Source organism: Kitasatospora sp. NPDC054768 (genome assembly GCF_053612025.1).
This window is the reverse complement of the sequence record NZ_JBSHBN010000048.1, coordinates 1-55638: the sequence shown is the minus strand read 5'-3', so window position 1 is coordinate 55638 and position 55638 is coordinate 1. Positions and strand designations below refer to the sequence as shown.

Genomic DNA, 55638 nt, shown 5'->3' with positions numbered 1-55638 from the left:
GGCGGCGTCGAGGTGGCCGACGTTCCCCTTGACCGAGCCGAGGGCCCAGGACCCGGTGTCGCCGAACGCCCGTGACAACGCCTGCACCTCGATCGGGTCGCCCAGCGAGGTGCCCGTGCCGTGCGCCTCGACGTAGTCGATGTCCGTGGGTGCGAGGCCCGCGCCGGCGAGCGCGGCGGAGATGACCGCGGCCTGGCCGGTGACGCTCGGGGCGGTGAAACCGACCTTCACCGCGCCGTCGTTGTTGATCGCCGAGCCCCTGATCACGGCGTGGACGGTGTCGCCGTCGGCCAGCGCCTCCTCCAGCCGCTTCAGCGTGACCAGACCGACACCCGTCCCGAAGACCGTGCCCCGGGCGTCCGCGTCGAACGGGCGGACGTGCCCGTCCGGGGACACGAAGGACCCGTCCTGGTGCAGGTAGCCGCTGCCCGGGTTCGGGTCGACGTGGACGCCACCCGCCAGGGCGAGGTCGCACTCCCCGGCGAGCAGGCTCCGGCAGGCGGTGTGGGCGGCGACCAGCGCGGTCGAGCAGGCGGCGCGCAGCGAGACCGCGGGGCCCTTCAGGTCCAGCTTGTACGACACCCGGGAGGCCAGGAAGGCGAGTTCGTTGGCCACCAGGATCTGGGTCTGGCCCAGGGTGTCCACGATCTGCTGGTGCGAGTAGACGTGCTGGACGTAGCGGTTGGCCCCCGCGCCACCGAAGACACCGATGCTGCCCTCGTACCGGGCGGCGTCGTAGCCGGCGTGCTCCAGCGCCGCCCAGGCCGTCTCCAGGAAGAGCCGGTGCTGCGGGTCCATCACCTCGGCCTCGCGGGCGGTGTACCCGAAGAACTCCGCATCGAACAGGTCGCTGCCGGCGAAGGCGGGCGCGGCCTTGACATAGTTCGGCTGCCCGAAGACTTCGGGCGGCACCCCGGCCGCCGTCAGCTCCTCGTCGGTCAGGGCGACGATCGACTCGACGCCGTCGCGCAGGTTCGACCAGAACTCGGTCAGGTCCCCCGCGCCGGGGAAGCGTCCCGCCATCCCGATGATCGCGACACCGCCGCGCGCCGCCATCACCGCGCCGCCCGGAGGTTGTCGATGAGCGCGCCGAGGGTGCGTACGGTGGGGCCCTCGTAGACGATGGTCAGCGGTACGGCCACCGCCAGCCCCTGACGCAGTCGGTGGACGACCTGCAGGCCGAGCAGTGAACTACCGCCCAGTTCGAAGAAGTTGTCCTGGACGCCGACGCTCTCCAGGCCGAGCAGCTCCTGCCAGATCTCCGCCACCCGGTGTTCGGTCTCGCCGTTCGGGGCGACGAACGGGTTGCGCAGGTTGGGGCGTTCGTGCCGTGCGGCCGGGGCCGGCGCCTCGGCCACCGGGTCGGCCCACAGTTCCTGACGCAGCGTCAGATCACCGGTGGAGGTGATGATCTGCGCTTGGGGAACCGCGTCGAGCAGGGCGTCGAACACCTGTCGGCCCTCGGCCGGGGTGAGTGCCAACTCGCGTACTGCCGCGCCGAGTTCGGAATTCGCTCGGTCCTCCTGGGAGAAGTGCCAGGCCTCCCAGTTGACGCTGGTCCAGGGCAGGGAGGTGCTGTGGTGCCGCTGGGCGAAGGCGTCGAGCGCGGCGTTCGCGGCGGCGTACGCCCCGAAGCCGAGCCCGCCGAGCAGCGAGGCGATCGAGGAGCAGATGACGGCGAAGTCCACCTGCTGGTCGGCCAGTACCTCGTGCAGCACCTGCGTGCCGTAGAGCTTGGGGCCGAAGTGCCAGGAGGCCTCCTCCGCACCCAGGACCGCGACCTCCCGGTGGGCCGCCGTACCGGTGGTGCCGGCACAGTGCAGCACGCCGTCGATCGGGCCGAACTCCCGCAGGACGCGCTCCTTCAGGGCGAGCATGGCCGTGCGGTCGGAGACGTCCGTGGCGGTCACCAGCACCTCGGAGCCGAGCGCCTCGATCTCCTGGACGGCACGGATCGCGGACCGGACCGCTTCCGGGTGCTGCGGATCGGCCCAGCTCTCCCGGGGCGGCAGACCCGTCCGTCCGAGCAGCACCAGGCGCACCTCGGCCCGGTCGGCGAGGGCACGGGCCATCAGCAGGCCGATCTTCCCGAGGCCGCCGGTGACCAGGTACACCCCGCCGGGGCGGACCGGGGACCCACCCCGCGGGCGCGGCGCGCCGGTCACGTACGTCGGCGCCCAGCGGTGCCGACCGCGCAGCGCGATGGTGCGCTCGGTGGGCGGGGCGGCGAGGTCGGCCAGCAGCTGGTCGACCAGCCCGGGTACGGCCTGCGGGCCTTCGGGGCGGAGGTCGAAGTGGACGCAGCTGAGCGAGGGGTACTCCTGCGGCAGCACCTTGCACAGGCCCTGGACGGTGGCCTTCGGCGGGCAGAGCGGCTCGTCCCCGAGAACGGCGTGCACCTCGGAGGACAGCACGTCCCAGCGCTGCTGCCGTGTCATCAGCTCGGCCTCGGTGGCCTGGACCCAGTGGACCAGGCTGTCGAAGGAGCGGTGCAGCAGGGCCCGGACGTCCTCGGGCGCCGTGGCCCGGTCGGCGTCGTCGCCGACGCTCCAGCAGTGCACCACCCGACCGGGCAGCGGCCCCTCGGCGCGCAGCGCCTCGGCGAGTCGGCCGAAGTGCTCCGGCCGGGCGGGGTCGAGGACGTACTCGCGCTCGCTCTTGCGGTGCCACCCGGCTCCCCGTGAGACCGTGCGCACGGTGGCGCCGAGACCTTCGAGGCGGTCGGCGAGGTGGTGGCCGACACCGGTCCCGTCCGCGAAGACGAGCCAGCGCTCGTCGGCCAGGCCGACCTCGGCGGGCTGCGGTGCGCCGGCCAGCCGCTGCCAGGACGGCGTGTAGAACCACTGGGGCAGGTCGCCGCGCCGCTGCTGGGCCGAGCCGCTGCCGGGCTGGGCGGTGCCGGGTTCGAGCCAGTAGGTGCGCCGCTCGAAGGGGTAGGAGGGGAGCGGGACCCGCCGGGCGCCGGGCGTGGCCGGGAAGGGGCGCTCCCGGCCGGCGAGCCAGAGGCGTCCGGCGGCCCGCAGGAGTGCGGTGCGGTCGCTCTGCCCGAGGAAGGCGCCGGGGAGGGACGGGAGGACGACCCGGTCGGTGCCGGCGGCGGCGGGGTGCTGGATGGCCCCGGGGGTCAGGGCCGGCGCGGGGCCGATCTCGACGATCGCGATGTCCGGGACGGACCACAGGGTGGCCAGGCCGTCCGCGAACCGCACGCTCTCCCGCACGTGCCGGGCCCAGTACTCGGGGCTGGTGGCCTCGTCGTCGGTGATCCAGGTGCCGGTCAGGTTGGAGACGAACGGCACGGCCGGGGCGTTCAGCCGGACCGAGCGGACCAGTTCGGCGTAGCGCTCGACGACCGGGTCCATCATCGGGGAGTGGAAGGCGAAGCGGGTGGTCAGCCGGCGGGTGGCGATGTCGGCGGCCAGCAGTTCGCCGGCCACCCGCTCGATGCCCTCGACGGTGCCGGAGAGCACGCAGGTCTGCGGGCCGTTGATCGCGGCGAGGCAGACCTCCGCGTCGGTGTACCGTGCGACGGCCTCCTCGGAGAGCGGCACGGCGAGCATCGCGCCCTCGCCCTGCTCCTCGATCAGCCGGGCGCGTTCCGCGACCAGGCGCAGGGCGTCGGGCAGCGAGAAGACCCCGGCTGCACAGGCCGCGACGTACTCGCCCAGGCTGTGACCGATCATCACCTCGGGCTCGACCCCCCAGGCGGCCCAGAGCTTGACCAGGGCGTACTCGAGGGCGAACACCGCGGGGTAGCCGAGGCGTGGCTGGTCCAGCGGGTGCTCGCTGCGCTCCGGCTGGAGCAGCAGCCTGCTGAAGTCGAAGAGCTGCCCGGGGGCGGCGTCCGCGGACTCGTCGACGGTGAACACGAGTTCGCGGATGTCCGTGCCGAGCAGCGGCTCCAGCAGTCCGGCGCACTCGTCCATCGCCGCCCTGAACTCCGGCTCCTGGGCGTAGAGTTCGCGCGCCATGCCGGGGAACTGGGAGCCGAAGCCGGTGAACATGAAGGCCACCGGCCGGTGCGGGGCCTCGGGCGCGGTCGCGGTGAGCAGCCGACCGTCGTCGCGGGCGTCGAGCGCCGCCAGCGCCTCCTCGGTGCCGCCGGCCACCAGCATCCGTCGGTACGGGAACGCCCGGCGGCCCTGCTGGAGGGTGAACGCGACATCGGCCAGCGGGAGTTCGGGGTGCGCCCGGAGGTGGTCGTGCAGCTGGTCGGTGGCCGCCTCCAGGGCCTCCGGGCTCTTCGCGGAGAGCACCAGCAGCTGCTCGGCGCCGTCGGCCTGCCGGGATTCGCGCGGCAGCTCCGGGGCCTGTTCGAGGATGACGTGGGCGTTGGTGCCGCCGAGGCCGAAGGAGCTGACCCCGGCGCGGCGCGGGCCGTCGCCCTCGGGCCAGGGCAGCAGCTCGGTGTTGACGTAGAACGGGCTGCCGGCCAGGTCGATCCGCGGGTTGGGCCGCTCGAAGTGCAGGGTGGGCGGCAGCTGCCCGTGCTCCACCGCCAGCACGGTCTTGATCAGGCCGGCGACCCCGGCGGCCGAGTCGAGGTGGCCGATGTTGGTCTTGGCGGAGCCGAGGGCGCACCTGCGCTCCCCGACCCCGGAGTAGGCCGAGGCGAGTGCGGAGAACTCGATCGGGTCGCCCAGGATGGTGGCCGTCCCGTGCAGCTCGATGTAGGCGATGCTCTCGGCCGGCACGTCCGCGTTCGCCAGCGCGGTGGAGATGACGGCGGACTGGGTGGCGGCGCTGGGCGCGCTGAAGCCGGCCCGGCGGGAGCCGTCGTTGTTCAGCGCGGAGCCCTTGATGACCGCGTGGATGTGGTCGTTGTCGGTGATCGCGTCCTTGAGGCGCTTGAGCACCACCATCCCGACGCCGTCGCCGCCCACCGTCCCCTGGGCGCGGGCGTCGAAGGTGCGGCAGTAGCCGTCCGGCGAGAAGATGCCGTCCGGGCGGTAGACGTAGCCCTTGCTCCTGGTCCCGTCGACGGCGACGCCGCCGGCCAGTGCGGTGTCGCACTGGTAGGCCAGCAGCGCCTGGCACGCCTCGACCACGGCGACCAGTGACGTGGAGCAGGCGGACTGGATGTTGAGGGCGGGGCCCTCCAGGCCGAGCTTGTAGGAGACCCGGCTGGCGAGGAAGTCCGGCCGGTTGCCGATCACCGTCTGCTTGTCGCCGAGGATCTGCGCGGCGCCGGGCTGGGAGGCGATGTTGAAGAGCAGGTAGGTGTTGTTGCCCGCGCCCGCGTAGACGCCGACCGGGCCGTCCTGCCGATCGGTGTCGTATCCGGAACTCTCCAGGGCGGCCCAGGCGCATTCGAGCAGGACCCGGTGCTGCGGGTCCATGAGTTCGGCCTCGCGCGGGGAGTAGCCGAAGAAGGCGGCGTCGAACTTCTCGCTGTCCGCCAGCGGGTAGCCCGCGCCGACGAAGTTCGGGTCGGCCAGGGTGGCGGCGTCCACGCCCCGGGCGGCGAGCTCCTCGTCCTCGAAGCGGGTGACGGAGCAGACGCCCGCCTTGAGGTTGCTCCAGTACTCCTCGACCGTCCGGGCGCCGGGGAAGCGGCCGGCCATGCCGACGATGGCGATGTCCAGACTGTCGTCGAACTCGGAGAAGCCGTCGGCCTGTTCGGAGTCCAGCTCGGCGTCCACGGTGGGGTCGAGCTCGGGGGAGTACTCACTCATGGTGACCTCGCTTCGCTTGCAGCTGCTGCTGGCGGCGCTTCAGCAGGGCGTTCTGCTGGGCGCTCCTGCCGCGGGTGGCGGCCGGTGCCACCCCCTGCCTCTGCTGCGAGAGCAGCTCGGCCTGGGCCCGGACGGTGGTGTGCTGGAACAGGTCGAGCAGGTCGACCTCCCGGCCGGTCGTCGCCCGGAGCCGGTGGTGCAGCCCGACCATGAGCAGGGAGTGCCCGCCGATGTCGAAGAAGTTCTGGTCGGTGCCGACCGCCTCGGTGTGGAGGACCTCCTGCCACACCTGCGCCACCAGTCGTTCCAGTTCGTTCCGTGGTGGCAGCGGCGCGGTGGCGGGTTCGGCGGGCCGGGGCAGCCTGCCGCGGTCGACCTTGCCGTGCCCGGAGAGCGGCAGCCGGTCCAGCGTCACCATCGCCTGCGGCACCATGTGCGGGGAGAGCCGCTCCCGCAGGTGGCGCTCCAGCCCGGCGGTGCTGAACCCGGGGCCGTGCGGCTCGATGTAGGCGACCACCCGGCGGTCGCCGGGGACGTCCTCGCGGACGACGGCGATGGCGTGGCGCACCTCGGGGTGGCTCTTCAGGCCGGCCTCGATCTCGCCCAGGGCGACCCGGAAGCCGCGGACCTTGATCTGGTCGTCGCGCCGGCCGAGGAAGGCGATCGTCCCGTCGGCCAGGCGGCGGACGATGTCGCCGGTGCGGTAGAGGCGGGAGCCCGGCCCGCCGCCGAGGGTGTCCGGGACGAAGGCCGCCGCGGTGAGGTCGTCCCGGAGGTGGTAGCCGCGGGCGAGGTTGTCGCCGCCGATCAGCAGCTCTCCGGCGACGCCGACGGGCGTGGGACGGCCCGCGGGGTCCACCACGTGGGCCCGGGTGCCCGGGAGCGGAACGCCGATCGGCGCGGTCTCCCACTCCGCCTCCGGGTGGTCGGCCACGGCGAGGGTCAGCACACCGACGGTGGTCTCGGTCGGACCGTAGTGGTTGAAGACCCGGCAGTGCGGGACGAGGCGCTGGAGGGCGCGCAGCCAGCGCCAGTCGGAGGCCTCGCCGCCGATGACCAGCAGGCGGCGCGGCAGGAGCTCGGCGAAGCGCGGCGAGGTCTGGAGGGCCCGGAGGTGGGAGGGCGCGATCTTCAGGCAGTCGACCCCCCGGGTCTGCACCCAGTCGGCCAGTCTCTCCGCGTCCAGCGCGACGTCACGGGAGATCAGCTGGACCTCGCCGCCCGTGCACAGCGGCGGGGCGAAGGCCGTGACGCTGGAGTCCACCGTCAGCGGCTGCACCATCGCGTAGCTGAGCGGCCCGTCGATGCCGAGCCGCCGGACGACGGCGCGGGTGTAGCCGACGAGCTGGCGGTGCTCGATCACCACGCCCTTGGGCTTGCCGGTGGAGCCGGAGGTGTAGAGCAGGTACGCGGCGTCCCCCGGGGCCGAGTGCCCGGCCGGCGGGTCCTCGTCCGGCCGGCCGGCCAGCACGGTCAGCCCGGCGTCGAGCTCGACCACCCGGTGTCCGGTGTCGAGCGGGGCCGTCGCCACCACGATCCGCACGGCCGCGTCCGCGAGGATGCCGTCCCGCCGCTCGACCGGGTCGTTCGGGTCCACCGGTACGTACGCGCCGCCGGCCTTGAGGATGCCGAGCACGGCCACCATCAGCCGTACGTCGCGATCGGCGCAGAGGCCCACCGTCACCTCGGGGCCGACCCCGCTCTCCCGCAGCAGGTGGGCCAACTGGTTGGCCCGGGAGTTGAGTTCGCGGTAGCTGAGGGCGGCGCCCTCGGAACGGACGGCGATCGCCCCGGGGGTGCGGGCGGCCTGCTCCTCGAAGAGCCGGTGGAAGCCCACGTCCGTCGGCTCGCCCGGGACGCCGTTCAGCGCCTCGATGACGCGTTCCTCCCCGGCGGTGAGCAGGGGCAGCTCGGCCACCGACCGGTCCGGATCGGCCGTCGCGCCTTCGAGCAGGCGCAGCAGGTGGTCCACCGCGCGGCGGGCGGTGGCCGGGTCGAGGACGTCGGTGGCGAACACCAGCTGACCGGTCAGTTCGCCGTCGACGTAGCAGAGTTGGAGATCCAGGTCGCAGTGGGTGGTCTCGGGGGCGACGCGCGGTTCCGGCCGGAAGGAGAAACCCGGCCAGAGGTGGACGGCCGCGCCGGTGCGGACCTCTTCGGCCGCCGCCAGCGCGGCGCCTGCCCGCCGGACCAGGTCCCGGAAGCTCCCGCCGGCCTCGACGCGGACCGGCGTGGTCACCCCGGCGCCGTTGGTCACCCCGACCGCGAGCTCGGTCTGTCCGCCGTACCGGTGCAGCAGGGCCAGGTGGAGGGCGAAGGCCGCCGCCGGGAGCCCTCCTCCGCAGGCTTCACCCAGGTGCCGCAGGGCGGCGGTCGCCCCGGCGGGGACGACGAGGGGGACCGAGCCGGCCCGGTGGTCGCGCCGGGCCGGAGGCGTCCGGTCCAACGGGAGCTCCGGGGCGGCGGGCAGCTCGGCGGGGCGCCCTTCGGCATCGGGGCCGGGCACGGGAGGTGCGGGGTGGCGCAGTGTCATGAGGGTTGCCTCGAGGAGTCTGGGGGCAGGACGTACGTCACCCGTCTCGCCGGAACGGGCCACGGCTACGCGGATCGCTTGGTGCAGAGATAGACCTGGTTGCGGCGGTGGTCGGCGGGGACGTCGATGATCTCGACCGTCTCCGAGAGCGAGTGCAGCAGCGCCTCGAACGGGCCGGCGGCGTAGCGGTTGAGCCAGATGTAGCCGTCGGCCGTCTCCCGCCGCAGCAGCACCTCGGTCTCCCGCGGCACCTGGAACATGCAGATCACCACGGTGCGGCGGGAGACCCGGAACAGTTCGCGGACGGCGGTCTCGTAGTACGGCAGGCTCTCCAGCACGTGCCGGCAGTTCACCACGTCGAACGAGCCTTCGGGGAAGGTGAGGTCGGTGACGCTCATCTGCTCCCACCGCGCCTCGGGGTGCAGCCCGCGGCAGTCGTCGATGGCGGCCTCGTTGATGTCGATGCCGGTGTAGTCGACCTCCAGGCCCGCCGTCAGCAGGTGGCGGTAGGTGACCCCGGAGATGACACCGCAGTCGAGCAGTTCGAACGGTTCCTCGCCGTGCAGTGCCGCGATCCGCTCGGTCACGACCGCGTGCGAGGGGTGTCCGGCCCGGGACTCCTCGCCCATGTGAGCCATGTCAGAGGTGTGCGCCCAGAGCGATTTCGTGTTCACTGCGTTGATCCTCCGTACTGCTGGAGCGAAGCCGGTCATGACGGCACGGCCGTCCGGACGGTGGCTGTTGGGAGAGTGCCGGGCGCGCGCGGGACGCCGCCGGACCAGGGCCGTCGGGCGGTGGACGGTCCGGAGGGCCGTTCCAGGGTTTCCGCGGGCGCGGCACCCGGTTCCCCGTCACCCTCCGGACCGGGAGAACCCTGGGAGCCGGCGGTGCGTGCGTGACATCCGTCCCGTCCCGGCGCACGGGAACTGATGTCACATCAGAAAGCCGCGCCTTCCTGGGACTCGGTGTCGAAGACGGCGTCCGGGCCGAACATCCGGGCGTGCTTCGCCGCGGCGAGGGCCAGCGTGCCGCTCGCGTCGCGGGCGCTCGCGACCTCGGCCAGTTGGTTGACCACGGCGGGCTTCGCCAACGCCTGATCGCGCAGCTCGGGGGAGCGGGACATCAGGACCATGGCCGCGGTGGTGTAGCCCGACTCGACCCAGGACTCCCAGATCGCGTCGCGGTCCTGCTCCTGGCCCGCGAAGAGCTCCTCGCGACGATCGTGCCGACGCGTGGGAACCGGGCTCCGGCCGGCGGCCTCCGTGCGCAACCGGACGCGGCGGCCCGCGATGTAGGCGACGGCAGCGCCCTTGCGGATGGCGAAGTTCAGGGCCTGGGCCGCCGTGTCCACCACCGGCTCACCCTTGTCGTTCAGGGAGGTGTTGCACACCATCGGCACCCCCGTGGCTTGCCGGAACGCTTCGATCGCCCGGTGGAGCAGGGGGTTGGTCTCGGCGGACAGGGTCTGACGCCGGGCCGAATCGTCGAGATGGAGGATGGCCGGGACCAGCCGGCGCTTGGACTCGGTCACGTACGCCGTCTCGAGCATGTAGGGCGAGGGCCAGGGGTCCTCGAACCACTCGCCGCTGTACTCCTCCAGGACGATCGGGGCCACGGGGCGCCACCACTGTCGGCTCTTCCAGTCGTTCAGCAGCTCCTTCGACCGGGGTGAGCGGGGATCGGCGAGGATGCTCCGGTGGCCCAGGGCGCGCGGACCGATCTCGGCCGCTCCGTCCGCCCACACCAGCGGTCCGGTGGAGAGATCCTCGACGAACCGGGCCTCGGTGAATTCCTCGACGTCCTCGATGAAGTCGTCGAAGTGCTGCAGCGCGCTCTCGACGTCGGTGAGCTCGGAGCCGTGGTAGGCGGACGTGAGCCGGAAACCACCGCCCGGGAGCAGTCCCTCGCCGAGGAGGCCGAGGAGGCCGATCCCGAGGGACTGGCCGGAGTCGTTCGCGCTCGGCGGAGTGAGCAGGCCCTTGAACCCGTAGCGGCGCAGGAGGAAGGAGTTGGTCGGACAGTTGAGGGCGAAGCCCCCGCTCAGGGAGAGGTACGCCTGGCGCGGGTCCACCCCTGCCGACTCGAGCAGCCGGTCGACGTTGCGCACCATGACGAGCTCGCAGGCCGTCTGGACGATCTTCATGACCGCGGACTGCAGGTGCTCCTGGTGGGTGAAGCGGCTGTCCAGCTCCATGGACGGCAACTGGGACTCGGCCGCACGAATCACGGCCTGGACGAAGGGAAGCGTGTCCACCAGCGGTACTCGTCGGCCTCCGAACAGCTCCAGCTCCCGCACCGCCGCCTCGGTGTCGAAGGCGATTTCGGTGGGGCAGGCCGACGCCAGGGCCATCAGGGTGCCCGGCTCCCTGCCGAACTCCGATGACGCGGCGTCATAAATCGGGGCCGGGGATTCGACCGGAGCGAAGTCGACGTCGCCCTTGGCCGACACGCAGCCGGTGTACCAGTACTTCTTGCCCGTCCGGTCGAGGCCGAAGTCGGGCCGGCCGTCCAGGGCCAGTCCGATGATGGTCTCGCTGCGGAACACCTCGGAGTCGAGGAGCAGTCCGCTGTAGAGGTGGGCGAGGCTGTGGACCGGGAAGTCCTCGGTGCCCGCCGGCAGCTTGATGTCGGCGTGGTGCGGCAGGCCGGGCGTGCCCCAGGACAGGCTCACGTCCTCCGGGGAGAGCCCCTCGGCCGCGAGCAGTTCGGTCAGCACCTTGTTGTAGCGGTCGACGGTGAAGAGCGGCCAGAAGTGGTGCTTCTGTCCGCTGACGCGCTCGAGCTCCCATACTCTGACGAGTTCGACCCGCGAGTCGTGACTGCGCCAGAGCGCGATGTTCTGGTCATGGCGCGGTGCGATGACGGATAAGCCGCCGGGCGGGGAGATGTAGCTCGACAGGAAGTACTTCGCGGCTGGGTACGCGGTCACGATGTCTCTTTCGGCGGTCGGACAGTGGCTGCTGGCTCTTCGGGCCGGACGGTCCTGGTAAACGGCCCGCGCAGGCGGTCGCGAGGCTGCCAGGGCCGGCTCGGCCGGGCGTCGGTGTCCACCGGCGACGTCAGGTGCGACAGACTGTCCCGGTCGGGTGCGATCGGGCCTCGAGCCGGAACTCCGGCGGCGGCCTGCACGGGGACTTCGACCTTCTGCGAGGCCTCGGGACGGGGACGGCGGGGACGGACTCCGACCCCGCGTCCTCATGTGTGTGCGCCGGCCCCGGGGCGAGCGACGGGATCGCTCGGGTCCGTCCGTGGCGGGACTACTTCGAAGCGGGGACCCGCTCCTCGACGAGCTGGACCAGTTCACCGACGTTGGCCACGGTGAACATGTCGACGACGTCCAGATCGACGTCGAACGTGCTCTGGATCGAGACCATCAGGCGGAGCAGCGACACGGAGGTGGCTCCGAGGTCGTCGAAAGTGCTGTCCAGCGCGACTTCAAGGGGGGCGAATACTTCGGAAATCACCGACATCAAGTCGTCGGACTGTGCGTTCGACATTTTGTGTTCCCAGATCTCTTGCATTCGAGGCCTATCCAGGTAATTGACCCTATGGTGTTGCTGAGACATCGTCAAGTCTCTTTTTTTGCTTGGGAGATGGTTGATGTCCAGATTGTGTAGCGTTGGGTCAGGTGGGCGAGATTGGTGTGAAACGGGCGTAGTAAAGCAACAGTTTGTCAAGTCGGCGCGCTTTCCCTGGTCGAAGGCTCGACAGGACGTGGGTGCCCTGGGGTAGGGTGGCCGACGTTTGATCGCACAGGCACACACCGCTGGGGGATCTGGTGTCAGAAATGACTTTTCGGCCTCTCACGCCTATCACTGGCGCGGAGGTGGAAGGCGTCGATCTCGCGGCGGAGCTGTCGCCGGCCGTAGTGGCCCGCCTTCGCGAGGCCCTGGTGCGTCACAAAGTTCTCGTTTTCCGGAATCAGCCGATGAGTGACGCGCAACAGGTTGAACTCACCAATGCTCTGGGTGGTGCCACTGCGGCACATCCCATCGTGAACGGTCTGAGCGAAGCCCCCGCCGTGTTGCGGACCGCACTGTCGGAGGAGCGACGGGCGCTGGTCGAGGCCGAGGCCGGCCTCAGTCATCCGCTGAAGGGAACGACACCGCGACGCCTGCGGACCGAGTGGCATGTCGACAGCACCTTCGTGGTCAATCCGAACGCCATCACCATTCTGCGCGGTGTCGAGATTCCACCGGTCGGCGGCGACACTCTCTTCGCCAATCTGGAAGCGCTCTACGAAGGGTTGTCGTCCTCCCTCCGGGGGTACGTCGACACCTTGCAGGCGATACACTCCCGACACGTCCCGGCGGCGGCGCCCCGCTTCGACGGCAAGCCGGCCGGCCCCTTCGCGGCCGTGCACCCGCTGGTGCGGGTGCACCCCGAGACCGGTGCGCGCAGCCTGCTCGTCAGCGCCGTCTTCCTCCAGGCCATCCGCGGTCTCAAGCCCCGCGAGAGCGCGGCCCTGCTGGACTTCCTTCTCGACGAGCTCGCCGGGCGGGACGAGATCCACGCCCGGGTCCGCTGGGAGCAGGACACCCTCGTCATGTGGGACAACCGCGCCGTGGCCCATGCCGGTCCGGTGGACGGCCTGATGTTCCAGGAGGAGCGGATCGTGCACCGCACCACCGTCGTCGGCGACGTGCCCCGCGGGCCCGACGGCTTCGTGTCGCGTGCCCTCATGGGAGAGCGGTGCGAAGCGCTGGCCTGAGAGGCCGCGCCGTGACGCCACGGCGATCAGGTGGTCCATGCAGGTCAACTCGGTCATATGTAGATGTACTGGCATCGTGGCTCCGGCATAGATTCGGGCCAGTCGGTCCATTCTCCGGTAACTTCTGTGGGGGAAAAGCAAAATGCCGGTCGTCGACCACTGTGCAAAAGCCGAAGCGTCACCCAAGTACCGCCTGTTATGCGTCGACTGCGGCTGGGAATCCGATCCGGAATTCCGGCTCCGATGTCCCCGGTGTTCGGGTGCGCTCGATCCCAGGATGAACCTGGAGAACGTCGCCGAGCGTGACGGCGACCGGCCTGAGCTGACCTACCTGGACTTCCTTCCGGTCGAATCCGAGCACTTACTCGACGCCGACATCAGTGTGCGGACCCCCTGCCGTCCGGCCTCGCGCCTCGGAGCGGTCATCGGTCTGCCCCGCCTCTGGGTGAAGGACGAGTCCCAGCAGCCGACCGGGACCACCAAGGACCGGCTGGCCTCCGTGGTCCTGGCCGTGTTCCGGCAGTTCGGGATCAAGGAGTTCGTCGCCTCCAGCACCGGGAACAGCTCCACCGCCCTGGCCCGCGCCGTGCAGAAGGACCACTCGATGCGGGCACACTTCTTCTGCGGCCGTGACTTCACCGGCGACCACGACATCGAGACCGGCGACCGGGTGTCCCTCACCGTGGTGGACGGCACCTACGCACAAGCCACCCGGGCGGCCCAGGAGTTCGCAGCCCGGAAGGGGCTGGTCTGGGAGGGCGGGTTCTTCAACTGGGCCCGTCGCGAGGGCCTGAAGCTCACCTACCTGGAAGCCTTCGACGCCATGGACGACAAGCCCGACGTCGTCGTCCAGGCCATCAGCAGCGGCATGGGGATGATGGCCGTCCGCAAGGGCGTGGCAGAGTACCTCGCCTGCGGCCGGCTCACCTCCTCGCCCCGCTTCGTGATGGTCCAGCAGGACACCTGCGCGCCGATGGCCGTGGCCTGGCGGGAGGGACGGGCCGAGCTCACCGAGGACGACGTCATCGAGCACCCGACAGGTCTGGCCCGGGCCATCCTGCTCGGCGACGGCCGGGCCACCTATCCCTACATGCGGGACATCGCCACCGAGAGTGGTGGCTCCATCGTCTCGGTAAGCCAGGACGAACTGGTCCAAGCCCGTACGATGCTCCGCGAGCTGGAGGGGCTGGACGTCTGCCACTCCTCGGCCGCGACCATTGCCGCGCTGCGCAACGAGGCCGCGGCCCGGCGGATCACCCCGGACCAGGTCGTCCTGGTCAACCTGACCGGCCGTGAGCGGTACACCGCCGCCGACGCCGCACCGGCCCTCGCCGCCGCCACCGCCGGCTGAGCCTCCCCCTCTCCGAGCCGGATGCCACCGCTCCCACCGGAGTGATGCGCCCGCCCTCACGTTCGCAAGGAATGCGTTGATACTCAGTCACCTCACCCCGCAGCAGGCCGAGCGCCACGCCGAGTTCCGTGCCTTCGCCGACCGTGTCCTGGTCCCGCAGGCGGACCGCTGCGACCGCGAGCAAGTGGTCTCCCGGGAGATCGTCGCCGACCTGGCCGGGCAGGGCTACCTTGGCGCGCCCGTCCCGAAGGAGTTCGGCGGCCTCGGCATGGACTGGGTCGAATACGGACTGCTCACCGAGGAACTGGGCCGAGGCTGCCAGTCGATCCGTAACCTCGTGGCCGTGGAGGACATGGTCGCCCACTCGATCCACAAGTGGGGAACGGAGGAGCAGAAGCAGCGGTGGCTCCCCCGGATCACCTCGGGCCGAACGCTGGCGGCCTTCGCCCTGACCGAGCCGGACGTCGGCAGTGACGCCGCCGCCGTCGAGACCACGGCGACGGCCGACGGCGCCGATGTCGTCCTGCGCGGCACCAAGAAGTGGATCAGCTTCGCTCAGATCGCGGACCTCTTCCTGGTCTTCGCCACGTTCGACGGGCAGCACACCGCCTTCCTGGTGGAGCGGGACACTCCCGGCCTGTCGGTGGAGCCGATCGAGGGCCTGCTCGGCCTGCGCGGCTCGATGCTCGGCCGGATCACCTTCGACGACTGCCGGATCCCGGCCGCCAACCTGGTCGGGCGTCCCGGCCTCGGCCTCACCTTCGTCGCCTCCAGCGCCCTCGACCTCGGCCGCTACAGCACCGCCTGGGGCTCGGTCGGTCTGGCTCAGACCTGTCTGGAGGCCTCGACGGAGTACGCCGGCCGCCGCACCCAGTACGGCACCGAGATCCGCAACCACCAGCTGGTCCAGCAGCTGCTGGCCGACATGCTCACCGACACCATCACGGCCCGGCTGCTCTGTTACCACGCCGGGGTGAGCAAGGAGCGGGGGGAGACGGAGTCCGTCAACCACACCCTGCTGGCGAAGTACCGGACCTCGACGATCGCCGTCAAGGCGGCCGCCGACGCGGTGCAGATCCACGGTGCCCAGGGCATCGGGGCGGAGGCTTCCGTTCAGCGTCACTACCGGGACGCCAAGGTGATGGAGATCATCGAGGGCACGACGCAGATCCAGCAGACCATGCTCGGTCAGTTCGCCGTCCGGGCGGCCCGGCTGTGAGCGAGCTCCGGACGGGGGCGGTGACATACGGTCAGCTGTCGGTCCTGCGTTCGCTGGAGACACACGGCCCCGACCATCGGGCGGTCGCCAATCTGGTCAGTGTCTGGGAGGTGCCGTTCGGTCTCGGCGCGGCCCAAGTCATGGACGCCTGGCTCCAGTTGGTGGAGAAACACGAGTCGCTGCGGACCACCTACGACCTGAGCGGCCCGACGCCGGCCCAGACGGTCCACCCGTACCGCCCGTCCCGGGTGGCTGCGCTGGAGCTGGCCGAGGACAGCTTCGCGGCGGCCCTGCGGCTGGGTGCCGAGGCGGCCGTCGAGCCGATCGACATCGAGACCGAGTTGCCGTGGCGCGCGTTCGTCACCACTCACCAGGGGGATGCGCTCCACCTGGTCACCGTGATCCACCACGTGGCGGCCGACAACGGTGCGCTGCGGGTGCTGGAGGAGCAACTCGGTGTCCTCCTGGAGGGCGGGGCGCTCGGGCCGGTGGTGCAGCCGCTGGAAATGGCGCAGGAGCAGCAGGAGGAACCGGGCACCCGGAGCGTCCGGCACTGGACCGAGGCCTGGAGCCGGCTCGTCCCGGCGGACCGGGATCCGGAGGACGCCACCGAGCGACGCCGGGCGTCGCTCTACAGCCCGGAGGGACTGGCCGCCGCACAGGAGCTCTCCGACCGGCTGAAGATCTCGGTCCAGTCGGTGGTGCTCGGCGTCGGCGCGCTCGCGCTGTCCCGGCTCAAGCGCACCGAGCGGATGACCTTCGCGCTGATGGCCGCCAACCGGCTCACCACCCGGTGGGCGCCGCTGGTCGGCTCGCTCAACCAGTTCGCCCCGGTGACCGTCACGGTCGACGAGGAGGCCCACCCGCTGGAGTATCTGCGGGCCTGCTACGTCCAGTCCATGACGGCGTACATGAACGGCTGCTACGACGTCGACGCGCTGAAGGAGAGTCTCCGGGAGGCCGGCCTCCCGGAGACGGACCCCACCGCCTTCGCCAAGCACTACAACTTCCTCGGCGATGTGGACGCCGAGCCGGCCGCCGGGTCCTCCCTGCGCACCGGGATCGAGTGGCGTCCGTCCACCCAGCGGTCAGGGCCGAACTTCCACCTGGCAGTGGCCACGGGGAAGGGAATTCTCATCGGAGTGGGCGCGAGCCGCGATTATCTCGACGGAAATCTCCCAGCCGTTCTCGCGGCGTCGATCGAGGCTGGTCTCATCAATATGTCCAAGGGGTCCGAGAACTCCCTGGCGGAAGTTTCACTGGATAATCCTTGGCGAATGTTCTGAAGAGCGGAAGAATGCGGGGAGAAACGCTTCTTCCCCCCGCACTTCGGCATCCCTGGGCTTGGTCGAGCCAGTACTAGAAGCCTGCACAGATTCCTCGAAGCTGCTTCTTCATCATGACCACCTCCTGTCCGTGGTGACTATAGCCACAGACGGTCGGGAGGTGGAAGGAAAATCTGGATAAGGCCCAGGAAAGATGGTTAGGATTTAACTCATGACGGATTCGTATGCCGATCCGGGAACCCCGGATCACCGAAGTGCCGCACGTTACCTGTGGTGGCTGACCATGAGTCAGCGCCGACGGGTGACGGGCGGTGCGGTGATCGGCACCCTCTGGATGGTCGGCCTCCTGCTGCCGCCGTACCTCATGCAGCGTGCGATCGACGACGGGCTCCAGCGGGGGAAGACCGGAGTCCTGGTCGGCTGGGTGGCCGCACTGATCGGCGCCGCGCTGCTCAACGCATGGCTCGGCATCATGCGCCACCGCATCATGACGCGGGTCCGGATGGACGCCACCTTCCGGACCATCAAGGTCGTGGTCGCGCACTCCACCCGGCTGGGTGCCGAACTGCCCCGCAAGGTGACGGCCGGCGAGGTGGCCAGCATCGGCGTGGGCGACGTCGCGCAGATGAGCCAGACACTGACGATCACCGGCCCGGGCGTCGGCGCTGTCGTGGCGTACCTGGTGGCGGCCGCGCTGCTGCTGTCGGTCTCCGTCGCGCTCGCCCTCGTGGTCCTGCTGGGGGTGCCGTTGCTCGCGGTCGTCGTCGGGCCGCTGCTGGAACGCCTCCAGGGCGCGGAGTCCAAGTACCGCGCGCAGCAGGGGGCGCTGACCGCCCGGCTCGGGGACATCATCGGCGGCATGCGCGTACTCAACGGCATCGGCGGCAAGGAGATGCTGGCCGGCCGCTACCTGCGCGGATCGCAGGACCTGCAGGCCGAGGGCTACCGGGTCGGCGCCGTGACCAGCTGGATCCAAGCACTCTCGGTCGGCCTGCCCGCCCTCTTCCTCGCGCTGGTGACCTGGCTGGCCGCCCGGATGGCAGCCGAGGGCACCATCACGATCGGCACGCTGGTCGCCGTCTACGGCTACGTCGCCGTCCTGGTGGTACCGGTCGCCAGCTTCATCGAGAGCGGATACGACCTCACCAGGGGTCTGGTCGCGGCTCGACGGGTCGTCCGGATGCTCGACCTGAAGCCCGCCTTCGAAGACGCCGCAACACTGCGGCCGGCCCATGACGAGCCATCGGCCCTGCACGACGCCGACACCGGTGTGGAACTGGCCCCGGGCCGGCTGACCGCGATCGTGAGCGCCCGCCCAGCCGATTCCGCGGCCGTGGTCGACCGGCTCGGCCGGTACAGCGCATCCGCCGCGACCTGGGGCGGCGTGCCGCTCGCCGAGATCGCCCTGGCCGAGATCCGCAGGCGGATCGTGGTGGCGGACAACGACGCCGACTTCTTCTCCGGCACGCTGCGCACCGTGGTCGACGGCCGGTCCGAGCACACCGGCCCGTCCATCGCCCAGGCCGTCCGAGATGCCGCGGCGGAGGACATCGTGCAGGCACTGCCCGATGGCCTGGACACCATGATCCAGGCCCAGGGCAGCAACCTCTCCGGCGGTCAGCGCCAGCGGCTGCGGCTGGTCCGTGTCCTGCTGGCGGACCCGGAGGTGCTCCTGCTGGTCGAGCCCACCTCCGCCGTGGACGCCCACACCGAGGCCGCCATGGCCGCCGGGCTGCGCCGGGCGCGCACCGGGCGCACCACCGCCCTCACCTCGACCTCCCCCGTCCTCCTGGAGCAGGCCGACACCGTCTGCTACCTCGTCGACGGCCGTCTGGCGGCGGCCGGCCCGCACCAGGAACTGCTCGCGACAGAGCCCGGCTACCGCGCGCTGGTGGCTCGCGGCGAAACCGCCACCGAGTCCACGCCCGCCGAGGAGGCCGTCCGATGACCGCTCAGACCGAGACCGCCCCCGGACGGCTCCCGATCGCCGGTCCCGCCGAGGTCCGCCGGGCCGCCGTGCGCCTGATGAGGCAGGACGGCCGTGCCGTCGCCGCGACGCTGACCCTCAACGGACTGGCCGCGGCCGCCGGTCTGGGCGGCCCCTGGCTGCTGGGCCGGATCATCGACGACGTCCGGGGCGGCGCCGGCACCGGACACGTCGACCGACTCGCCCTCGGCATCCTCTGCTTCGCGCTCGCGCAGCTGCTCCTCGGCCGCTTCGCCCGCTACGCCGCCCACCGCTTCGGCGAGCGGACCCTGGCACGGATCCGAGAGCGGTTCGTCGACCGCTCCCTCGCCCTGCCCGCTTCGGTGGCCGAACGCGCCGGCGTCGGTGACCTGCTGACGCGCGGCACCGCCGACGTCGCCACCGTCGGCTCCACCTTGCGCGACGCCGGGCCGGAGGTCTCCGTGGCGCTCGTCCAGATCCTCCTGATCCTGGTCGCCATGCTCGCGGTCAACCCGCTGCTCGGCATCTGCGGGTTGCTCTGCCTCTCCGGGATCTGGTTCGCCACCCGCTGGTACCTGCGCCGTGCACACACGGGTTACCTCGCCGAAGGCGCCGCCAACTCCGCGCTGATCGAGATCCTCACCTCCACCGCGACGGGGGCCCGCACCGTCGAGGCCCTGGGCCTCCAGGACCGCCGCATCGCCGCCACGGCCGAGGCCGTCGAGCGCTGCCGGGGCACCCGTACCTACACCCTCAGCCTGCGCACCGTGCTCTTTCCCGTGGTCGAGTTCTCGTACATCGCCCCGGTCGCCGGCATCCTGCTGCTCGGCGCCGCCCTGCGCGACACCGGCGCGGTCACCACCGGCGCGGTGGTCGCCTGCGCCCTCTACTTCTGGAAGCTCTCCGAGCCGCTGGACAAGGTCCTGCTCTGGCTCGACCAACTCCAGCGCAGCAACGCCTCCTTCGCCCGAGTCGAGGGCGTCGGCCAGGTGGACGCCCCGGCCGTGACCGGCGGCGGCCGGCCCGAGGACGACCGGATCGACGTGGTCGACGTCCGGTACGCCTACCAGGGTGAGCGGGACGTCCTGCACGGCGTCGACCTCACCGTCCGTCCGGGCGAGCGGCTGGCGATCGTCGGCCCGTCCGGAGCCGGCAAGTCCACTCTGGGCCGGCTGCTGGCCGGGGCGGAGACGCCCCGCACCGGACGGGTGACGGTGGGGCAGGTGCCCGTCGCCGAGCTCGACCCGGCCCAGCTGCGCCGACACGTCGTCCTGGTCTCCCAGGAGCATCACGTCTTCCTCGGCACCGTCCGGGACAACCTCCTGATCGCCGCGCCCGCCGCGACCGACCAGGACCTGCTCGCGGTGCTGGCCGCCGTCGACATCGACTGGGTGGACGAGCTGTCGGACGGGCTGGACACCGAACTCGGCGCCGGCGGGCTCCGTCTGAACGCCCAGCAGGCCCAGCAACTCGCCCTGGCCCGGGTGGTCCTGGCCGATCCGCACACGCTGATCCTGGACGAGGCCACCTCCCTGCTCGACCCGACCACGGCCCGGCACACCGAGCGCTCGCTGGCGGCCGTGCTCAAGGAACGCACCGTGATCGCCATCGCCCACCGCCTGCACACCGCCCACGACGCGGACCGGGTCGCGGTCATGGACGGCGGCCGGGTGACCGAATTGGGCAGTCACGACGAGCTGTTGGCGGCCGGCGGCGGATACGCCGCGCTGTGGAAGTCCTGGCACGGCGCCTGAGCGCGCCCCCGCCCTCCCTACCCCTCCCGACCAGTAGGAGCGGAACCCCATGCACTCGGCACCACCGCAGACCGCCCAGAGCTGGGTCCGGCCGATTCCCGGCCGGACCGAGCCCGGCGCCCTCCGGCTCTTCTGCTTCCCGTACGCCGGGGCAGGCGCCTCGGTCTTCCGGGGGTGGGGCGCCGGACTCCCGGAAGGAGTGGAGGCATACGCCGTGCAGCTACCGGGTCGCGAGGACCGGTTCTTCGACCGGCCGATCGCGGACCTGGAAGAGCTGCTGGACGTCCTCCTCCCCGCCCTGCTCCCGTACCTGGACCGGCCGTTCGCCTTCTTCGGGCACAGCATGGGCGCCATCGTCAGCTGGGAGCTCGCCCGCAGGCTGCAGCGTGAGCAGGGACTGGAGCCGGTCCGGATCACGGTGTCCGGCTGCCGCGCGCTACCGGCCCACGAATCCAGGAAGCCGAGCGAACTCGACCTCTCCGACGAGGAGCTGATCAACGAGCTCCGCCGTCTCAACGGCACGCCGGAGACCTTGCTGCAGAACCCGGACTTCGCCGCCTTCATCCTGCCGACCTTCCGGGCCGACCTCTCGCTGTTCGCCGGCTACGTCTACCGGCCGGGCGAGCTGCTCACCTGCCCCGTCTCGGCCTTCGGCGGCGACGCGGACCCCAGGGTCGCCGAGGAGCACCTCCAGGGCTGGGCCGAGCTGACCACCGGCCGGACCGAGGTGGAGGTCTTCCCCGGCGGCCACCTCTTCCTCAACGACGAGCGGGAGGCCGTGCTCCGGAGCGTGTCCCGGGCGCTCCCGGCCGTCGGCCACTGACCAGTACTTCTTTTCGAACCCAGGGGGCTCGCGTGGAGACAGTGTGGAATGTCGTCCAGGCTCAGGTGCAGCGGACGCCCGAGGCCGTGGCCGCGCGGACGGCACGCACCTACACCTACCGTGACGTCGCCGCGCTGGCCGGAGACCTCGGCGAGCGGATAGCGGCGAAGGTCCGGCCGGGCTCCGTCGTCGCGCTCGACGCGTCCAGCCGGTTCAGCGGGGCCGTCGGCATCCTCGCCGCGAACGCCGCGGGCTGCGCCGTGCTGCCGCTCGACCGGCAGAGCCCGCCGGCCAGGCGGGCCCGGGTCCTCGACGACGCCCGCCCCGCCCTGCTGCTGCGCGAGCTGGCCGAGGGCGAGTTCGCCCTGGAGGGGAACGGACTTCCGTCGCCGCCGAGGGAACCGGACCTGGGTGAGATCGCCTACATCCTGTACACCTCCGGCTCGACCGGGCAGCCCAAAGGCGTGATGGTGGGCCACCAGGCCCTGATCGACCGCCTCGCCGGCCTGGCCGAGCGGCCGGGGCTGGCGGCCGGCGAGAGCGTGCTGGCGATGGCCGCGCTGTCCTTCGACATCTCGCTGGTGGAACTGCTCCTTCCGCTGACCGTGGGGGCCTCCTTCACGGTGGTCCCGGAGGAGACCAGGGCGGATCCGCTCGCCTTCGCGGAGCTGGTGGCGGGGGCCGCACCGGACGTCGTCCAGGCCACCCCCAGCTTCTGGCGGATGCTGACGGCCTCCGCCTGGAAGGGTGCGCCCGGTAGCCGACTGTGGACCGGCGGAGAGACACTCACCCCGAGTCTCGCCCGGGAGCTGCTGCCGCGGTGCGGTGAACTCTGGAACGTGTACGGCCCGACCGAGGGAGTCCTCTGGTCCACGGCGGCGCGGGTGGACTCCGCCGAGCGGATCTCGCTCGGCGAGCCGGTGGCCGGGGTGGGCCTCCTCACCGACGAGAGCGGTGAACTCCTGCTCTACGGGGAGGGGCTGGCGCACGGCTACCTCAACCGGGAGGAGCTGACGGCCGAGCGTTTCCTGCATGGCGACACCCCCGACGGCCGCCGCCGCGTCTACCGCACCGGGGACCGGGTCGCACGGGGACCGGACGGCGCACTGACGTTCCTCGGCCGCCTGGACAGCCAGGTCAAGCTGCGCGGACACCGGATCGAGCTGGGCGAGGTGGAGGCCGTCCTGGAGGAGCACCCGGAGGTCTCGCAGGCCGTCGTGCTGGTCCAGGACGCCGACCGGCCCGACACCGCGGCGCTGGTGGCCTTCGTGGTACAGCGCGCCGAGGCGGACCTCCAGGGCTGGTTGAAGGACCGGCTGCCGTCGAGCCACCACCCCGCCAGGATCACTGCCCTGTCCGCGCTGCCCCGCACCACCACGGGAAAGGTGGACCGGATCGGGCTGGCGGCCGGCCCGGCGGCCGGCGACCGGGCGGTGCAGGCCGCCGAAACGCCCGCCGCGGCGCCCCCGGGGGACGTCCGGGCACTCGTGGCCGAGGCGTGGCGGCAGACGCTCGCCGCGGACTCCGTCGACGAGAACACCAACTTCTTCGACGCCGGCGGGAATTCGGTCCTCCTGACGGTGCTCCAGAAGCGGCTCACCGACGGCCTCGACATCCGGGTGCCGATCAAGGAGATCTTCCGGCACCCGACCGTCGCCTCGCTGACCGACCACATCCTCCGTACGGAGATGCCCAATTGAACCTCTACTGCATTCCCTACGCCGGGTGCTCGGCACGCGTCTACGACCCGTGGCAGCGGCACCTGCCGGACTGCGTCACCGTCGTGCCGCTGGAGCTCCCCGGCCGGGGCTCACGCTGCGTGGAGGAGCCGATCGACGAACTGGCAGCCCTGCTCGCGGACCTGTACCAGCAGCTCGACCCGGCCTCGCCGTACGTGCTGTTCGGCCACAGCTACGGTGCTGTGATCGCCTTCGAGCTGACCAAGTTGCTCCGCTCCAAGGGCGCTCCGGAGCCGTCGGCGCTGCTGGTCTCGGCCAGCCGCGCACCCCGGCTGCCGGCCGCCGACGCGGACAGCCACCGACTCTCCGACGCCGAACTCATCGAGCGACTGGCCGCGTTGGGCGGGACTCCGAAGGAGCTGCTGGAGAACGAGGAGCTGATGGAGATCTACCTCCCCGTCATCCGCGCCGACTACCGGATCCTCGGCGAGTACGGCACCGGCACCCCGGGTACGGTCGGCTGCCCGGTGGTGGCGTTCTACGGGGACACGGACGACGAGGCGGACCTGTCCTCGGTCGAGGCGTGGGCGGACTACACGGACGGTCCCTTCCGAGCAGAGGAAATCCGCGGCGACCACTTCTTCCTGCACTCCGCCGAGCGTCAGCTCGTGGCCGCCGTCGAGGCGATCTGTACGAAGGGGGAGCCGTGTTGAGCCCGGCCGTCGCACCGGTGACCCCCGGCCAGTCGTCGGTCGCCCCGCCGCGCCGGGTCGACCAGAACCCGGAGAGTACCAAGTGACCGTGACACGGGCCCCACGCTGCCCCTACCGCGACGACGACCGTCCGGCGGCCGACCCCTGCGCGGACTACCTCCCGCTGCGGGAGGAGGAGCCGGTCCGCTGGGACGAGGACCTGGAGGTGTGGATCGTCTCCGGGTTCCGCGAGACGACGGCCCTGCTGCGGCACCCCGCACTGTCGGCTGCCTGGCCGCAGCGGGGCACCACCACCCTGCACCGGGAGGGAGAGGGCGGGGGGCGGGCCGCAGAGGTCGTGCGCAGGTGGTTCATGTTCAACGACGACCCCGAGCACGCGGCGGCCCGCCGGGTCGTCGCGCCGCTCTTCGCGGCCGACCGGCTCGCCGCGATGCGTCCCGTCGTGGAAGAGCTCGTCGACGAGCTCCTGGCGGGGCGGACGGACGGGCTGGAGGTGATGGCGGAACTCGCCGTCCCGCTCTCCAGCCGGGTCATCTGCCGGATCCTGGGGCTGCCCGGGGAGGTCGCGCCCCGGCTGCACGACTGGGCGCCCGACATCGCGGCGCTGCTGATGGCGGACTACCTGCCGGAGGTCAGGACCAGGGGTCATCGCGCCTTGCGGGAAATCGCGGACGTGGTGGACGAGGCCCTGCGCTCGGAGGTCCGCGAGGGCACCGGGCTCTGGCTGCTGCGCAACGCCCACCGGGGGGGCGTCATCGAGGCCGCCGACGTCTGGGCCACGGCGAGCCTGCTGATCTACGCCGGGTTCGAGACCACCTCGACCTTCATCGGCAAGGCCGTTCGGGCCGCGCTGCACGCCGATGCCTGGGCCGACCTGCGGAGCGGTGAACCGGGCTCGGTGGTCGACGAGCTGCTCCGTTTCGACACCTCGGTCCAGCAGGTGGCCCGGGTGGCCACCGCGCCGGTGGAGGCGGCCGGTCACCTGATCGCGGAGGGGGATCTCGTCCTGCTGATGCTCGGCGTGGCCAACCGCGACCCGGCCGCCTTCGTCGACCCGGACCTTCTGGACTACGACCGCGAGATCAGGCGGCACCTCGGCTTCGGCTTCGGCGCGCACTACTGCCTGGGGGCGGGGCTGGCGCGGATGGAGTCCGAGATCGTACTGGAGCGCCTCGCCGGCAGGTGGGCGGATCTCGCCCTCGACGGGCCGCCGGTGACGAGGCAGCACTTCGGCATCACCCTCCTGGAACGCCTGGCCGTGCGCGGCACGGCCTCCTGACGGCCGACCGCAGATCCCTGAAAGGAGAGTTGGGATGACACGAGTGACGAGCGGCTCCCCGGAGTCGGCGGACAGCCTCATCGGTGGGGAGCGGGTGTCGCGGCACCACCTCCGCCAGTTCCTCACCCACCAGGATCACCGGGGCGACAGGGACGTGGTGGAGCGCGTCGCCCGGGCGGACCAGGAACTGCTTGCCGGGGACAGGAGTGGTCTTTGATGCAGGGAATCGTGAACGAACGGACGGTGGTCCGGATGCTCGGCGCGATCGTCGACGCGCATCCGGACGTGGTCGCGGTCGAGTGCGGCCAGCAGAAGCTCACCTACCGTCAGTTCTGGGACGCGGCTGCCGCGGTGGCCGGACGCATACGGCAGGCCGAGGGCCACCGGAGCGGTTGCCTCGTCGGTCTGCTCTTCGAGCGCGGCATCGAGGGCATCGTGGCACAGCTCGGAAGCTGGCTCGCGGGTGCCGCGTACCTGCCGCTCGACCCGGCACTGCCGGACGGCCGGGTGGAGGCGATCCTGCACGACGCCCGGCCGGTGGCCGTGCTCGCGCAGGAGGGGCTCGCCGGACGGGTGCCCGCGGGTGTTCCGGTACTCGACAGCACCGGGGCGGCCCCGGCGTCGGTGTCGCCGGCCCCGCTGGCCTACGTCATCTACACCTCCGGTTCGACCGGTACGCCCAAGGGCGTCGAGGTCGGCCACGCGGGCCTGGCGAACCTGGTGTCCTGGCACCGGGAGACCTACGGCACCCGGCCCGGGGTGCGGGTGGGAGCCTTCGCCGGGCTGGGGTTCGACGCCACGGTCTGGGAGGTCTGGGCGGCTCTCGCGAGCGGGGCGACGCTGGTGCTGCCGACCGAGCGGCTGATCGTCGACAGCGCGGTGATCGCCGAGTTCATCGAGCGGAGCGCCATCACGCACTGCTTCCTGAGTACCCCGCTCGCCGAGCAACTGTTCGCCCTCCCGGCCCCGCCCGTCGGCCTGGCCGTCCTGCTGACCGGCGGGGACCGTCTTCGGGTGAGCCCGCCGGCCGGCTTCCCCGCCGCGGTCTTCAACCACTACGGGCCGACCGAGGCCACCGTGGTGACCACCGCCAGCGCGGACCTGCGCCGCTGCCCCACCGAGGGCGCGCCGGTGATCGGACGCCCCATCGCCGGCGCGAAGGTCCGGCTGGTGGATGCCGACGGGGTCGAGGTCGCCGAGCCCGGTGTGCCCGGGGAACTGCTGATCGGAGGCGACGTCCTGGCCTTCGGCTACCGGGGCGACCCGGAGCTCACCGGCCGCAGGTTCGTCGCCGACCAGGACGAGAACCGCTGGTACTCCTCCGGCGACCTCTGCCGCTGGACGGCCGACGGCGAGCTGGAGTTCGTCGAGCGGCGGGACGCCCAGGTCAGCATCCGCGGTCACCGGGTGGAGCCGGCCGAGGTCGAGCAGGAGATCCTGGCCGTTCCCGGAGTGGACCAGACGGCCGTCGTCCACGTGCCGGACCAGGACGGCGGATCGCTGCGCGCCTTCTTCTGCGGCGAGGCCGAGCCGGGCGACATCCGCGCCGCACTGACCGGTCGGCTGCCCGCGTACATGCTCCCCACCGGGCTGCACCGGCTCGTCGCGATGCCGCTGACACCCAACGGCAAGATCGACCGGAAGGCCCTGCCGGACACTCCGGTCGCAGCCGCGGCCGAGCCCTCCCCCCTCGGCGCCACCGAGGCGCGGATCGCCGAGATCTGGTCCGAGCTGACCGGGAACCTCCCCCGCTCCGGGGACAGCTTCTTCGAGATCGGTGGGCACTCGCTGATCGCCGCCCGGGCGGTGTCCCGGACACGTGAGCAGTTCGGCATCAAGATCGGGCTGCAGGCCATCTTCAACCATCCGGTCCTCGCGGACTTCTCCGCCGAGGTCGACGAAGCCGTCAGGAGTGCAGAGTGATGCAGGACCAACGGCCCCTCGTCATACTGGAGTTCGGGAACGAGGTGCCCCGGAGGACCTTCGGCGCCATCCTGCCCGACGGTTGGCAGGAGCGGACCCTCAGGATCGACCCATTGCACTACCCCGGCCTCGCCGACGGAGTCGTCGGGACGGCCGAGCAGGCCGCCCACTGGGCCGAGCGGATCACCGCCGCCGGGCCGCTCCCGGTCGCGGTGCTGGCCTACTGTTCGGCCGTCGGCCTGGCCTCGGCGCTGGTGGAGGCGCTGCCCGGGCCGGACGTCCCGCTCATCGTGCTCGACCCGGCACCGGCCGATCCCAAGACTCCTCAGGAACTGCTGGACGACCTCGCCCTGGCCATGGACGAGTCCGCCGAGGTGCCCGTGATCACCGGCCTGCCGTCCGGTGACGCGCTCACCCTGGCCGGCTCCTTCCTGCTCTCGGTGATCGTCGGCTGCTCGCCCGGGCTCGACGAGGAGATCCTGGTCGAACTGACCGAGGGGCAGCGGGCCTGGCTCAGCTTCACTCTGACCGCGGCGGTGCCCCCGCAGGCCCCGCCGGCTCCCACCCACGTCCTGCTGAGCGAGGCGCTCGACTGGCCGGGCTCCGGGGCGGTGCACCGGGTCGATGTGACGGCGGAGGAGCTGTTCCACGCGCCTGCCGTGAAGGTCCTGCTCACCAACCTGCTGGCCACCGGGGAGAAGGAGGAGCCGTGCAGCCGGCCCTCGTAGAGCGTGACGCCGTCGACGTACCCACCCCGGAAGCGGTGGAAGCCGTGACGGCCGAACTCGACGGGGCCGCCTCGTGATCACCCTCCTGCCGCCCGGCGTGGAGGTCGAGGAGGCGCACGGTGATCTGCCCGACGTCCCGCTGCAGCCGGGGGAGGCCGAGGCGGTTGCCAGGTCACCGGTCGCCAGGCGCCGCGAGTTCGCCACCGTCAGGCACTGTGCCCGAACCGCCCTCGGTCGGCTCGGCATCCCCCCGGCCCCGATCCTCCGGGGCACGGCGGGGGCACCGCAGTGGCCGTGCGGCGTGGTCGGCAGCATGACCCACTGCTCGGGCTACCGGGCGGCCGCGGTCGCCCGGGCCGGGCCATTCCGCTCCCTCGGTATCGACGCGGAGGTCCACCAGCCGCTGCCCGACGGGGGCCTGCGCCTGATCACGTCGCAAGCCGAACGGCGCCACCTCGCGGAGCTCCTCCGCCGGGACGCGGAGGTGCACTGGGACACGCTGCTCTTCGCCGTCAAGGAGAGCGTCTACAAGGCGTGGTACCCCCTGGGCGGCATCGTGCTCGACTTCGTCGACGCCGAAGTCGTCCTCGACCCGGAGAACGGGACCTTCACCGCCCGGCTGCCGGCTTCGGAGTCGACGGCCGACGGGGCCGGCCCGGTCTTCTTCGAGGGGCGGTGGCGGGTGGCGGACGGGCTGGTCCAGGCCGCGAGCGCCGTTCCGGGTCGGCCGTGCACCTCCGGCCCGTCCCATTGAAATCCTCGGAAGCAGTGGACATCCTCTCTGAATCGGTCACGTCGGTCCGGGAATTCTGTAAACCATTGATGTGAAGATTGGCTGGCCAAGTGGAAGACCCCTACGATTTCGAGGGTGACAGGGCCTGGTTCGAACTGTGGAACGGTCAAAGGGGGTTGTGGCTCCAGCATCAGCTGGACGAGGGCCGGGCGGAATCCAACCTTCCGCACTGGCAGCACTTGTACGAGGCGGTGGACATCGTCGCCGTGCGCCGTGCCGCAGCCTTCCTGACGGACCGGCACCAAGCGCTGCGGCTGTCCTTCCGGGACACTCCGGAGGGTCCGCGCCAGCGTGTCCTGCCCGAATTCGACCCGGACGTACCGCTCGTCGACCTGACCGGCGCGGCTGATCCGACGGCCGAACTGAATCGGCGCGTCCGGGACGAGAACGCGACCCCCTTCGACGAACTCGCCACCCCGCCGGTGCGGTTCAAGGTGTTCAAGCTGGCCGCCGACCACCACTGCCTCTACGTGAACGTGCACCACATCATCGCGGACGGCACCAGCATGGGCATCCTCATACGCGAACTGCTGCTCTGCTACCGAGCTTTCGCCGCGGATGGAGAGCCGGAGCTGCCCCCACTCCCGACGACCTACGACGCCTTCGTACGGGGCCGGCGGGAGTGGCTGGCGAGCGACCGGAGCAAGGCCATGGAGGTGTACTGGCTCGACCAGCTGGCCGCCCCGCTGCCGCGGCTGCGCATCGGGGACTACGACGCGCCCGCCGATGAGGTGGTGAACGAGACGCTGGAGTTCGACGTCGAGGCCGACACGGCCGCAGGGCTGGCGGCACTGGTCAAGAAGCTGCGCGTCACGCCGCACATCCTGCTGCTCAGCGTCTACGCGGTCGCGTTGCGAGACATCAGCGCCGACGACGACATCGTGGTCTGCGTCCCGTTCTCCGGCCGGGACACCAAGGAGTTGAACGGCATGTTCGGCAGTTTCGTCAACCCGCTCTCCGTCCGGGTGCGGATGTCGGGTGCGGACCCCTTCGAAGAGGTCGTGCGCCGGACCAGAGCCGTGAGCATCGGCGCCTATGCGCACAGCCGTTATCCGTTCACCCTGCTGCTCGAGAAGCTCGATGTGGAATCCCGACCCGGCCGGAACCCGGTCTTCTCGACCTCCTTCCAGTTCGCGGACTTCCTGCCCCCGGCCCGGCAGACCTCGCAGCTCGACCTCTGCCTGTTCGGCAAGCCGGACGGCGACCGGCTCGGTCTGCGGCTCAACTACAACTCCCGACGGCTGGCGAAGTCCGAGGCCGAGGAGGTCCGGTCGGCCTTTCTGGCCGTCCTGCGGACGGTCGTCGAGGACGTGACGGTCTCGCTGGCCGCCCTGGCGGAGCCGCTGGCGCGGGCCCGGCGGGCGGCGCGGACCGTACCCGCCGGCCGTCGTCGGCTGGGGGCCCTGCGAGCCTCCCGGCCCGGGACGCCGAACGCCTGAGCCGGTATTGCGCCATCTCACCGAAAGGAAGGGCCCATGGACGGACAGCGTGACGACGACGGCTACGTCGTGGTGATCAACTCCGAGGAGCAGTACTCCATCTGGCCGCAGGGCCGCGAGCTGCCCGCCGGCTGGCGGGAGACGGGCGAGCGGGGCTCGAAGGAGGCCTGTCTCGCGCACATCGACGAGGTGTGGACGGACATGCGTCCGCTGACCCTGCGCCGGGAGATGGCGGGCGGGACCGGCCGATGAGGGTGACGGTCAGGCCGCTCGCCGAGCGGCCACAGGCGGCCACGCGGCTGTTCTGCTTCCCGTACGCCGGCGGCGGTGCCTCGGTGTTCCGCGACTGGGCCGCCGCCCTGCCCGCCGACATCGAGCCGTGGTCGGTACAACTTCCGGGCAGAGAAGACCAGTTGGGCGCCCCGCTGTTCGACCGGATGGGCGCGGCGCTCAACGTCCTGGTGCCCTCGGTCATCCAGCACCTGGACCGTCCGTTCGCATTCTTCGGACACAGCATGGGCGCCTTGATGGCCTGGAACCTCACCCGCACCCTGCAGCGGATGGAGATCGGCTCACCCACCCGGCTGTTCGTCTCGGGGTGCGTACCGCCCCAAGCCCGGAAGGAGAGCGCGTACCACGCCGGTCCGGAGAAGGAGCTGATCGGGAAACTGCGCTCCTGGTCCGCGACACCGGAAGCGGTTCTGGCGGACCCGGAACTGATGCGCCTGATGCTCCCGGTGATCCGGGCCGACCTCGCGGTGGTCGAGACCTACCGGTTCACCGACGGGCCGCTGCTGACCTGCCCGGTCACGGCGTTCGGTGGGACCGAGGACGATCCCGCGGGCATCGCGGCGATGCCGCGCTGGGGCGAGCTCACAGCCGGCGGCTTCGACCTGCGGATGTTTCCCGGCGGCCACTTCTTCCTGCACTCCGCCCGTCCGGCCGTGCTCGCCGAGATCGCCGGGCGGCTCGCCGCCGTGCCCCGGCAGCACGGCCACTGACCCGAAGCCCTTCGAAACAACCATCCTCTCGATCGACGGATTTAGGTGGAACGACATGTCGCAGCGGTCCGTGATGGACGTCGTCTCGGATGTGTGGACGGCTGTCCTGCACACCGAGATATCCGGTCCTGACGCCAACTTCTTCGCGCTGGGCGGCAATTCACTGCAAGGTGCCAGAGCGATCAGCCAGCTGCGCGAGGAGCTGGGCATCCGGATTCCGCTCAGCGTGCTCTTCGACGCACAGACCCTCGTCGAGCTGACCGCGGCCATCGAGGCGATGCGGGAGACGGAGCCCGGGGCGGAACAGACCATCGAGCCGTTCGACGGGCGCTCGGGCGAGGTCTTCCACGCGCCCACCTCGTTCACCCAGCAGCGGCTGTGGGTCGACGAGCACATCCAGGGTCCGAGCTCCCGCTACAACATCCCGATGGCGAACGAGCTCGTGGGCCCGCTCGACATCACGGCCCTGGGGCAGGCCGTCCAGGCGCTGGTCGACCGGCACGAGGTCTTCCGCACCACCATCAAGGCGGTCGACGGCATCCCCGAGCAGGTGATTCAGGCCAAGGCCGAATTGCCGCTGACCGTGGTCGACCTCCGGGACGAGCCGGAGGAGAAGCAGGAGCAGGTTCTGGCCGGTCTGCTCCTCGACTCCGCCCAGCGGCCGTTCGACGTGGAGCGGGGGCCGCTGCTCCGGGTCGAGCTGTACCGGCTGGACGAGGACTGGCACGTCCTGCTCATCAACCTGCACCACATCATCACCGACGTGTACTCCTTCGAACTCGCCATGGCCGAGCTGCTGGAGCTCTACGCCGCCGCCGCCGACGGCGGGATCCCGGCGGCCGTGAGGCCTCCGGTGCAGTACGCCGACTACGCCGCCTGGCAGCGGCGCACGGTCACCGGGACCACGCTCGAACGCCAACTGGACCACTGGAAGGACCGACTGCGCGGCCCGCTCCCCGTGCTGGACCTTCCGACCGACCTGCCGCCCCGGGAGAGCGGCACGAGCCAGGGGGCGTCGGTGGACATCGAGCTGCCCCGAGCCGTGTCGCGCAGGATCCGCGAGCTGTCCAGGGAGCACAACGCCACTCCGTTCATGACCATGTTCACGCTGCTCAACGTGCTGCTCAGCCGGTACAGCGGCCAGACGGACATCGTGGTCGGCATCCCCAGCGCCAACCGTGATCTGCCGGAGCTCGATTCCATGCTCGGGTGCTTCCTCAACACCCTCGCCGTGCGCAGCGACCTGTCCGGCGACCCGACGCTGGCCGAGCTGCTCGGCCGGGTCCGGGGCAGGATCCTGGAGGCCTTCGCCCACCAGGACGTCCCCTACGAGCGGGTGGTCAACGCGGTCTCGACCGACCGTTCCTCCCGGCAGGGGCCGTTCCGGGTCATGCTGGCGTACCAGCACGCGGTCCCGGCGCCGGAGCTGGCCGGGATCACCGTCAACGACGTCGAGTTGGGCCTGAACCTGAAGGCGGTCAAGTTCGACCTGGTGTTCCGGGTCGTCGAGACCGAATTCACGTACCGCCTCGCGGTCGACTACAACACCGACCTGTTCCTCGAGGACAAGGCCTGGCGCATCCTCGACCACCTGGCCGTGCTCGCGGCCGACGCGGTGGCCGCTCCCGCCAAGCGCCTCTCCGAGCTCACCATCCTTCCCGAGGATGAGCGTCGTCAGCTTCAGGAGTGGTCCACCGCCGACTGCGGTCCGTACCCCACGGACCTCTTCCTGCACCGGCTGTTCGAGGCGCAGGCGCTCAGGACCCCGGGCGCGGACGCGGTGGAGAGTGGCGACGAGCGGGTCAGCTACCACGAACTCGACCGCAGAGCATCCCGGTTGGCCGACGAGTTGACGGCGCGCGGCATCGGCACCGACGATCTGGTCGGCCTGTGCGCGGACCCGTCGGTGGACCTCATCGTCGGCATCCTCGGCATCCTGAAGTCCGGTGCCGCCTACGTGCCGATCGATCCGCTCGCCCCCGTCGACCGGATGTCGTACGTCGTCGCGGACAGCGGGATGAAGATCCTGGTCACCACCCCGGAACTGCGGGACCAGCTGCCGGCGGCCGTCCTGGAGAACGTGGACGTGGTGAGCACCGCGCAGGACGGCGCGCAGGACGGCACCCCGGGGTCCGCGCTGCATCCCTCGCAGCTGGTGTACCTGATGTACACGTCCGGGACCACCGGCCGGCCCAAGGGCGTCGGCCTGCCGCACACCGCGATCACCCCGTGGATCCAGTGGGCCCAGGACATCCGTCCGATCGGGCCCGGCACCCGGGTGGTGCACAACCTCTCCTACCACTTCGACTGGTCTGTCGAGCAGATGTTCCACGCACTGACCGCAGGCGCCTGCCTGGTCATGCTGCCCCGTGAGGTCAAGGCCGACGGCCGGGCCACCGCCCGGTTCATCAACGAGCAGTCGATCCACATGCTGTACCTGACGCCGACCCAGATGCGCGGCATCACCGACGCCGGCCTCGACATGCCGACGCTGCGGCACGTGTCCATGGGCGGAGAGAACCTGGACGCCGACCTGGTGGCGCGAACCCGCGCGGTCGTCTCCGCCGGGTGCGAGATCTGGAACGAGTACGGGCCGACGGAGACCGCGGGCGCGGCCCTGGTCGGCCGGATGGGCGACGAGCCGCTGGAGCGCAGCTCCATGCCGCTGGGTGAGTTGATCGCCAACGCCTCCTGCGCGGTGGTCGACCGCTGGGGGAACCTGCAGCCCATCGGCGTGCCCGGCGAGCTCTGGATCGGTGGTGACGGCGTCGCTCGCGGCTACCGCAACCAGCCCGCCCTGACCGCCGACCGGTTCGCCCCGGACCCGGCCCGGCCCGACCGACGCCTCTACCGCACGGGTGACCTGGTGCGCCGCCTGCCCAACGGGGAGATGGAGTTCCTGGGCCGGGTCGACAACCAGGTCAAGATCCGCGGCGTGCGGGTCGAGCTGGAGGAGATCGAATCGGTGCTGCGCGGTCACCCGGAGGTGGCGAACGCCGTGGTGGTCCTGGAGCCCGACCAGCGGCTGGTCGCCCACGTGGTCAGGACACCGGGCAGCGGGCTCGACGAGGCCGCGCTCCGTGCCCACCTCGCCCCGAAGCTGCCCATCGTCATGCAGCCGGCCGTGTTCATGTGGCTCGAGGCCATGCCGCTCTCCCCGACCGGCAAGGTGGACCGCCAGCGGCTGCCCCGACCCGAGCCGATTCCCGTGCTTCCGACCGCCGTGACGCCGCCGAGCACGGAGACGGAGCGCACCGTCGCGGCGGCCTGGGCGGAGGTGCTCGGGTTCGCCGAGGTGGACGTGCGGGCCAACTTCTTCGAGGCCGGCGGGGACTCGTTCTCCCTGCTGGCGGTCGTCAGCCGACTGCGGGCCGAGCTCGAACTGGACATCCCGGTGCGCGCCCTGGTCGACGCGCCGACCGTCGAGACGCTGGCCGCGTACATCGAGGCACTGCGCCGGGCGGCCTGACATCCGTACTTCCGAGCCGTGGCGGTCGCGGAACGGCGAGAGCCGAGTCCCCGGCGAGCCATACGCCCCTGCGCCTCCGCCGCGGGGCGACGAATCCTTCTCGGCCTCGTCGGTGCCTGTCCCGGTCCGGCGGTCAGTTCGACAACGATGGGAAGTGACGTCATGAGCGACACCGCGGCTCACGACATGGCGGCAGAGACTCTGCCCGAGCTGTTCGCGGCCCAGGTGGCCCGCACCCCCGACGCCGTCGCGCTCGTCGGCGCCGATGCATCCCTCACGTACGCCGAGCTGGATGCCAGGGCCGGCCGACTGGCGCGGTCGCTCACGGCCAAGGGGGCGGGGCCCGAAACGGTCGTGGCGGTCGCGGTGCCGCGATCCGTGGAACTGGTGGTCGCCCTCTACGCGGTGCACAGGGCCGGGGCCGCATACCTTCCGGTCGATCCGCTGCTGCCCGCCGAGCGGGTACGGGAGATGACCGAGGACGCACGGCCCGTGCTGATGCTCGACAGCGAGGACGTCCGGCGGATGTCGGAGGAGGGCGCGCCCGAGGCGGACGAGACCGGGTGGCCCTCGCCGCACCCGTCGAGCACCGCCTACGTCATCTTCACCTCGGGATCCACCGGCCGGCCCAAGGGGGTGGCCGTGTCCCACGCGGCCATCGTCAACCGCCTGCGCTGGATGCAGGCGGAATATCCGCTGGGCCACGACGACCACGTCCTGCAGAAGACCCCCGCCGGATTCGACGTCTCCGTGTGGGAGTTCTTCTGGCCGCTGTGCGTCGGTGCGCGCCTCGTCCTGGCCGGGCCGGACGAGCACCGGGATCCCACCCGGATCGCCGAGCTGATCCGGGCGGAGCGGATCACGACCGTGCATTTCGTCCCGTCCATGCTGCGTCACTTCCTCGAAGAGCCGACCACGGCCCGATGTGATTCGCTGCGCCGGGTGTTCGCGAGCGGCGAGGCGCTCTCGGCCGATCTGCGGTCACGGTTCTTCCGCCTCCTGGACGCCGAACTGCACAACCTCTACGGGCCCACCGAGGCCGCGGTGGATGTGTCCTACTGGCGCTGCGGCCCCGACGACCCACCCGGCCCGGTGCCGATCGGCGCCCCGGTGCGGAACACCCGGCTGTACGTTCTGGACGAGCAGCTGAACCAGGCCGCGCCCGGTGCGGCCGGCGAGCTCTACATCTCGGGTGTCCAGCTGGCCCGCGGGTACGTCAACCGGCCGGGGCTGACGGCAGAGCGATTCGTCCCCGATCCCTACGGCCCCGAAGGCAGCCGGATGTACCGGACCGGGGATCTCGCCCGGCGGGACCCCGACGGGGTCCTGCACTACCTGGGCCGCGACGACCACCAGGTCAAGGTGGGAGGCGTGCGCATCGAACTCGGCGAGATCGAAGCGACGTTGGCCCGGCACGCCGCGGTCGCCGACGCGGTGGTGGCCGCGAGGCCCGACGAGGCCGGCGGGACGCGGCTGACCGCCTACCTCGTACCCGACCCCGTCGAGGCCGCCGCGCTGCGGAACCTGTGCCGCCTCGAAGAAGCCGGGCTCCTCGACCGGAAGGACCTGCAGACCCTGCCGAACGGCATGGCCGTCGTCGCGTCCAACCGGTCGGAGGCGGACTTCCTGTACCGCGAGATCTTCGAAGAGGGCGAGTACCTGCGGCACGGGATCACGCTGCCCGACACCGGGGCCTGCGTCTTCGACGTGGGCGCGCACATCGGGTTCTTCTCGCTCGCGGTGGCCCGCTCCCGTCCCGGCAGCGTGGTCCATTCGTTCGAGCCGATTCCGCAGCTGTTCCGCATGCTCGAACTCAACACCCGGCTGCACGGGGTCGACGCCAGGCTGTACCCGTGCGGCCTCGCCGAAGAGGCGGGTTCGGCGTCGTTCACCTACTATCCGCAACTTTCGATAATGTCGGGGCGATTCGGTGACATCGCCGAGGAGCGCGGTGTCCTGGAGGCCTTCGTCCGCAACGAGCAGCCGATGCGGGAAGCCCTTCCGCAGAGCGGTGCGGCGGATCTCGACAGTCTGCTCACGGAGCGGCTGCAGCACACCGACGTGACCTGCGAGCTGCGCACGCTGTCGGACGTCATCGACGAGACCGGTGTGGAACGGATCGACCTGCTCAAGATCGATGCGGAGAAGAGCGAACGCGCGGTGCTTCTGGGACTCCGTGAGGAGCACTGGAACCTGGTCCGCCAGCTGGTGATCGAAGCGCACAACGCCCCGGGCCGGATCGACTGGATCCGGGGCCAACTGGAGGAGCGGGGGTACCGGGTCACCGTCGACGGGCTGGCGATGCTCTCGGAGACCGGTCTGGTCACCCTCTACGCAGTCCGCGGCGGGCAGCCGGCCTCCGACGGCGGGGAGAGTGCCGCACCGGCGTACCGTGGGTCGGGCTGGTCGTCCCCGGATCTGTACGTCGAGGACGTGCGGCGAGAAGCGGAGCTCCGGCTCCCGCCACAGATGGTTCCGGACCACTTCGTGATCGTCGACGCGTTTCCCCTGACGGCCAACGGCAAGCTCGACCGGGCGGCACTGCCTGCGCCCCGGCGCCGACCGACCGGGAGACCGGCCGCTCCGCGCGACACGACCGAGGTGCTGCTCCGCTCCTTGTTCGCCGACGTGCTTGCCGCACCCGACATGGGGATCCACGACGACTTCTTCCGTCTGGGCGGCAACTCGTTCGACGCGATCCGCCTGGTGGCCCGGATCCGTGAGGCGCTGGGTGTCGGAGTGACCGTCCCGAGCCTGTTCAAGGCCCCGACAGTGGCCGCCTTCGCCGAACTGCTGGCCCATGGATCCGACGGAGCCCCGTTCTCGCCCGACGCATGACCCTTCCGCGCGTCGATGCTCGCCTCCGCGGTGCCGCACCGCCCTTCCGGCTGATGAGGGGACAACCGACCGTGTCCGGACTGCTGATCCTGGACCGGGACCCGCGCCACCGCCCCACGCATCCCGGAGGGGCACTGTCACGTTGACCGACCGGGTGGGACGATCTTCTGGTCGGTCATGCCGGGAGGGGGGCGTCCGTGGACGGCGCGCCGCCGCCGCACGGCCGTCGACAAGGTCACCACCCTCCGGTTCGACCGACACGGCAACCGAGGGGCCGGGCCGCCGGGCCGAGGGACTCCGAACACGTCCGCCGGGCCGTCGGGCCCGTCGCGGTCCCCCTCGGGACCTGCGGCGAGCCCAGCAACGCCCAGGCCGGCGGACAGTCCTGCCCCTGTCGAACCGCCCCTCCCGTCCGGGCACCTGGACGGGAGCGGCTCGCAGCACGGCGGACCCCTGGAAGCTGCCGGGGACGGTGGACCCCGGCTCCCGCACCGGCGTACGGCGGGCACGTCAACGCGGTGGTCACGCGGGAGCGTCCGAGGAGAAGGAGTGAGGCGTGGCCGACGGGGCGATTTCGGCGAGTTGGCTGTCGAAGGCGCGCAGCAGATCGGGGAGCCGTTGCGGCCAGGAACCGGTCAGCGGAGCCTGGACGACGCATTTCAGGGTCCCGTCGGGCAGTTCGCACACCTGGAGCTGAACCTCGGCGACCGCGCCGACCGGCGGCACCGGAACGGCGTGCATCCTTACCGGACCGGCCGAATGCTCGACGCGCTGCCAGTTCTCGAAGGCGAACAGCACCTGGTAGACGGGCATCCGACCACCGGGGACCGTGTGTACGGCCCGGACGATTTCGTAGCGGGGCAGCGCGGAGCCCAGGACACTCTCCCGCACGGCGGCCCAGACCCGCTCGACCACCCCGGGTGCGGACAGCTCGGGCATCCGCACCGGCAGGATGTCGATCAGGCAGCCGAGCTCGTCCGCCTGCCCGGCCGAGCGGGTGGCCACCGGTGTGCCGACGCAGAAGTCGGAGCCGCCGGTGATCTCGGCCAGAGCCCGGCCGTACGCGGCCAGCAGCACCGCGAACGGTGAGCAGGCGCTGCGCCTGGCCTGGTCGCGCACCGCCTGCCAGGTGCTGGGCGGACAGGTGGTTCGGAGCTCGGCCGACCCACCTGCAGCGAGCTCGTGCTGGTTCGGCGCCGGGCTGCCGTCCGGGGTGGGCAGGTCGGCCGCCCCAGTCAGCAAGGCGCGCCAGTGTGCGGTGAGTTCGGCGTGCTGCGCCGGCGTGAGTTCTGCGGCCTCCGCTCGTTCCAGCACGGGCAGATCGGTCGCGACGCCGTCGACGGCCCGTGCGTAGGCGCGCGCCAGATCGGCGGCGAACACCTCCTGGGAGAGCCCGTCGAAAGCGATGTGATGGACCGCCAGGAAGACGGTGGCGCCCTGTGCGTCCGGGGCGACCGCGGCCCTGTAGACGCGGCCCGCGGCGAGATCGAAGGTGTCGGCGTTCAGCAGGGTGGCGGCCGCCTCCTCGAAGCCGGTGCCGGGCCCGAGGCGCAGCAGGGGCTCCGCGACCGGCTCCGCGAGGACCTTGCGGACCACCTGCTCGTGCTCGAAGACGAAGGCGGTGCGCAGCGCCTCCTGGCGGCGCGCCACGGCCGACAGCGCTGCGTCGAGGGCGGGGAGATCGAGCGGGCCGTGGACGCGGACCTGGGCGAGGATCCAGCCGGCGCGGCTCGCCGGGTCGATCTGGTCACCGAGCCAGAGCTGCATCTCCAGGGCGGAGGCCGGCTGAACCCGCACCGTCGTGTGGTCAGTCACAGGAAAGCTCCTTGTCCGTGCCGTCGCAACGCGGCGCTCATGCGTTCCAGGGTCTCTTCCAGGACCTGTGGGGACGTGCCGAAATTGAGCCGCACGAATCCATCGCCGCCGGCTCCGAAGGCCGGACCGGAGAAGAGGAGCACCTTGGCCTCGTCGCGGAAGAAGGGCATGGGGTCCGGACCGATCCCCAGCTGCCGGCAGTCGAGCCAGGCAAGGAACGTGGCCTCCGGAGTCCGACATCGGATCCTCTCCGGGAGCCGCTCGGCCAGCAGCCGCCGGTTCCGGTCCAAGATGGCCAGCACGTCGTCCAGCCAGGCATCGCCCGAGGTCCAGGCAGCCTTCAGGGCCTCGACCGCGAGCACTCCCACTTGGCCGAAAAGCAGCCCGCGCCGGGCGTCGACGGCATCCCGTACGTCCCGCGGTCCTATGTGTGCCAGCGCGCAGCGGATCCCGGCGAGGTTGAATGCCTTGCTCCCCGAGGTGAGGGTGACCGTGCGGGCAGCGATTGCCGGGCTGAGCGAGGCGAAGGGAATGTGCCGGTGCGGGGCATGGGTCAGATCCGCGTGCACCTCGTCGGAGATCACCAACAGGTCGAACCTGAGCACGAGTTCCGCGAGTGACTCCAGCTCGTCACGGCGGAACACCCGGCCGGCGGGGTTGTGGGGGTTGACGAGGAAGAGCACACGGCAGCGGCCCGAGCCCTCGTCCGCCGCGGTCCGCTCCATGAGCGCGGGATCGAACTCCCACCCGCCCTCGCCCTCCTGGAGCGGAACGGTCAGCGCCCTGCGGCCGATCCTCTCGATGACATCGACGAACGGCGGGCAAGCGGGGGTGTGCAGAAGTACCGCATCGCCGGGGTCGGTGGCGACCTGGAGCGTCGCGAGCATCGCCTGGTTGATGTCCGTGAACAGCCGGACGTGCGTGGGATCGGGCCTGTGGCCGTACCGGTGCCGCGTCCGCTCGGCGAACACTTCGCCGAGCGGGCCGCCGCGGCTCTCGTCGAACCACGGGGGGTAGCCGAGATCGCCGTCGGCGCGGCGCAGCAGGGCCTGGCGTATCGCGGGCGCGGTCGGAAAGTCCATGTCCGCGACCCAGGAGGCCAGCATGCCGTCGCCCGCGGTGGCCCACTTCTCCCCGTCCCGCTGTGACAGGCGGCTCAGTTCGAGGGAGTCGAGAGCAGTTGACGAAGTGTCGGCCTTCATAGTCCTGTTCCGTGTCGGTTCGATGGCACAGCGTTGTGCGGACCAATGCCGGTGCGGTGCCGCACGACGGAGAGGAGGCCGGTACGGAAAGCCTGCGACAGGAAACCGATCGCCCGGCAGACCTCCTGCGGGCCCCCGGCCCTCCAGTCGCATCCCCATAACCCTGTTGGGCCACACGGGAGTTCCCCGAGAACTTCATGGTTGCCCAATGACGGGAGCACACAAGGGTATACGGCAGCCTTCGACCGCGAACGTGTGACGTCGGCCACATTGCGGCGTTCGTAACCCGCCGATACTGTCGCCAACAGCGCCTTCCTCAGCCCGGATCAGACGCTGAGGCTGGTCGCTCGCAAAGCTTGGAGCCTCCTGGCCCGGCAGTCGGTGCGCCCATGCGCCCATCCGATATTCACAGTCGAATTACATCTGCGATGTCGAGAATCTGTGACAGGAGACAGGAATTGCCCTCCCATGCTGCCCAAATCCCTGCGGACCGGCCGCGTGGCGTCGACGCACCCCGTTGCACGGGGGCAGTACGCCGAGAAATTCCCGGTCTTTACGCCGGCGCCGTCAGGGATGTGGCGGTGTCCTGTGCGACCGCCCCGGAGAGTGTGCTGCTCGCCGGCTTCGCCGCGCTGCTGTACCGGTATTCCGGCCAGAACCAGGTCGAGTTCCACGTGCGCCGCGAAGGAGGTGAGGACTCGCTGCTCCGCTTCTCCGTCACCGGGGAGAGCACGCTCCGTGGACTGACCGGTGCGGCCGGTACCGCGGCGGCCCCCGGGAAGGAGCCCGCGCGCATCGGCGTACGTTTCGGTGCGGATCGGGCCGGCGAGGGCGATCAGCCGTACGAGGTCGAGCTCGTGCTGCCTGTGGCCGAGGCGGCGTCCCGGTCGGCCGCTCTCCACTTCGACGAGCGACTCTTCGAAACGGCGACCGGCGACCAACTGCTCGCCCACTTCCAGAACCTGCTCGAGGACGGCGCGAACCGTCCGGACCAGGCGCTGGCGGATCTCGTGCTTCTCACCGGGCCCGAGGTGCACCGGATCCTCGTGGAATGGAACGACACCGCTGTCCAGCTGCCCCGCGAGGAAAGCTGTCTGCACGAGGCGTTCGAGGAGCGGGCCGCGCGGTCCCCCGAGGCCGTCGCCGTGATCCAAGGAGCGACCCGGCTGACGTTCCAGGAGATCAACGTCGCGGCGAACCGGCTGGCACATCATCTGAGGGACCTGGGCGTCGGCCCCGACGACCGCGTCGGCCTCTACCTCGAGCACTCGCCCGATCTGCTGATCTCGATGCTCGGGGTACTCAAGGCCGGCGGGGCCTATGTGCCACTCGACCCCGGCTATCCGCAGGCCAGGGTGTCCACCATGATCACCGGTGCTTCCTGCGTGGCTCTGATCAGCCACAGCAAGCTCGCTGCCGCTCTGACCGGGGAGGACTCCGTACGGCAGGAACTCCTGGTGTTATTGGACCGCGAGACCGCCGCCCTGTCCGCTCGGCCCGATCACGATCCGAAGGCCCAGGCCGGGCCGGACAACCTCTGCTACGTCATCCATACTTCCGGTTCCACCGGAAAGCCGAAGCCGATCGCGCTGCGCCACCGGGGCGTGGTGAACAACATCGAGGATCTCAACTCCCGCTTCGCGGTGGGCATCGGCGACAGTGTCCTCGGCCTGTCATCCCCGAGTTTCGACATGTCGGTCTACGAATTCCTCGGGATGACGGCGGCAGGCGGCACTCTCGTCCTTCCCGCGCCCGGCCGGGCCAAGGATCCGGCGCACTGGGCCGAACTGGCGGCGGACCACGGCGTCACGGTGTGGAACACCGCACCGGCGCTGCTGGAACTGGTACTCGATCATGTCGAGCGCGGCGGGGGTGGCGGGCCCTCACCGGTGAACGCACTGCGGCTGATCATGGTCGCCGGAGACTGGATCCCGCTGAAGCTGCCCGGACGCGCCCGCGGAGCCGCGCCCGATGCCAGGTTCATCTCCCTCGGTGGGGCCACCGAGGCCTCGATCTATTCGACGATATTCGAGGTCGAGGCCACCGACCCCACCTGGAGGAGCATTCCGTACGGGCGCCCGATGGCCAATCAGCGCACCTACATCCTGGACGAGTCGCTTCAACCCGTTCCGCCGGGTGTGACAGGCGAGTTGTACCTCGCCGGCGTCGGCCTCGCGCTCGGCTACTTGGACCGGCCCGCCTTCACCGCCGAGCGGTTCATCGAGTGGACGTACGGCACAGTGGCCGACGAGCGGCTGTATCGCACCGGCGACCTGGCGAGGTTCGGTGCCGACGGACTGATCGAACTGATCGGCCGGACCGACCTTCAGGTGAAGATTCACGGGCTGCGGGTGGAGCTGACCGAGATCGAGTCCGTACTCCGCGACCATCCTCAGGTCAAAGAAGCGGCGGTGACCGCACAGACCGATGCCGTCGGCGTCCCGGTCCTGGTCGGATATGCCGTGCCGCGCGACGGCGAAGTCCTGGACCCGGAGGACATCCGCAGGACCCTCGCGGCCAGCCTCCCGGCGCACATGGTTCCCGGCACTGTGCTCGTGCTGCCGGCCATGCCGCTGAGCCCCAACGGGAAGCTGGACCGCACGTCGCTTCCCACGGCCCCCTCACCGCACGAGGAGCGCCGTGGCGGCACCGTGCCCGTCGGTGCCGAGCCCAGCGGTCCGTGGGAGAAGCGGATCGCCGCGGCATGGCAGGACGTTCTGGGTATCGATGCGATCCGGCGTGACGACGACTTCTTCGCCCTGGGCGGCGACTCGATGACGGCCATGCGCAGTATGGCGCAGGTGCCCGAGCTGACGTTGGTGGCTCTGCACCGCCATCCGACGCTGCAGAGCCTGGCCGCGTATCTTCAGGCCACGGCCGCTCCGCCCGGGGTGGGGAACTCCGATGCCTGCTCGGTCTGACGGACCGAGCAGGAACCGCGGCACACCGGCGGTGGCCGGCCGTGCGGGCCGGATGCCCGGGCGTCCGTCGCGCGGGTACCAGCCCGCGAAGTCCTCGTCGCACCACAGCCCGTCCCGCCGGTCTCCCACCCACATCGCCGTCGTGCCGCCCGGGTTGTTCGCCCGCGCGATCTGAGCGGTCAGATAAGGGACTTGCTCACCGGAACGGGGGCGGAGCGACAACGGACACCTCGACAACTGCATCGGTCGTCGAAACAGCCACGAACATGCCTGGTCATGTCGGCAGGTCGAGGGCCTGGCGAGGTCGCGGGCGCGCATCGGGCCGCCTGTGTCGGCCGGGGCGGTGAGGATCTGCTGGTAGGCGGGGTGGTCCGGGTGCGTCGAGTTCGCCGAGCTGCCGGGTGAGTTCTTCGATGCGGGCCCGGAACTGCCTGGTTCGGTCGGCCGGTTCGCGTTCGCGGAAACCCCGGTCGAAGCCCTTGGCCGGCGCGCGTACGTGAATGACCGAGAGTGATGCGGACGTGAAATTTGAAGACACGGCCCAGTAAGGTCGAGTAAGATCACGGGTGAGTTCGAGGTCGTGCCGGGTGGGCCCTCGATTGAAGAGCTGCTGGACCGCCACAAGAAAAATGCGGCCAGGCTTTTGAGAATGTCCCGATCTGCGACGGATTGGGATGTGTGTTTTTCGGGAAAGCAGAAGGACGGGAATGTCCATCGATGGCCCGCCGGAGTAATCGCGTCATCGATGTCCGTGTTCGGGGATAAGATCCTGGAAGAACCAGAATCCGGAGGACCGATGGCCACGCACGCTATTCAGAGGATGCATTCGGGGCGCGGCGGAATTCAGATGCATCGCCAGGGGGAAGTGTCCGATCTGGACGCGTTTCGGGAACGGCGTCTGACGCGCAGGCGCCGGCTGTTAGATGACCTGGCGAGTGCGAGAACGGGCACCCGCTATTTCCCTGTGCTGTCGGTACTGGCGCCCGTCATGACCCAATCCGAGGGTGAAATCACCTATCCGGGCGACCCGATGTGTCTCTACACGGCGCTGAGCGCTGCCGTGCACCGTGCCGTGGCGGACGCCGGCCCGCTGGAGGACGCCGTGCACTACAGCGACCTCGCGCCCGAGTGGACCCGGTTCCCGTCCAAGGAGTACCGGCTCTCCGCCAGTGACGACGGATACCGGGCCTACGGCACGTCACCCAACACCGACCAGACGGTGTTCGACCCCCGGGTCTGGGACGACGCGGCGCGCACGAGATGGCTGCGGCTACTGCGCGAGGTCCAGCCCAGGGTCGTGCTCATCAGCGCCGTGTCACCCGCGCACCGCTACGCGCTCGAAATCGCGAGGTTGGTCAAGCGCGAGGTCCCGGATGCCTTCGTCATACTCGGAGGCCGTCATGTGGACGAGACCGTCACCTGCACCCCCGACGGCCGGGCCCTCGTGTGCGAACCCAGCAGCACGGTGACAGTCATTCAGGAGGGCAAGGCTCCCGGAGTGGTCGACGCCGTCGTCGGCGGCGAGGCCTACTTCGCTGTGGACCTGCTCATGCGGGCCCTCGCCCTTGCCACCGATCTCGACCGGCGTTGGGTGGACCGTGACCAGGTTCTGCCGTGCCTGCAGGGGCTGCTCGCCGAAGAGGGTCCCGTGTCCGGCTCGTCGGTCGTCGTCCTGGCGACGGGGGAGACCTTCGACGCCGTTCCGCTCCGTGGCCGAACGCTCGACCTCGCGTCCTTACCCTCGCCGTACGAGGCATTCGCGATCCGATCCCGATTCCCCATCTTCACTCGCCCCGGGACAGGGGAGGTGATGCGCACCGCGCACTTCATGGTATCCAACGCCTGTCCGTACCGATGTAACTTCTGCTCCGAGTCGTCGCAACTTGGCACCGGGCTCAAGCGGTTCAAGGACGATGCGATAGGTGCGGCGGCGGAGCGGGTCTGTGAATACGTCAGCTATGGCGCCGAGTCGCTCTTCTTCGACGACTCCGTCTTCTGGAGCGGCCGGTACCGGGACATCGAGAATTTCTGCGAAGAGCTCAGCCGGATCCGCCGGGACGAGATCGGTTCACTCGAACCGCGTTACCGCAGATTCGTTCGCGAGGAAGACGATGTCCAGCGGCTGCGCGACCTCCAGTGGGGTGCTCAGCTGACCGTCGACACCCTCGTCGCGCTGCATTCGGCTGAAGAGTCGTCAAAAATCCTGCGAAAGATGAAGGATGCCGGATGCAGCTACATCTACATCGGCATCGAGAGCATGTCGACGCAAGTCATGAACAACATTCACAAGAATATCCGCCGGGACGAACGGAAGCCCTGGGGGGAAAAGGTCAGGGAAGCTGCGGCCCTCGTCAAGGCGCAGGACCTGCAGCTGGGAACTTCCGTTCTTTTCGGCCTCGACGGTGAGACGCGGGACAGTATCGACGAGACCATCCATGAAGTGGGCCGTCTCATCGACGACAAGCTGATCGATCTGGCCAGCCCGAACATACTCACCTATCACCCCGCGACACCGGTCACGCGCCAGCACGGCATGCAGGACCAACTCGACTACCACTCCCCGCGCATCGACAACCGAAAGCCCTATATCTACTTCGAGGAAGCTTTCCCCGGTGTCGTCTCCGTCCTCCTCACCGAGGACGACATCTGGCACATTCACAGGGAGACCGAGAAACGCTGGGGCGGGGCCCGCAATGATGCTGCCGCAGTTCCTGTCCAGGAAGAGCAGTCCGACAGTCCCCGGCATGTCCACGCCGGACCATGACGACATCTGAAGGCGCCCAGAGGCTCTGGCCACGGCTGTAAGGGCTGAGCCGCCGGACGGCCTACGGGACTTGCCCACCCGGAGCCCCGTGACGACTCGATCGCTGCTGTAGGACAACGCCGGCGAGGTCGTCCGCGGGATCGATGTGAGTCGAGGGACGCGACCCGGGCCGTCCCCGCCGGGTGCGGGGGGAGTGACCTCTCCCGGCCCGTCCTCCGCCCCGCGCCGTCGGGCCGCTGCACTGCCGCCCGCCCCGCCGGACGGTCCGCCCGTTTCGGGCGCCCCCGCCGTCGCCTCGGCCGCCGCGCGCCGTCCGCTCGGGGTTGTTCCCGGGCCGTCCTCCGCGAACCCACCTGTCCGGGCGTGGGTCACGGGGGAGCGGGCCGGGCACCGCAAGGGCTCCGAGGCGGAGGACGTGTTCGGCAAACGCCCCCGGACCTGGCGCAACCACGTCTGGGAGGGAGATCACGTCCAGGCCCCGCTGCGCGTGCACGCGGACGGTCAGCTGGTGCGGCCGTACGTCACGTGGTTCATCGACTGTGCGACCAAAGCAATCACCGGGGTGGCGGTGACGCCGGGCTGTCCTTCACGTGCCTCGATCCTGGCGGCGCTGCGCTCCGCGGTGCTGCGCACCGGGCCGTACGGACCGATCGGGGGCCGGCCGGAGAGCGTGCGGATCGACCGCGGCAAGGACTTCCTCTCCCGCACCGTCACCGCGGCCTTCGGCGCGTTCGGAACGACCGTGGACGACCTGCCGGCCTACAGCCCCCGTCCGAAGGGCGGCATCGAGAACCTGAACCGCAGCGCGATACGGATGCTGTTCGCTGCCTTGCCCGGTTACCGCACCGAGCAGCCCGGCCGCCGCCCCGACCGGCTGCCCACGGCCCCGGCCCGGTCCTTCGAGGACTTCACCGCTGAGGTACTGGCCTGGGTCACCTGGTGGAACACCGAGCACCACCCGGACGGCCTGAACGGCCACACCCCGCTTCAGGCCTGGCCGCACGACCCGACACCGATCATCACCGACATTCCGCCTACGGACCTGTGGTCGTTCACGCTCGAGGACGACGGCCGCACCCGCGTCATCACCAGCCACGGGGTCCGCTTCAAGAACCGCGACTACCTCGCCGCCTGGATGGCCGGGCAGGCCAGCCGCGCGGTCAGGGACCGGGTCATGCCCCACCACACCCACGAGACCGAAATCTGCGACCCCGCCGGCCGCCGCCTGGGCACCGCCCACCTCGCCGACCAGGCCACCCCCGAGTAACTCACCGCGCTGCGCCGCGCCCGCACCCGGCGCACCCGGCGCGCACGGCGCCTGCGGGCCGAAGCGAGGGCCGCCGAGCAGCTGCGCCAGGAACGCTTCGCCCCCGCCACCACCCCCACCGCGCCACACCGCCTCGACACCGCTACCGCCACCGAGGTGACCCGGGAGCTGTCCCGCCACCACGAGAGCGGCCTCGCCTCGCCGGCCCTGCCGGAGCTGATTCCACCCGCTCCGCCACCGGTCCACTGGGTCACCCCCGCCGCCGTGGGAACCGCCGCCCGGCCCGCCCCGTCAACCGACCGCGAGGACACCCTGTGACCCTCGCCTGCCGCCCGCATCCACCGACCGGTACATCGCCCTGCCCGAGGCCCGTGTCGTGGCCACCCGTGCGCTGCTCGCCGTGCGCGATAACCTCGCCGACACCATCGCCGCCCGCGCCATGATGTGCATCCACGGCGGCGCCGGCTTCGGCAAGACCGTCGCGGTGACCAGTTGCCTGCGCGAACTCGAACCCGGCGAGGACATCCACCGCATCACCTTCCACACCCGCCCCACCACCCGGGCCGCCGTGCGCCACGAACTGTTCATCAGCCTCGGACTTCCGGGCTCTCCGCCCACCCCCGCACCCTCGTCCTGGACGAGGCCCAGTGGTTCTCCAGCGACCAGCTGGAGTACGTCCGCTTCGTGGGCGGAGAAGGCTGCCACCAGGCCCTGCGCAAGGAACCAGCGCTCCCCTCCAGGATCTTCATCTGGCAGCGCCTCGCCCGCCTGACTCCGGAGGAGGTCCTGGACGTGATCCCGCTCTACCACCCCGTCCGGGCCGACGCGGACCCGGACGACATCTCCTTCGCCGACCAGCGCGCCGCCCACGGCAACTTCCGCGCCTGGGCCCAGCTGACGGCACACGCCGTACCGCCCTGGCCCGCACGGAACGCCCCAGGATCGACCGGGACCTCCTGTGCTGGGCCTTCAGCCGCCTCGGATGACCCGTGTCCCGAAGGGACACACCATCCAGGCCGGCCCCCGGCCTGCCACCGAGGGATCCACCCCCGCCCGTTTCGGGCCGCCGATCGGAAGGAGAAGCCCTTGCAGGTCATCCGTGAGGGGATGCTGGCACACACCGTGCTGGTCCAGCGCCTGCTGGCGATCGACGAGGTCGGGCGCCTGTTCCCGCCTCACCGCAACACCGCGGCGGCGCTGGCCCGGGTGCCGGACAAGACCGTGGGGCGCTGGCTGTGGCAGGCCCGTGACGTCCCCGACGACCCGTCCCCCTGCACTCGCGCGGGGTGGTTCCTGAACGCTCCCGCCTGGGACGAGCCGGCCTGGGCCCGCATGGAGGCCCTGGTGACGGCTGACCACGGCCTGCGCTCCCGCCGGCAGCGGGGACCGCGCCCCACAGCGGACCTGAACGCACCGCTGTTCCGGGCCCGCCGCAGCCCCAGCGACGAACGAGGAGACCCCGGCCACAGTGCCGGGCCCGGAGTGGACCTGCTCGTGCCCGAAGCGGACGTGGTGGTGACCGAAGCACTCCACCGCACCGCCTCCGACCTCCGGCATATCGCCGCCGCCGGCGGAGTGATGTGCATGACCGGCGATGCGGGAGCCGGCAAGACCGTCGCCCTCCTACGCCCTCTCCCTCCTGCCCGCAGGACCCGCCGTACGCCGGATCCCGGTACCCGTGGGAGCGACAGTCGCCCACCTGCGCCACGCTGTCGCCGAGACGCTCGCCCTCACCGTGCGCTACGCCAATCGGCGAAGCGACACCGACCACAAGATCGCGGCGGCCCCTGCAGACACCGCACCTGCTGGTCCTCGACGACGCGCAGCGCCTGCCGCCGCCATGCCTGGAGTACCTGTGCCGCCTGGTCCAGGACCCCGATGCCCCAACCGCCCTGGTCCTGGCCGGAACAGCCGGCACCGAGGCCGTACGACGCGTTCCGGAACTGGCCTCCCGCGTCCTGGCCCGCTGTCCCATCCCCCCCGCTGACACAGGCCCAGGACCTGACCGTCCTCCCTGCGTTCCACCCCCTGTGGGCACGGATACCGCCACGCGAACTCGCGCGAACCGACGACCGGGGAGCCCAAGGGAACTTCCGCACCTACGCCCAGCTCACCGCGCACATCATCGACACGGTCCTGACCGACCCGCTCGCCTGCTCCGGCAGCGCCCTGCTCGCCAGGGCCTGGTACCGCCTCAAGGGAGCATGAGCAGGTCCGCCCGGAACCCCGTCCACCGACGGTTGGAGCAGCCTCTGGTGACACCTCCTGCGCACGCCGCCGGGGACATGCCGCACACCGGGCGCCTGGGCGCCGCTCATCCAGTCATCCAAGCGAGTGACTGAATCACTTCTTGATGGAAAAATTCCATAGAAGATTGATAAGATACCTTGCATGACGCTCAGCACGCTGGAAACCCTGCGACTCACCGTAGCCGCACTGCGACAGCGCACCGCAGAAAGCCAACGGGAACTAGCAACCGCGCTCGGGCTGACCCAGGACAAGGTGTCCCGCCGTCAGTCCGGGGCGCAGCCGTGGTCGCTGGACGAGGTCGACGCCCTGGCCCGGCACTGGGGGATGGGCCCGCTGGACCTGCTCGCCGGCCCCACCCACGCCGCCCTCTCCCTGGCCTGGCCGCCCGGTACCGCCGCGCCCGCCGCGCCCGCCTCGCAGCCGCCCGCGGTGCCGGTCCCGTCGGCCTTCGCCGCCCCGGTGCCCACCGTCCTCCCGGCACCGGCACCCGAGCAGCCCCCGGCCGCGCCCGCCCCGGCTGCCCAGGCCGACGAGGCGGTCCCGGTCCCGCCCGCCGCGGCATCGGATCCGGCCGCCGGGGCCGCGCCCGTCCCGGCGACGCCAGCAGCCTTGGCGGACCCCGCCATGGCCGGGACCGGTGTCACCTACGACGCCCACGCTGACCGCGCTCCCGACGGTCACCCGGAGACCTACCCGCCCGCGCCGTGCGTGCGCTGCGGACGCCCGGTCCGGTTCCGAATCGGCGGCCGGCCGAGCCACCTGGGCGGCTGGTGCGTCCCCGCCGCTGCCGATGCACCGGCGACCGCGCCCGTCCAGGCCGCAGCCGACCAGGCCACGGCCGCTTCCGCCGTTGTGCCCGCCGCGCCGCCGGCTACCGTCCCCGCCCCGGTGCCGGGCACCGCCCCAGCCGCCGAGAGCGTCCTCGGCGACCAGGCCCCCGCGGTCGGAGCCGCCGCCGTCGTCGACCAGGCCCCCGCCATCCCCGCCGCTGCGCCCGCTCCCGCTGCGCCTCACCGGGCCGGCCCGGCGCCGTCGACGCCATCGGCGCGGTTCCGTGCCGAGTACGCGGGCACTGGCCGGCCTTTGGCCTTCTACCTCGACATGATCACGTCGGCGGTCGAGGAGGCGCTGGAGGAGCACGGCGGCGATACCGAGGCCGCTACCGCCGCGCTGGAGAAGAAGGCCATTCCGAACGGAATGGACCTCTTCGACAAGACCCGCGTGGGCGCGGTGTACGAGCACACCGTTTACCCTGAGCGCCTGGAATTCCTGAGCAAGAAGTCCCGGAACGGCGCCGACGATATCTGGGAGGGCCGCCACAAGTGGGAGAACGCCCCGCTGATGGCTGCTCTGAAGGCCGGCACCCTCGCCGAGATCGCGGTGGATGTCCTGGACACCAACGCCGCCTACTGCTCCGCGCTGAAGACGCACCTGCCGATCGGCGCTCTGCAGCACCGCCCGGACGGCGGCTGGGACCCCAAGCGCGCCGGCATCTACCTCCTGCCCAAGCGCCCGGCCTGGGACCACCCGCACCTGCCCGACCCGATCGGCAACCGCCACGAGGCCGGGCCGGTGCTCCTGGACGAGGCCACCGTGCGCCTGCTGATCCGCTGCCACAAACTCGGCCTGACCGAGGCCCCGCACATCACCGAGGCCTGGACCAGCGGCGCCACCGAAGGAATGCTGGAAAAGTTCCGACGCGTCCTCACCCAGGCCCGCGAAAACGCCATCCACGACGGCGACACCGTCACCGAGAAATACGTCAAGGCCATCTACGCCAAATTCGCCTCGACCATCGGCGAATCCGCCTTCAACCGAGACCTCCGCCGCCCCGACTGGATGCACATCATCCGCTCCCAGGCCTTCGCCAACCTCTGGTACAAGTCCCAGCGCGCCCACAAAGCCGGACTGACGATTGTCGCGCTGCGCGGCACCGACGAACTCCACATCACCGGAGGGGAATGGCGCAAAGCCTCGGGCGGTGTTTTCGAGGAAGGCCGCCTGACCACCCAGATGAAACTCAAGGACCAGTACACCCTGCCCCGCACCAGCACCCGGAGCGCCTGAACAATGTCGACCGACGGATGGAAAAACTTCGGCCGCTACGGCGCCAACCGCGACCCCGGAAACGTCCACGGGAAAATCGCCCTCGCCCGCGCCCTGGAAGACACCGTGGAACGCATGATCATCGCGGGCGGGATCAAGTCCCCGCCGAGCACCCGCCGCGGCCTGACCGCCCGCATGCGCTACCTGATGAGCCACCAGGGCGGCCCCGAGGCCCTCTCCGACGCGCTCGCCGACGCCGGCAGCAGCGCCGTCCCCAAGACCATCCGCGCCTGGACCAAAGGCACCCAGCACCCCCTCCCCGTCAATGAAGAAGCGATCGACACCGCCTACTGGACACTGCGCGCCCGCAACATCCTGAACAACCCCCAGATCTTCAAGGACCACCTCAACCGCGACGGCCGCGGCACCAAGGTGGAGATCCACCCCATCAACCAGCAGGTGGTCGACGAGAAGCGCCGCCGCGACAACCTGCGCACCCGCACCATCCAGGTCCGCTACGTCTGGGACGACGCCGTCGACGCCCTCGCCACCGCCGACGCCGCCAAACTCGCGGAAATCTGGGACGACATCATCGCCGACCTCGACTCCGACTGGGGCGCCTACACCTACGTCTCCCACATCGGCCTCGGCGCCTGACACCAAGGCCCCCAGGGTTCCCTGGACTCCAGGAACCCAGGCGGCCGGGCCCGGCGCACCCGCACCCGCACCCGCACCCGCACCCGCGGCCACCGTCCGCCAGGACGGCGGCCGTCGTTGGACTGGCGCGCCGACCTCCACCCCACCACCGCACGCCCCCGCACGCCCACCCCACCCGGCACCCCCGACCGCCTCCTCTACCTGCTGGGCCGCCTCGCCACTACCGCCCCGGCCCAGCACGCCGACGAACAGAACGACCGCGAAGGCCAGGACGCGCGGTCCCCGTGGGGGCGCCGGGGCTGGACCCTTGGCGACGGCAGGAGCGACTGACCGGAGGGCCGGAGACATGGCCGGTGACGAGGAAGAACTGCGCGCGAAGCTCGCAGAGCGGAACTTCGACATCGTGAGAGGCCCGATAGGCGAGGACGAACCGGAGCGCGAGAAGGAGGCCCAGGAAAGGGAGGCCCAGGAGGCCGAGGACCGCGCGCGGTTCCAGATCATGAACGCGGTGAACCCCGGGGACTCGTTGGACTTCCAGGTCAGTACGGGAGACATGACCGAGGAAGAAGCGGAGCGGGAACAGGCCGCGGATGCCAAGGAGGCGGCCGATTCCGATGAGCCCCTCGGCACCCGTCCCAGGTGGGAAGGATCCGTACAACCCGGATGCGAAGGACGCCTAGCCCGAGACCAGTCGGAGACCCGTTCGCCAGGACCGAAGCCGAGGAAGCACCCGCGTACGGGCCAGGTGGTCGGCCAGCCCCGTCAGTCGGAACCGTACGCACCGCGCCTCACCATCCTCGGGGACCGCTGCTCATAACCACCCGAAGGTGTACTGACAACGGGTAGGACGCCGACCACCCCGGCGCTCCTCCCGCCGGACCATCGGCCCCCGCCCCGCCCCGCTTTGCCGGCAACCAGGAGACCGTCGACGCCTCGCCTCCTGGCTGCAGACGGACGGCCAGGAGCGGCCGGTGACGTCTCGGCCGGCCTCGTGATGAACGACGGGTGTGTCGCAGTGGTGGTGCGTCACCTGTTTTCAGTGGCTGGTGTTCTGGTTGGTGCTGGTCAAGGCGTGAAGCTCCTGAAAGATGGTGGCGTGTTGGCGTTGAAACGCGCTGTCGTTGTCCGGTGAAGCTCTGCTGCCACCTGCTACGAAGGCTGGCGCGGCCGGTGGTGGGCTGGCTGCTGCCGGCCCCACCATGGCCTGTGGGTTCAGTGGGCCAGATCATGCCGATCCTCAGCGATTTCGGAGCGGACGAGTTCGAGGAGGCGGCCCGTCCAGTTACGCCCTGTCCGGTCGTGCTGGCTCCAGTAGCGGGAGTGCATGTCGGTGTAGAGGATCGTGGCATCTCCTGTTTCCACCAACACGTTTGCCAGGTTCGGATGCTGGGTGAACTTCGCGCGCAGCAGCCGGGCCATCACCGCAGCGCGGGCCTGTTCCCAGCCGGAGCGAGGGGGAACGTCCTTGGCGGCCTGTTGTGCGTCGTAGGAGGTTTTTGCGGCGCGGATCGTCTCCCGGCGCTGGTCATCCGTGGTGGACAGGGCCCAGTAGGCGTGGCTGACGGTCGGGTACGCCACACCGTCGATCTCGATCGGTGCCGGGTATTCGTTGCGCAGGACCAGGACGCCTGGATCGGCCGGCCAGTCGTTGGGATAGTCGACCTGGCCCAGTTCGATGGCAGGCGCGTGCGCCACGTCCGCTCCGTCCACGGGGCGGCGTGCGGCGGCTCGGGTGCGTGCCTGGTCTCGCTCGGCGAAGTACTCCAACGCATGCTGGTACATCTCGTCGGTGACGACCGGCCCGCCACCGAGCAGGCGGGCCCCGGGGCCAGCGGCGAGGACCTTCAGCGGCCAGTCTTTGGAGTCCATGTCGCCCAGCGCGTAGCGGCGCAGGTGCTCGGGGATGGCCAGGTACGCCTCCCGCAGCACCGCGCGCTGCTCCTCGCTCGGCTCGGCGCGGAATACGGTGACGGTGGCCAGACAGCGGCCGGTGGAGTCAGGCCGGCCATTGAGACGGTCGATCTCGTCGCCGACCTCACCCAGCAACTCCTCCGGCGTCGTCCACGACTGGACCTCCGCGAACTTCCACGCGGCCACATGGTGGGCCGATGCCCGTGCACCGTCCTCGAACGTCGTCGCGACCCATCCGCTGCGCAGCTTCTCGGCGAACTCCTCGACCGTGACCAGGCCCCAGCAGTCGATGAGCCCGTCGGCGTAGATGAGTAGATCGGTGAGGAAGTAGTTGCCGCCGTTACGGATGAACACGTGCCGCCACGTATCAAGGATGCGTTCGCCGTCCGCGTGCCTGAAAGTGCGTCGAGATCCTGACCTGCCCGCCAGCGTAGAGGCCGCAGTTCGCGCTCCTCCTGCGGGCCCGGCCACTGATCGGTGATGCCGCCTTGCTGTTGAACGGCTGTTGTCGCCCGGATCGTGTATGCCGTAACCGGGCGTCGCCGCTGTTCCGTCGTTTGTGTGGTGCTGGTCGGCGTGTCGGGATGGGTTCTGCATCCACGGGACAGTTCGCCTTCGTCAGGCGACGGCGTTCTTTCAGCGGACCGGAGGTGGCCGTGAAGCCGAAACAGCACGGTGCGCCCCTGTCGCTCGAATCGCACCAGCTCCGGCCAGCCACCGCAGCAGGGCGTGAGGCATCGGTGGCCCGGTTGATGGACCTCCCGCCCCCGCCCCGGCTGTCCGTGCCGGAGTCGGCTGCGCTGGCGTCCGGGTCGCCGTTCTGGTGGTGCTGCGTCCGGGCCCTGGGTCTTGGGGGTGGCGGTGGGGTCTGTTCGTCGCCCGTCCCGCCGGTCTGCCGACGGCTCAGTGCTGTGCCGGGGCCCGCTCGATGCCGTCGGGTTTATGGGGGTTTTCCATGGGGGTGGTGATGGGCTTTTTGCATGGGGCTTTCGGGGGTGGGGTTTGTGGTTGCACCGGAATTCCGCGCCATATCGTCAGCGGGCTCGTTTTGGTGGCGTGCTGAAGGGGTGTGGGGCGGATTCCTGGGTCTACACAGGGCCTCGGTTGATGCACTCTCCGGGTGCAGCCGGGGCGGGGTAGCGGGTGCGACGGGATTTGCTGGCAGCGGCATTCTGATACGGAGTCACAGGCATTCTTCGGGGTGTGCGGGGGTCCTATCGGGGCAGACAGGTCCAGACCACTAAGTGTGGTTTGGACCTGTTACGGGGAGTGGTGGACGGGGAGAGCGGGTCTTGCATCGCCGGGGGTTCAGTGACACTATGCAGGATGGTCGGGGTGTGGGCCGTGGCCATCGTGGGGCGGGTGGGCGGCGTCGAAGGCAAGGGCCCCACCCCCTCCTCCCAGTCAGCCAGGCGCACGGAGTGCGCTAAAATCCCAACTGACCAGCAGAAATACGGCCCAGGCCGGGTCTGGACGGGGTGTCATGGGCCCGCCGGTGCGGAGCGCCGGCACCCCGAAGCGAGCAGCACTGAACCACGGGCCCCGACCCCGACGAACCAGCGGCGCGCCGCGCCGCCATCACTTTCCGCTACTGTGCCCCGGAGGGGCGCCGCAACGCTCCGTCACGCTAGTGACGGCGCGTCATG

Annotated in this window: 37 protein-coding genes and 1 pseudogene; 29 read left to right on the top strand and 9 right to left on the bottom strand. The window is 70.7% G+C overall.

Features of this window, described 5'->3' with window-relative positions; translation table 11 throughout:
- From ACWGKU_RS17260 to ACWGKU_RS17235, 6 genes are all read right to left on the bottom strand, one after another.
- Window positions 1-1056 (bottom strand): beta-ketoacyl synthase N-terminal-like domain-containing protein (locus tag ACWGKU_RS17260; RefSeq protein ID WP_452178775.1); only part of this gene is annotated, 1056 nt, incomplete at its 3' end.
- Window positions 1056-5672 (bottom strand): SDR family NAD(P)-dependent oxidoreductase, encoded by a 4617-nt coding sequence (locus ACWGKU_RS17255; RefSeq protein WP_452178774.1) that lies wholly within the window; start codon window positions 5670-5672, stop codon window positions 1056-1058. The genes ACWGKU_RS17255 and ACWGKU_RS17260, both read right to left, overlap by 1 nt.
- Window positions 5665-8205, bottom strand: coding sequence for a non-ribosomal peptide synthetase (locus tag ACWGKU_RS17250; RefSeq protein ID WP_452178773.1), 2541 nt, complete (start codon window positions 8203-8205; stop codon window positions 5665-5667). The genes ACWGKU_RS17255 and ACWGKU_RS17250 overlap by 8 nt, the downstream gene beginning before the upstream one ends.
- A 65-nt stretch (window positions 8206-8270) precedes the next feature.
- Window positions 8271-8879: a class I SAM-dependent methyltransferase gene (locus ACWGKU_RS17245; RefSeq protein WP_401044355.1), complete on the bottom strand. Its 609-nt coding sequence runs from the start codon at window positions 8877-8879 to the stop codon at window positions 8271-8273.
- A 263-nt stretch (window positions 8880-9142) separates the two neighbouring features.
- Window positions 9143-11134: a carbamoyltransferase C-terminal domain-containing protein gene (locus ACWGKU_RS17240; protein WP_452178772.1), complete on the bottom strand. Its 1992-nt coding sequence runs from the start codon at window positions 11132-11134 to the stop codon at window positions 9143-9145.
- A 328-nt stretch (window positions 11135-11462) separates the two neighbouring features.
- A complete protein-coding gene (locus ACWGKU_RS17235) occupies window positions 11463-11726 on the bottom strand; it encodes an acyl carrier protein (RefSeq protein WP_401044359.1) in 264 nt (87 codons plus the stop codon).
- A 266-nt stretch (window positions 11727-11992) separates the two neighbouring features.
- On the opposite strand from ACWGKU_RS17235, the gene ACWGKU_RS17230 reads away from it, so the two are divergent.
- The 19 genes and pseudogenes from ACWGKU_RS17230 to ACWGKU_RS17140 form a co-directional block, all read left to right on the top strand.
- Window positions 11993-12916 carry a TauD/TfdA dioxygenase family protein gene (locus ACWGKU_RS17230; protein ID WP_401044362.1) on the top strand — a complete coding sequence of 308 codons (924 nt, stop codon included), beginning with the start codon at window positions 11993-11995 and terminating at the stop codon, window positions 12914-12916.
- Window positions 12917-13193: 277 nt separating this feature from the next.
- Window positions 13194-14267: a threonine synthase gene (locus ACWGKU_RS17225; protein WP_452178771.1), complete on the top strand. Its 1074-nt coding sequence runs from the start codon at window positions 13194-13196 to the stop codon at window positions 14265-14267.
- A gap of 76 nt (window positions 14268-14343) precedes the next feature.
- Window positions 14344-15486 (top strand): acyl-CoA dehydrogenase family protein, encoded by a 1143-nt coding sequence (locus tag ACWGKU_RS17220; RefSeq protein ID WP_452178770.1) that lies wholly within the window; start codon window positions 14344-14346, stop codon window positions 15484-15486.
- A 20-nt stretch (window positions 15487-15506) separates the two neighbouring features.
- On the top strand, window positions 15507-16772 hold the full coding sequence (locus ACWGKU_RS17215) for a condensation domain-containing protein (RefSeq protein WP_401052446.1): 1266 nt from the start codon (window positions 15507-15509) through the stop codon (window positions 16770-16772).
- 211 nt (window positions 16773-16983) lie between these two features.
- A complete protein-coding gene (locus ACWGKU_RS17210; protein ID WP_452178769.1) occupies window positions 16984-18720 on the top strand; it encodes an ABC transporter transmembrane domain-containing protein in 1737 nt (578 codons plus the stop codon).
- The gene (locus ACWGKU_RS17205) at window positions 18717-20474 is read left to right on the top strand and encodes an ABC transporter ATP-binding protein (RefSeq protein WP_452178768.1); all 1758 of its coding nucleotides are present in this window, start codon (window positions 18717-18719) and stop codon (window positions 20472-20474) included. Before ACWGKU_RS17210 ends, ACWGKU_RS17205 begins: the two co-directional genes overlap by 4 nt.
- Before the next feature lie 49 nt (window positions 20475-20523).
- Window positions 20524-21297, top strand: a complete 774-nt coding sequence (locus tag ACWGKU_RS17200; RefSeq protein ID WP_401054391.1) for a thioesterase II family protein — start codon at window positions 20524-20526, stop codon at window positions 21295-21297.
- 32 nt (window positions 21298-21329) lie between these two features.
- On the top strand, window positions 21330-22997 hold the full coding sequence (locus tag ACWGKU_RS17195; protein ID WP_452178767.1) for a non-ribosomal peptide synthetase: 1668 nt from the start codon (window positions 21330-21332) through the stop codon (window positions 22995-22997).
- Complete coding sequence (locus ACWGKU_RS17190) at window positions 22994-23689, top strand: thioesterase II family protein (RefSeq protein ID WP_452178766.1); 696 nt, start codon at window positions 22994-22996, stop codon at window positions 23687-23689. Before ACWGKU_RS17195 ends, ACWGKU_RS17190 begins: the two co-directional genes overlap by 4 nt.
- Before the next feature lie 88 nt (window positions 23690-23777).
- Window positions 23778-24968: a cytochrome P450 gene (locus tag ACWGKU_RS17185; RefSeq protein ID WP_452178765.1), complete on the top strand. Its 1191-nt coding sequence runs from the start codon at window positions 23778-23780 to the stop codon at window positions 24966-24968.
- 34 nt (window positions 24969-25002) lie between these two features.
- Window positions 25003-25185, top strand: a complete 183-nt coding sequence (locus ACWGKU_RS17180) for a hypothetical protein (protein WP_401045684.1) — start codon at window positions 25003-25005, stop codon at window positions 25183-25185.
- Window positions 25185-26891: a non-ribosomal peptide synthetase gene (locus ACWGKU_RS17175; RefSeq protein WP_452178764.1), complete on the top strand. Its 1707-nt coding sequence runs from the start codon at window positions 25185-25187 to the stop codon at window positions 26889-26891. The genes ACWGKU_RS17180 and ACWGKU_RS17175 overlap by 1 nt, the downstream gene beginning before the upstream one ends.
- Window positions 26891-27619, top strand: coding sequence for a hypothetical protein (locus ACWGKU_RS17170; protein ID WP_452178763.1), 729 nt, complete (start codon window positions 26891-26893; stop codon window positions 27617-27619). Before ACWGKU_RS17175 ends, ACWGKU_RS17170 begins: the two co-directional genes overlap by 1 nt.
- A gap of 73 nt (window positions 27620-27692) precedes the next feature.
- A complete protein-coding gene (locus ACWGKU_RS17165; RefSeq protein WP_452178762.1) occupies window positions 27693-28373 on the top strand; it encodes a 4'-phosphopantetheinyl transferase family protein in 681 nt (226 codons plus the stop codon).
- An 89-nt stretch (window positions 28374-28462) separates the two neighbouring features.
- Window positions 28463-29851: a condensation domain-containing protein gene (locus ACWGKU_RS17160; RefSeq protein WP_452178761.1), complete on the top strand. Its 1389-nt coding sequence runs from the start codon at window positions 28463-28465 to the stop codon at window positions 29849-29851.
- 36 nt (window positions 29852-29887) lie between these two features.
- Window positions 29888-30103 (top strand): MbtH family protein, encoded by a 216-nt coding sequence (locus ACWGKU_RS17155; protein WP_452178760.1) that lies wholly within the window; start codon window positions 29888-29890, stop codon window positions 30101-30103.
- Window positions 30100-30852, top strand: a complete 753-nt coding sequence (locus ACWGKU_RS17150) for a thioesterase II family protein (RefSeq protein ID WP_452178759.1) — start codon at window positions 30100-30102, stop codon at window positions 30850-30852. The genes ACWGKU_RS17155 and ACWGKU_RS17150 overlap by 4 nt, the downstream gene beginning before the upstream one ends.
- 55 nt (window positions 30853-30907) lie before the next feature.
- Window positions 30908-34321, top strand: a complete 3414-nt coding sequence (locus ACWGKU_RS17145) for a non-ribosomal peptide synthetase (RefSeq protein WP_452178758.1) — start codon at window positions 30908-30910, stop codon at window positions 34319-34321.
- Between the two features lie 177 nt (window positions 34322-34498).
- Window positions 34499-37159, top strand: a pseudogene (locus ACWGKU_RS17140) (amino acid adenylation domain-containing protein); the annotation flags it as partial.
- A gap of 522 nt (window positions 37160-37681) precedes the next feature.
- Here the strand turns inward: ACWGKU_RS17140 and ACWGKU_RS17135 are convergent.
- Together ACWGKU_RS17135 and ACWGKU_RS17130 are read right to left on the bottom strand one after the other, a co-directional pair.
- The gene (locus tag ACWGKU_RS17135) at window positions 37682-38974 is read right to left on the bottom strand and encodes a condensation domain-containing protein (RefSeq protein ID WP_452178757.1); all 1293 of its coding nucleotides are present in this window, start codon (window positions 38972-38974) and stop codon (window positions 37682-37684) included.
- Complete coding sequence (locus ACWGKU_RS17130) at window positions 38971-40176, bottom strand: MalY/PatB family protein (RefSeq protein ID WP_452178756.1); 1206 nt, start codon at window positions 40174-40176, stop codon at window positions 38971-38973. The genes ACWGKU_RS17135 and ACWGKU_RS17130 overlap by 4 nt, the downstream gene beginning before the upstream one ends.
- Before the next feature lie 581 nt (window positions 40177-40757).
- Between ACWGKU_RS17130 and ACWGKU_RS17125 the strand changes: the two genes are divergently transcribed.
- From ACWGKU_RS17125 to ACWGKU_RS17080, 10 genes are all read left to right on the top strand, one after another.
- Window positions 40758-43097 carry a non-ribosomal peptide synthetase gene (locus tag ACWGKU_RS17125; protein WP_452191471.1) on the top strand — a complete coding sequence of 780 codons (2340 nt, stop codon included), beginning with the start codon at window positions 40758-40760 and terminating at the stop codon, window positions 43095-43097.
- Window positions 43098-43893: 796 nt separating this feature from the next.
- Entirely contained in the window at window positions 43894-45861 is a 1968-nt protein-coding gene (locus ACWGKU_RS17120) for a B12-binding domain-containing radical SAM protein (RefSeq protein WP_452178754.1), read from the top strand.
- Between the two features lie 415 nt (window positions 45862-46276).
- Complete coding sequence (locus tag ACWGKU_RS17115; protein ID WP_452178753.1) at window positions 46277-47128, top strand: hypothetical protein; 852 nt, start codon at window positions 46277-46279, stop codon at window positions 47126-47128.
- Between the two features lie 156 nt (window positions 47129-47284).
- Entirely contained in the window at window positions 47285-47446 is a 162-nt protein-coding gene (locus ACWGKU_RS17110) for a hypothetical protein (RefSeq protein ID WP_401055500.1), read from the top strand.
- A 58-nt stretch (window positions 47447-47504) separates the two neighbouring features.
- Window positions 47505-47900: a hypothetical protein gene (locus ACWGKU_RS17105; RefSeq protein ID WP_401055502.1), complete on the top strand. Its 396-nt coding sequence runs from the start codon at window positions 47505-47507 to the stop codon at window positions 47898-47900.
- Between the two features lie 1106 nt (window positions 47901-49006).
- Complete coding sequence (locus tag ACWGKU_RS17100) at window positions 49007-49336, top strand: hypothetical protein (protein ID WP_452178752.1); 330 nt, start codon at window positions 49007-49009, stop codon at window positions 49334-49336.
- A gap of 183 nt (window positions 49337-49519) precedes the next feature.
- Window positions 49520-51445, top strand: coding sequence for a helix-turn-helix domain-containing protein (locus ACWGKU_RS17095; protein WP_452178751.1), 1926 nt, complete (start codon window positions 49520-49522; stop codon window positions 51443-51445).
- A gap of 3 nt (window positions 51446-51448) precedes the next feature.
- Window positions 51449-52081, top strand: coding sequence for a hypothetical protein (locus tag ACWGKU_RS17090; protein ID WP_401051487.1), 633 nt, complete (start codon window positions 51449-51451; stop codon window positions 52079-52081).
- A 117-nt stretch (window positions 52082-52198) separates the two neighbouring features.
- Window positions 52199-52411: a hypothetical protein gene (locus ACWGKU_RS17085; RefSeq protein ID WP_452178750.1), complete on the top strand. Its 213-nt coding sequence runs from the start codon at window positions 52199-52201 to the stop codon at window positions 52409-52411.
- Between the two features lie 16 nt (window positions 52412-52427).
- A complete protein-coding gene (locus tag ACWGKU_RS17080; protein ID WP_452178749.1) occupies window positions 52428-52898 on the top strand; it encodes a hypothetical protein in 471 nt (156 codons plus the stop codon).
- A gap of 395 nt (window positions 52899-53293) precedes the next feature.
- Here ACWGKU_RS17080 and ACWGKU_RS17075 read toward each other — a convergent pair whose 3' ends face one another.
- Entirely contained in the window at window positions 53294-54421 is a 1128-nt protein-coding gene (locus ACWGKU_RS17075) for an NADAR family protein (RefSeq protein WP_452178776.1), read from the bottom strand.
- Between the last annotated feature and the right edge of the window lie 1217 nt (window positions 54422-55638).

Bases quoted from the DNA above. Each gene is read 5' to 3' on its own strand.
- ACWGKU_RS17095 (WP_452178751.1), top strand. From the start codon at position 49,520: ATGACGCTCAGCACGCTGGAAACCCTGCGACTCACCGTAGCCGCACTG.
- ACWGKU_RS17150 (WP_452178759.1), top strand. From the start codon at position 30,100: ATGAGGGTGACGGTCAGGCCGCTCGCCGAGCGGCCACAGGCGGCCACG.
- ACWGKU_RS17155 (WP_452178760.1), top strand. From the start codon at position 29,888: ATGGACGGACAGCGTGACGACGACGGCTACGTCGTGGTGATCAACTCC.
- ACWGKU_RS17205 (WP_452178768.1), top strand. From the start codon at position 18,717: ATGACCGCTCAGACCGAGACCGCCCCCGGACGGCTCCCGATCGCCGGT.
- ACWGKU_RS17180 (WP_401045684.1), top strand. From the start codon at position 25,003: ATGACACGAGTGACGAGCGGCTCCCCGGAGTCGGCGGACAGCCTCATC.
- ACWGKU_RS17170 (WP_452178763.1), top strand. From the start codon at position 26,891: ATGCAGGACCAACGGCCCCTCGTCATACTGGAGTTCGGGAACGAGGTG.
- ACWGKU_RS17230 (WP_401044362.1), top strand. From the start codon at position 11,993: ATGACTTTTCGGCCTCTCACGCCTATCACTGGCGCGGAGGTGGAAGGC.
- ACWGKU_RS17145 (WP_452178758.1), top strand. From the start codon at position 30,908: ATGTCGCAGCGGTCCGTGATGGACGTCGTCTCGGATGTGTGGACGGCT.
- ACWGKU_RS17200 (WP_401054391.1), top strand. From the start codon at position 20,524: ATGCACTCGGCACCACCGCAGACCGCCCAGAGCTGGGTCCGGCCGATT.
- ACWGKU_RS17090 (WP_401051487.1), top strand. From the start codon at position 51,449: ATGTCGACCGACGGATGGAAAAACTTCGGCCGCTACGGCGCCAACCGC.
- ACWGKU_RS17255 (WP_452178774.1), bottom strand. From the start codon at position 5,672: ATGAGTGAGTACTCCCCCGAGCTCGACCCCACCGTGGACGCCGAGCTG.
- ACWGKU_RS17250 (WP_452178773.1), bottom strand. From the start codon at position 8,205: ATGACACTGCGCCACCCCGCACCTCCCGTGCCCGGCCCCGATGCCGAA.
- ACWGKU_RS17120 (WP_452178754.1), top strand. From the start codon at position 43,894: ATGGCCACGCACGCTATTCAGAGGATGCATTCGGGGCGCGGCGGAATT.
- ACWGKU_RS17225 (WP_452178771.1), top strand. From the start codon at position 13,194: ATGAACCTGGAGAACGTCGCCGAGCGTGACGGCGACCGGCCTGAGCTG.
- ACWGKU_RS17100 (WP_452178752.1), top strand. From the start codon at position 49,007: ATGCCCCAACCGCCCTGGTCCTGGCCGGAACAGCCGGCACCGAGGCCG.
- ACWGKU_RS17080 (WP_452178749.1), top strand. From the start codon at position 52,428: ATGGCCGGTGACGAGGAAGAACTGCGCGCGAAGCTCGCAGAGCGGAAC.
- ACWGKU_RS17175 (WP_452178764.1), top strand. From the start codon at position 25,185: ATGCAGGGAATCGTGAACGAACGGACGGTGGTCCGGATGCTCGGCGCG.
- ACWGKU_RS17210 (WP_452178769.1), top strand. From the start codon at position 16,984: ATGACGGATTCGTATGCCGATCCGGGAACCCCGGATCACCGAAGTGCC.
- ACWGKU_RS17235 (WP_401044359.1), bottom strand. From the start codon at position 11,726: ATGCAAGAGATCTGGGAACACAAAATGTCGAACGCACAGTCCGACGAC.
- ACWGKU_RS17130 (WP_452178756.1), bottom strand. From the start codon at position 40,176: ATGAAGGCCGACACTTCGTCAACTGCTCTCGACTCCCTCGAACTGAGC.